The sequence below is a fragment of the uncultured Campylobacter sp. genome, assembly GCF_937997535.1.
GTDB lineage: Bacteria > Campylobacterota > Campylobacteria > Campylobacterales > Campylobacteraceae > Campylobacter_B.
The window spans coordinates 1-54,570 of record NZ_CALKTT010000050.1 but is presented as its reverse complement, the minus strand read 5'-3'; the positions used below and the strand labels follow the sequence as shown (position 1 = coordinate 54,570).

49 protein-coding genes and 4 pseudogenes are annotated in these 54,570 nt (G+C 48.4%); 28 read left to right on the top strand and 25 right to left on the bottom strand.

Annotated features, from left to right (window positions below; all coding sequences use genetic code 11):
- From Q0117_RS05150 to yajC, 14 genes and pseudogenes are all read right to left on the bottom strand, one after another.
- A partial coding sequence (locus Q0117_RS05150; RefSeq protein WP_297923420.1) for a glycosyltransferase family 39 protein occupies positions 1 to 1,115 on the bottom strand: 1,115 nt, incomplete at its 3' end.
- Between the two features lie 2 nt (positions 1,116 to 1,117).
- Entirely contained in the window at positions 1,118 to 1,816 is a 699-nt protein-coding gene (locus tag Q0117_RS05145) for a 3-methyladenine DNA glycosylase (protein WP_297923418.1), read from the bottom strand.
- On the bottom strand, positions 1,813 to 2,181 hold the full coding sequence (locus tag Q0117_RS05140) for a hypothetical protein (RefSeq protein WP_297923416.1): 369 nt from the start codon (positions 2,179 to 2,181) through the stop codon (positions 1,813 to 1,815). Before Q0117_RS05140 ends, Q0117_RS05145 begins: the two co-directional genes overlap by 4 nt.
- Complete coding sequence (locus Q0117_RS05135; RefSeq protein ID WP_297923415.1) at positions 2,178 to 3,161, bottom strand: ATP-binding protein; 984 nt, start codon at positions 3,159 to 3,161, stop codon at positions 2,178 to 2,180. The genes Q0117_RS05140 and Q0117_RS05135 overlap by 4 nt, the downstream gene beginning before the upstream one ends.
- Positions 3,145 to 6,105, bottom strand: coding sequence for a DEAD/DEAH box helicase (locus Q0117_RS05130; protein ID WP_297923414.1), 2,961 nt, complete (start codon positions 6,103 to 6,105; stop codon positions 3,145 to 3,147). Before Q0117_RS05130 ends, Q0117_RS05135 begins: the two co-directional genes overlap by 17 nt.
- The gene (locus Q0117_RS05125; RefSeq protein WP_005872272.1) at positions 6,105 to 6,998 is read right to left on the bottom strand and encodes a M23 family metallopeptidase; all 894 of its coding nucleotides are present in this window, start codon (positions 6,996 to 6,998) and stop codon (positions 6,105 to 6,107) included. Before Q0117_RS05125 ends, Q0117_RS05130 begins: the two co-directional genes overlap by 1 nt.
- Complete coding sequence (locus tag Q0117_RS05120) at positions 6,991 to 8,175, bottom strand: bifunctional folylpolyglutamate synthase/dihydrofolate synthase (RefSeq protein WP_366807793.1); 1,185 nt, start codon at positions 8,173 to 8,175, stop codon at positions 6,991 to 6,993. Before Q0117_RS05120 ends, Q0117_RS05125 begins: the two co-directional genes overlap by 8 nt.
- A 228-nt stretch (positions 8,176 to 8,403) precedes the next feature.
- Positions 8,404 to 8,577, bottom strand: a pseudogene (locus tag Q0117_RS10635) (bifunctional folylpolyglutamate synthase/dihydrofolate synthase); the annotation flags it as partial.
- A gap of 37 nt (positions 8,578 to 8,614) precedes the next feature.
- Positions 8,615 to 9,154 carry an LPS assembly lipoprotein LptE gene (lptE, locus tag Q0117_RS05115; protein WP_297923410.1) on the bottom strand — a complete coding sequence of 180 codons (540 nt, stop codon included), beginning with the start codon at positions 9,152 to 9,154 and terminating at the stop codon, positions 8,615 to 8,617.
- A gap of 6 nt (positions 9,155 to 9,160) precedes the next feature.
- Positions 9,161 to 11,608, bottom strand: a complete 2,448-nt coding sequence (leuS, locus tag Q0117_RS05110) for a leucine--tRNA ligase (RefSeq protein WP_297923408.1) — start codon at positions 11,606 to 11,608, stop codon at positions 9,161 to 9,163.
- Between the two features lie 8 nt (positions 11,609 to 11,616).
- Positions 11,617 to 11,958 (bottom strand): DUF6394 family protein, encoded by a 342-nt coding sequence (locus Q0117_RS05105; RefSeq protein ID WP_297923406.1) that lies wholly within the window; start codon positions 11,956 to 11,958, stop codon positions 11,617 to 11,619.
- A gap of 9 nt (positions 11,959 to 11,967) precedes the next feature.
- Positions 11,968 to 12,936 carry a protein translocase subunit SecF gene (secF, locus tag Q0117_RS05100; protein WP_297923404.1) on the bottom strand — a complete coding sequence of 323 codons (969 nt, stop codon included), beginning with the start codon at positions 12,934 to 12,936 and terminating at the stop codon, positions 11,968 to 11,970.
- Positions 12,923 to 14,524 (bottom strand): protein translocase subunit SecD, encoded by a 1,602-nt coding sequence (gene secD / locus Q0117_RS05095; protein ID WP_297923402.1) that lies wholly within the window; start codon positions 14,522 to 14,524, stop codon positions 12,923 to 12,925. The genes secF and secD overlap by 14 nt, the downstream gene beginning before the upstream one ends.
- Positions 14,514 to 14,786, bottom strand: coding sequence for a preprotein translocase subunit YajC (gene yajC / locus Q0117_RS05090; RefSeq protein WP_005872282.1), 273 nt, complete (start codon positions 14,784 to 14,786; stop codon positions 14,514 to 14,516). The genes secD and yajC overlap by 11 nt, the downstream gene beginning before the upstream one ends.
- Here yajC and Q0117_RS05085 point away from each other — a divergent pair.
- The 9 genes from Q0117_RS05085 to Q0117_RS05045 all read left to right on the top strand — a co-directional run bounded on the left by Q0117_RS05085 (position 14,762) and on the right by Q0117_RS05045 (position 25,014).
- The gene (locus Q0117_RS05085; protein ID WP_297923399.1) at positions 14,762 to 16,105 is read left to right on the top strand and encodes an apolipoprotein N-acyltransferase; all 1,344 of its coding nucleotides are present in this window, start codon (positions 14,762 to 14,764) and stop codon (positions 16,103 to 16,105) included. The genes yajC and Q0117_RS05085 overlap by 25 nt on opposite strands.
- 64 nt (positions 16,106 to 16,169) lie before the next feature.
- On the top strand, positions 16,170 to 16,889 hold the full coding sequence (pyrH, locus tag Q0117_RS05080; protein WP_297923397.1) for a UMP kinase: 720 nt from the start codon (positions 16,170 to 16,172) through the stop codon (positions 16,887 to 16,889).
- A gap of 23 nt (positions 16,890 to 16,912) precedes the next feature.
- The gene (locus tag Q0117_RS05075; RefSeq protein WP_297923395.1) at positions 16,913 to 17,131 is read left to right on the top strand and encodes a DNA-directed RNA polymerase subunit omega; all 219 of its coding nucleotides are present in this window, start codon (positions 16,913 to 16,915) and stop codon (positions 17,129 to 17,131) included.
- Positions 17,109 to 19,301 (top strand): RelA/SpoT family protein, encoded by a 2,193-nt coding sequence (locus Q0117_RS05070; protein ID WP_297923393.1) that lies wholly within the window; start codon positions 17,109 to 17,111, stop codon positions 19,299 to 19,301. The genes Q0117_RS05075 and Q0117_RS05070 overlap by 23 nt, the downstream gene beginning before the upstream one ends.
- Before the next feature lie 14 nt (positions 19,302 to 19,315).
- A complete protein-coding gene (gene tyrS, locus Q0117_RS05065; RefSeq protein ID WP_297923391.1) occupies positions 19,316 to 20,521 on the top strand; it encodes a tyrosine--tRNA ligase in 1,206 nt (401 codons plus the stop codon).
- Positions 20,521 to 21,609: a nitronate monooxygenase gene (locus Q0117_RS05060; RefSeq protein ID WP_297923389.1), complete on the top strand. Its 1,089-nt coding sequence runs from the start codon at positions 20,521 to 20,523 to the stop codon at positions 21,607 to 21,609. Before tyrS ends, Q0117_RS05060 begins: the two co-directional genes overlap by 1 nt.
- Positions 21,610 to 21,697: 88 nt before the next feature.
- Positions 21,698 to 23,395: an N-acetylmuramoyl-L-alanine amidase gene (locus Q0117_RS05055; protein ID WP_297923387.1), complete on the top strand. Its 1,698-nt coding sequence runs from the start codon at positions 21,698 to 21,700 to the stop codon at positions 23,393 to 23,395.
- A gap of 666 nt (positions 23,396 to 24,061) precedes the next feature.
- On the top strand, positions 24,062 to 24,691 hold the full coding sequence (locus tag Q0117_RS05050; protein ID WP_297923385.1) for a hypothetical protein: 630 nt from the start codon (positions 24,062 to 24,064) through the stop codon (positions 24,689 to 24,691).
- Positions 24,688 to 25,014, top strand: coding sequence for a hypothetical protein (locus tag Q0117_RS05045; protein WP_297923383.1), 327 nt, complete (start codon positions 24,688 to 24,690; stop codon positions 25,012 to 25,014). The genes Q0117_RS05050 and Q0117_RS05045 overlap by 4 nt, the downstream gene beginning before the upstream one ends.
- A gap of 30 nt (positions 25,015 to 25,044) precedes the next feature.
- On the opposite strand, the gene Q0117_RS05040 is transcribed toward Q0117_RS05045, so the two are convergent.
- Positions 25,045 to 26,151, bottom strand: a complete 1,107-nt coding sequence (locus Q0117_RS05040; RefSeq protein ID WP_297923381.1) for an FtsW/RodA/SpoVE family cell cycle protein — start codon at positions 26,149 to 26,151, stop codon at positions 25,045 to 25,047.
- 52 nt (positions 26,152 to 26,203) lie between these two features.
- Between Q0117_RS05040 and Q0117_RS10630 the strand changes: the two are divergent.
- The 10 genes and pseudogenes from Q0117_RS10630 to Q0117_RS04990 form a co-directional block, all read left to right on the top strand.
- Positions 26,204 to 26,836, top strand: a pseudogene (locus Q0117_RS10630) (RluA family pseudouridine synthase); the annotation flags it as partial.
- 594 nt (positions 26,837 to 27,430) lie between these two features.
- Positions 27,431 to 27,757 (top strand): annotated as a pseudogene (locus tag Q0117_RS10625) (RluA family pseudouridine synthase); the annotation flags it as partial.
- Entirely contained in the window at positions 27,687 to 28,352 is a 666-nt protein-coding gene (locus Q0117_RS05025) for a fibronectin type III domain-containing protein (RefSeq protein WP_297923379.1), read from the top strand. The pseudogene Q0117_RS10625 and the gene Q0117_RS05025, both read left to right, overlap by 71 nt.
- A gap of 3 nt (positions 28,353 to 28,355) precedes the next feature.
- The gene (gene trmB, locus Q0117_RS05020) at positions 28,356 to 30,347 is read left to right on the top strand and encodes a tRNA (guanosine(46)-N7)-methyltransferase TrmB (RefSeq protein WP_297923375.1); all 1,992 of its coding nucleotides are present in this window, start codon (positions 28,356 to 28,358) and stop codon (positions 30,345 to 30,347) included.
- Positions 30,335 to 31,024 carry an ATP-binding cassette domain-containing protein gene (locus Q0117_RS05015; protein ID WP_295152369.1) on the top strand — a complete coding sequence of 230 codons (690 nt, stop codon included), beginning with the start codon at positions 30,335 to 30,337 and terminating at the stop codon, positions 31,022 to 31,024. The genes trmB and Q0117_RS05015 overlap by 13 nt, the downstream gene beginning before the upstream one ends.
- Positions 31,011 to 31,826 carry a hypothetical protein gene (locus tag Q0117_RS05010; RefSeq protein ID WP_297923372.1) on the top strand — a complete coding sequence of 272 codons (816 nt, stop codon included), beginning with the start codon at positions 31,011 to 31,013 and terminating at the stop codon, positions 31,824 to 31,826. Before Q0117_RS05015 ends, Q0117_RS05010 begins: the two co-directional genes overlap by 14 nt.
- Entirely contained in the window at positions 31,823 to 33,205 is a 1,383-nt protein-coding gene (locus Q0117_RS05005) for a murein hydrolase activator EnvC (RefSeq protein WP_297923367.1), read from the top strand. The genes Q0117_RS05010 and Q0117_RS05005 overlap by 4 nt, the downstream gene beginning before the upstream one ends.
- Positions 33,206 to 33,209: 4 nt before the next feature.
- The gene (locus Q0117_RS05000) at positions 33,210 to 33,686 is read left to right on the top strand and encodes a hypothetical protein (protein ID WP_297923364.1); all 477 of its coding nucleotides are present in this window, start codon (positions 33,210 to 33,212) and stop codon (positions 33,684 to 33,686) included.
- Positions 33,687 to 33,747: 61 nt separating this feature from the next.
- Positions 33,748 to 34,527: a threonine/serine exporter family protein gene (locus tag Q0117_RS04995; RefSeq protein WP_297923424.1), complete on the top strand. Its 780-nt coding sequence runs from the start codon at positions 33,748 to 33,750 to the stop codon at positions 34,525 to 34,527.
- Between the two features lies 1 nt (position 34,528).
- Complete coding sequence (locus tag Q0117_RS04990; RefSeq protein ID WP_297923422.1) at positions 34,529 to 35,020, top strand: threonine/serine exporter family protein; 492 nt, start codon at positions 34,529 to 34,531, stop codon at positions 35,018 to 35,020.
- 54 nt (positions 35,021 to 35,074) lie between these two features.
- Here Q0117_RS04990 and Q0117_RS04985 read toward each other — a convergent pair whose 3' ends face one another.
- The 3 genes from Q0117_RS04985 to Q0117_RS04975 form a co-directional block, all read right to left on the bottom strand.
- A complete protein-coding gene (locus Q0117_RS04985; RefSeq protein WP_297923362.1) occupies positions 35,075 to 36,025 on the bottom strand; it encodes a hypothetical protein in 951 nt (316 codons plus the stop codon).
- Positions 36,026 to 36,226: 201 nt separating this feature from the next.
- Complete coding sequence (locus Q0117_RS04980) at positions 36,227 to 37,207, bottom strand: hypothetical protein (RefSeq protein ID WP_297923360.1); 981 nt, start codon at positions 37,205 to 37,207, stop codon at positions 36,227 to 36,229.
- A 184-nt stretch (positions 37,208 to 37,391) separates the two neighbouring features.
- On the bottom strand, positions 37,392 to 38,552 hold the full coding sequence (locus Q0117_RS04975) for a PepSY-associated TM helix domain-containing protein (RefSeq protein ID WP_297923356.1): 1,161 nt from the start codon (positions 38,550 to 38,552) through the stop codon (positions 37,392 to 37,394).
- 351 nt (positions 38,553 to 38,903) lie between these two features.
- Here Q0117_RS04975 and Q0117_RS04970 point away from each other — a divergent pair, with 351 nt between their 5' ends.
- The 7 genes from Q0117_RS04970 (at position 38,904) to Q0117_RS04940 (ending at position 44,793) form a co-directional block, all read left to right on the top strand.
- Entirely contained in the window at positions 38,904 to 39,593 is a 690-nt protein-coding gene (locus Q0117_RS04970; RefSeq protein ID WP_297923353.1) for a hypothetical protein, read from the top strand.
- A 42-nt stretch (positions 39,594 to 39,635) separates the two neighbouring features.
- Positions 39,636 to 40,355, top strand: a complete 720-nt coding sequence (locus Q0117_RS04965) for a hypothetical protein (RefSeq protein WP_297923350.1) — start codon at positions 39,636 to 39,638, stop codon at positions 40,353 to 40,355.
- 310 nt (positions 40,356 to 40,665) lie between these two features.
- Positions 40,666 to 41,559 carry a DMT family transporter gene (locus Q0117_RS04960; RefSeq protein WP_297923347.1) on the top strand — a complete coding sequence of 298 codons (894 nt, stop codon included), beginning with the start codon at positions 40,666 to 40,668 and terminating at the stop codon, positions 41,557 to 41,559.
- Positions 41,560 to 41,813: 254 nt separating this feature from the next.
- On the top strand, positions 41,814 to 42,527 hold the full coding sequence (locus tag Q0117_RS04955) for a vWA domain-containing protein (RefSeq protein ID WP_297923344.1): 714 nt from the start codon (positions 41,814 to 41,816) through the stop codon (positions 42,525 to 42,527).
- Positions 42,528 to 42,890: 363 nt separating this feature from the next.
- Entirely contained in the window at positions 42,891 to 43,076 is a 186-nt protein-coding gene (locus tag Q0117_RS04950) for a hypothetical protein (protein ID WP_297923342.1), read from the top strand.
- A gap of 45 nt (positions 43,077 to 43,121) precedes the next feature.
- Positions 43,122 to 44,228 carry an alanine racemase gene (locus Q0117_RS04945; protein ID WP_297923339.1) on the top strand — a complete coding sequence of 369 codons (1,107 nt, stop codon included), beginning with the start codon at positions 43,122 to 43,124 and terminating at the stop codon, positions 44,226 to 44,228.
- Between the two features lie 124 nt (positions 44,229 to 44,352).
- Positions 44,353 to 44,793, top strand: a complete 441-nt coding sequence (locus Q0117_RS04940; protein WP_297923337.1) for a pyrimidine dimer DNA glycosylase/endonuclease V — start codon at positions 44,353 to 44,355, stop codon at positions 44,791 to 44,793.
- A 446-nt stretch (positions 44,794 to 45,239) separates the two neighbouring features.
- Here Q0117_RS04940 and Q0117_RS04935 read toward each other — a convergent pair.
- The 7 genes and pseudogenes from Q0117_RS04935 to Q0117_RS04905 all read right to left on the bottom strand — a co-directional run bounded on the left by Q0117_RS04935 (position 45,240) and on the right by Q0117_RS04905 (position 53,706).
- Positions 45,240 to 45,573: pseudogene (locus Q0117_RS04935) on the bottom strand (formate--tetrahydrofolate ligase).
- Between the two features lie 126 nt (positions 45,574 to 45,699).
- Positions 45,700 to 46,251: a hypothetical protein gene (locus Q0117_RS04930; protein WP_297923334.1), complete on the bottom strand. Its 552-nt coding sequence runs from the start codon at positions 46,249 to 46,251 to the stop codon at positions 45,700 to 45,702.
- 169 nt (positions 46,252 to 46,420) lie between these two features.
- Positions 46,421 to 47,053: a tetratricopeptide repeat protein gene (locus Q0117_RS04925; protein WP_297923332.1), complete on the bottom strand. Its 633-nt coding sequence runs from the start codon at positions 47,051 to 47,053 to the stop codon at positions 46,421 to 46,423.
- Positions 47,054 to 47,110: 57 nt separating this feature from the next.
- Entirely contained in the window at positions 47,111 to 49,738 is a 2,628-nt protein-coding gene (locus tag Q0117_RS04920) for a hypothetical protein (RefSeq protein ID WP_297923329.1), read from the bottom strand.
- 628 nt (positions 49,739 to 50,366) lie between these two features.
- A complete protein-coding gene (locus tag Q0117_RS04915; RefSeq protein ID WP_297923326.1) occupies positions 50,367 to 50,528 on the bottom strand; it encodes a hypothetical protein in 162 nt (53 codons plus the stop codon).
- Between the two features lie 633 nt (positions 50,529 to 51,161).
- A complete protein-coding gene (locus Q0117_RS04910) occupies positions 51,162 to 52,808 on the bottom strand; it encodes a formate--tetrahydrofolate ligase (protein ID WP_297923323.1) in 1,647 nt (548 codons plus the stop codon).
- Between the two features lie 139 nt (positions 52,809 to 52,947).
- Positions 52,948 to 53,706 (bottom strand): exodeoxyribonuclease III, encoded by a 759-nt coding sequence (locus Q0117_RS04905; RefSeq protein ID WP_177386736.1) that lies wholly within the window; start codon positions 53,704 to 53,706, stop codon positions 52,948 to 52,950.
- 67 nt (positions 53,707 to 53,773) lie between these two features.
- On the opposite strand from Q0117_RS04905, the gene Q0117_RS04900 reads away from it, so the two are divergent.
- Positions 53,774 to 54,136, top strand: a complete 363-nt coding sequence (locus tag Q0117_RS04900; protein WP_297923319.1) for a diacylglycerol kinase — start codon at positions 53,774 to 53,776, stop codon at positions 54,134 to 54,136.
- Positions 54,137 to 54,338: 202 nt separating this feature from the next.
- The coding region (locus Q0117_RS04895; RefSeq protein WP_297923315.1) for a hypothetical protein at positions 54,339 to 54,570 on the top strand (232 nt) is incomplete at its 3' end.

The following is a 54,570-nucleotide window of genomic DNA, read 5'->3' as shown; positions in this document are numbered from 1 at the left end:
TCAGCCAAAGTACCCGAATAAGATATGGCGGCCATGGCTACAATCATAAAGGCATATATCTTTGATGAATTACCGATTATATTATTCCTATTGAAGCATATATATAGTAAGAATAAAATAATACCTATTGAAAGAGATATAAAATTCTTTATTTCTATTCCAATTCCACTCATCCTGACAAACATACAGTATATTATAATTATATGTAATATAATAAGCATTAATATACGAAATTCTCTTGTAGTTTTGGCTATCATTTTTCTATATAGGTTAGTATAAATTTCTGCTATTTTTAATCTAATAATATACAAGATAAGTGCAACCATTGATACAATAAGCGAATTTTTTAATATAGTTTGGTTTAAAGGATATGTAGCAAATCTCGTGGCCATAGCGAAAAAACTGCCCTTGGAATCATTTTCTGTTATAGAAGATAAATTAAAAGGAATGATAAAATTCATGATAGTAAAAAATATAGCCGAAATAATGAGTAAAAAACAAATTCTTTTTATATAATCTTTAAAGTTTATAGCGACAAATGCATATGCAACAAACAAACCGGCAAAAAGGACCAGGCCCACATTTTGTTTAACAAAAAACAATAAAACACAAAATAAAATTCCAATTATATGATAAAATCTGCCTATGTTGGAATTATAATTTTTTATATATTTTATCAAAAATAGTAATGTTAAAAATTCGGTAATATATACATACGTATGATAATCTTTGGCAATATAAGTACCGCTATTTATATTTAAAAATGTCGCAAAAAGAGCTGCGATAGCACTAGCCGGTTTTGAAAAAAACTCCCTCAAAACAGCATAAAGCAAGATTACCTGTATCATTGCAGCTACTACACCGATGCAGGCAAAAGCAAAGAAATTTATCCCGAATATTTTTTGATAAAAGGCATTTATATAGACAAATAACGGAGTCCATGCTAGATAAAAATCTTTATTTATCACCTCTCCCCTATTTACTAAATAAGCATAGGTTTCCCACCATCCTTCTTGGAGTGAGAAGTAATGGTTAAATATCAGTAAATGTAACGCAAGCGTTATACAAAAGCAAAAAGCAACCATTAAATTTTCTAAAATTTTAGTGTTAAACATATCTACCTCAAATCATTTAAAATTATTTTCGCGCTCTCGTCGAAAATTTTACCTTTTAGATGCGCTTTGCAAAATTCCACGATGAGGCCGTGAAATAGCGCATACACGCCGTTTTCATTCTCTAGCTTCCCTGTTTTTGCCGCCGCATCGCAGGGAGAGTTGGCGGAATTTACAAACTCGTAGATCCGCTCAAATTCCAGCTCGCCAAGCCACGCGCTAAGCTCATCGTAGCTTTCAAACTCATAGCCCAAAGCCCCGAGCAGCCGCGCCGAATAGCTGTCTGCGACCATCACCGCGCGCTCACACGCATAGCACAAGATCGCATCGCAGCTCTCCGCGCCGATCCCCTTGCGCGCTAGCAGCCACTCACGGCCAACGCTCGCTTTAAAGCTCTCAAAATCCCCAAAATCAGCGATTATCGCTTTACAAAGCAAACTTAGACGTCTCGCTTTTTGATTATAAAATCCGCTCACTTTAATGATCTCCGCAAGCTCCGCTTCATCTAGCCCAGCAATCCCATCTAAGCTCAAAAGCCCCTTGCTACGCAGGTTTTGCAGTGCCGCGTCGGCATTGCGCCACGCCGTATTTTGGATCAAAATCGCCCCCACGACCACCTCAAAGCTTCCAAATGCGGGCCACCAGCGCAAATTCTTGATTTTCACGGCGCGAAAAAGCGCGATAAAAAGCTCGGTCGCGCTCATCTGCCGTCTCCAAGGACGCTGGGGGCATCAAATTTCGGCTCTATAATCCGTACCTCGCCGCATCTTGCGACAAGCGATGCATACGCCGAAATAATTTTTAAATTTCGCTTAAAGAGTGCCGTGCAACGCATAAAAATTTGAAATTTATGCGTTGCAAAAACAGACGCAAACGGGGTTTGTTCTTGCAAGACACCTGCGATGAGAAGGAATTTCGACGCATCGCTAGGCTTAAATTTAACGATCGTCGCGCACGTAGTGGCAACTTTAAATTTTAGTGCAGCCGCTGCCCTGCTTCGCTCCAGAAGCCGCTTTACGCCGCAACTAAGCTCGCTTACGACATTTTGAAATTCGCGCGCTGTATTCATCTGCCGCCGCCTTTTAAATTTGCAAAAAATTCCTCGCCGAAACTCAAGAAAAACTGCTTTGCCGCGCGGCCGCTGCGGCTTGCGCGAAGCATCGCAAACTCACGCGCCTTTGCATGTAGCTCGTCTAAATTTGCAGCAAAGCTCAGGCGAAATTCCGCCGCGCTCATGCCTTGCGCAGCCGCAAAATAGGCATCTACGATCCCTAAATACTCATGCATGCTCCCGCCGTAAAAGCTTAGCTGTAGTCCAAAGCGCTCGCTAAGGCTGATTCGCTCGTTCGCCGCGTCGCTTAGGTGCAGCTCGCCGCGGCTTATCTGCGCGGCGTCGTTATCGCTTGCGCATTCGCCTACGATGTGGCGGCGGTTGGACGTCGCATACATCAGCACGTTGCGCGGCGCACGCTCCAGTGAGCCTTCAAGTAGCGGTTTTAGGTGCTTGTAACCGCTCTCACCGAGCTCAAAGCTCAAATCGTCGCAAAAAATGATAAATTTAAAGCTCGTTTCGCGGATCGCGTCGATTATATCCGCGAGATAGCCCAGATCGTCTCTGCCGATCTCGATGATCTTAAGGCCTTGCGGGATAAATTTAGAAAAAACCGCCTTCGCAAGGCTTGATTTGCCGCAGCCGCTCTCGCCCCATAGTAGCGCGTGGTTGGCACTCGCGCCGCGCAGGAAGGCGTCCGTGTTTTTTGTAAGAGCCGATTTTTGGCTCTCTAACCCCACAAGCACGTCAAGTTCGGTAAAATCGATGTCACGGACGATCTTTAGCGCCTTTTTATTTGCGCGAAAGACGGCGACCTGCACCGCGCGCCAATCAATCGCGCCAAAATCGCTGAAATAAATTTGCTCGCTAGCGCCTCTCTGTGCGCTTTTTAGGACGGCTTGCGGCGCTAAATTTAAACCGCTCGCCGCGTCCAAATTTAACTCTTCGCTTCTGCTTTTGCTCGCGCTTTTTTTGATATTTTCATCGCAAGTTCGCATTTTTTAGCTCCCTTCGCAGATAGATCAAAATTTCGCTTATCACATCATCATCGTCGCGCGTCTGCGCCTTTAATCGCACCTTATCGCCGTTTGCAAGGGTGATTAAGATATTTTCATCCATGCTCGAAATCACGCGCAAGCCAAGCTTCGTAGCCAAAACCTTAATCATCATCACGTCGATAAATTGCTTAGTGTAGACGTCCGCGCGCCCGAAGCGATCCTCGATCTCGCCGAAAATTTCAAGCACTTCGCTCGCCTCTGCGCACTTGCTAAGCCGCCTGTAAAGATCCAGGCGCAGGCGATCCTCTCTGATAAATTCCGAGTTTAAAAAGGCGTTTACCGAAATTTTAAGCTCCACGCTCGCAGCGGCGCTCTTTCTGCTTAGTAGCTTGCCGATTTCTTCTTCGAGCATCTTTAAATAAAGCGAGTAGCCGATCGCTTCGATATGCCCACTCTGCGCCTCTCCGAGCAGATTTCCGCCGCCGCGAATTTCAAGATCGTGATACGCTAGCACCGAACCGCTGCCCAAAAACGAGTTGCTCTCAAGCGCTATGAGCCGTTTTAGCGCGTCCTGCGTAAGAGCGGTTTTATCCTCGATCAAAAAATAGCAAAAGCCCTGTTTGTTGCTGCGCCCGACGCGGCCGCGCAGCTGGTGTAGATCGGCGATACCGAATTTATCAGCGTTTTCGACGATGATCGTATTTACGCGCGGCATATGAATGCCGCTTTCTACGATGCTGGTGCAAAGTAGCAGATCGTATCCGCCCGCTACAAATTTTAAAATTTCATCCTCAGTCGTCTTGGCGTCGATCTTGGAGTGCAAAATTAAAATTTTAAGGCTCGGCAAAATTTCAAGCAGTTTCTTTTTGGCGTTTTGCATCGTCGCGATGTGGTTATGGACGTAAAAAATCTGCCCGCCGCGTCGCAGCTCGCGCGAGATCGCCTCTTTTATGATCTTTTCGTCCCACTGCTTGACGAAGGTGCGCACGTCGAGGCGGTCCTGCGGCGGGCTAAGTAGCGTGGAGTAGCTTTTAATCGAGCTTAGCGCCATATTTAGACTGCGCGGTATCGGCGTCGCGGACATACTAAGCAGGTGCGAGGCGGCGCTTTTCTCTTTGAGCCGCTCCTTTTGCTTAACGCCGAATTTATGCTCCTCATCGATGATTATGAGCCCTAAATTTGCGGGGTTTAAATTTAAAAGCGAGTGCGTGCCGACCACGACGATCGCCTCGCCGCTTTGCAGGCGCTTTAAAATTTCACTTTTTTGCCTCGCGCTACTGAAGCGATCGAGCTTGAAAACAGGAATTTCAAACTCCCTAAAGCGCTCGCTAAGCGTGGCGTAATGCTGCGAGCTAAGCAGCGTAGTGGGTACGAAAAACAGCACAGAATGACCGCTGCGGATGCAAGTAAAGATCGCATTCATCGCAACCTCGGTCTTTCCAAAGCCTACGTCGCCGCTAAGTAGGCGATCCATCACCTTGCCGCTTTGCAGATCCGCCAAAATCGCGCCCACCGCCTTTTGCTGATCGCTCGTGTAGCTAAAGCCGCTTGCGCTTAAAAATTTCGCATAATCCGCGCTTTCGTTTTTGATGACGAGCCCTCGCACCAGCTCGCGCTTGGCAGCCAGCGCGATGATCTTTGAAGCGATCGCAAAGAGCTTTTCGCGCACTCGCTCTTTAATTTTTGAAAAGCTCGCCCTGCCCAGATGATCCAAGCTTACCGCACCGCCGCTTGCGACGTAGCGATCGATCTTGTTTAGATACTCGACCGGCAGCAGCAGCTTGTCGCCGCCCTCGTAGAGTAGGGATACGAACTCCTTACTGCGCCCCATCACCTCGATGAGCTCAAGTCCGTTAAATTTAGCTATACCGTGATCTTCGTGCACGACAAAATCGCCCACGTTTAGCTCATCCAGAGCTAGGCTCGATCTTCGCATGCGCTTTTTAGGCGCCGCTTTGTTTAGCGAAAGGATGATCCGCTCGGTGCTTATTAAATTTACGACGAAATCCTCGCGTAAAATTTCGATATTGCTAAATCCGCTAAGATCAAACGGCGTGAGCAGCGCGTCGTTTCGCGCGATCAGCGTGATAGCCTCGCTGCGGTGAAATTCAAAAAATTCCTGCGACGGTGTTACGGCAAGGTCTTTAAATTTACGCGCCGCAGGCAATACCTCGATCGCGTCTAAAAAATCCAAATTGCGCTCGGAAAAAATTTCATCCTTTTTGATCTCGTGCAGCAAGACGCAATCAAACGCCTCCGTGTAATCTACGAAGCCCTCAATGAACCAAAACCCGAGCGAGCCCAGATCGTGCGCCAACGCGTCGCTGTCCGCGCGCGATATCTTTTCGCTCACGCTCTCAAACTCGTCCTCGCTTAAATTTGCTAAAAACGGCGCTATCTCGACCTGCGCAAGCTCATCTTTTTCGCTTTTTTGCGTCGCGACGTCAAAGCGCCTGATACTCTCGACCGTCTCGCCGTCGAGCAGAATTCTAACCGCGCTTTCGCTTCCTACCGAAAAAATATCGATAATCTCGCCACGGAAGCTCACCTCGCCCATACTTTCGACGATGTCGCGCACGTCGTATCCCAGGCGTAAAATTTCCTCTTTTAGCTCGCTTAAGTTTAATTCGCTTCCAAATTTTATATTTAACGGGCGCAGATGGCTTGCGGCGGGGAGTTTGTTTAGGATTGTGCGGACGGGCGAGATTAAAATTTTTTTGCCGCTTGCTTTGTAAAACGCGCTAAGAGCGGTGCTGATGCCCGCTAGCTCGCCCATGTAGCTGCGCAGATCCTCGCCGAAGCTAGCTCTAAAATCAGGCAAGCAAAAGGTTGCGTAGCCCATAAATTTAAGCACCTGCTCGCACGCTGCAGCCTCTTTATCGTCCTCGCAGATCAAAAGCTCTTTTTGGTTTTGCAAAAAGTATTCGTAAACCTCGGCCTGCATTATTTAAACCTTTCGATCTGGTGCTGCACGACGTTCGCGATCTCCTGCCACGATACGTTAGGCTCCAAGGTTGAGATATTTTTAAAATTTTGCGCGTTCCAGCTCATAAAATTTGCAGGATCGACGCTTTGAGCCAAAAACCTAACTTCGTAATGCAGGTGTGGGCCGGTGCTGTAGCCGGTGTTGCCGCTATAGCCGATAAGATCGCCCTTTTTAACCCAAGAACCGGGCGTTACGACCGCGGAGCTAAGGTGGCCGTAGCGGGTTTCAAAGCCATAATTGTGCGATAAAATCACTAAAATTCCATATCCGCTGCCGCTACCACCTGCAAACTGCACGAAGCCTTCTGCTGTCGCAAACACCGGAGTGCCCTCACTCGCTCGCAAGTCTATGCCGTGGTGCATCCTCATAACGCCGCTGATCGGATGAGTGCGCATCCCAAAAGGGCTAGTGACGCCACGATACTGCATCGGAAGTCCGTTAGGCACAGCGCTAAGAATCGCGCTCGCCGTTTTTTCGCTAGCTGCGATATGCGCGCCGGAGCCCTTTTTACGCTCCTTTTTCATCTCATTCATCGCAAGCATTACCTGGATATCACTATCCAGCCCGCCTCCATCGTCTTCGCGTCCGTCCAGCTTGGCAAGCACCTCCTCGTTTTTGCCCTCAAGCGCGATATTTTGCTCTTTTAGCGCGAGATTTTCGGCGTATAGGGTTTTGTTTAGCTCCTTTAAATTTGAGCGGTCGCTCGCGAGTTTAAAGATCGCAAAAAACAGAACGAGCAGAAAAATTACGAAAAACGCGGATAAAATTTTAAGTTGAAATCTAAAATTTTCGCCGAAATACAGCGTCTTGGTGCCAAAGTGATCGCTTAGGGTAAGTTTAGTTTTAGCCACGGCGCGCCTCAAGCCATAAAATGAAATTTTCTACCAAATGAAACGAGCCGAAAACCAAATACTCCTCCTCCGCTCTAAGCTCGCCGCGAAACGGCGAATACGGAATTTTAAGCGCGTCAAGCGCACGGGTTATCGCCTCTGCCGCCATTTCGCGATCCGCAACCTCGTAGTTAAAGATCTCCACGCGCTCTACCACGGGCGCTAAAGTCCGCAGCACAGCAGCTACGTCCTTATCGGCAAAGGCGTTGTAAATCAGCACGATCTTTCTGCCCCTGTAGATTTCGGTAATTTCACGGGCGACTTGCTGCGCCGCAAGCTCGTTGTGCCCGACGTCCACGCGTAAATTAGGCGCCAAAATTTCCATCCTGCCGCGTAAATTTAGAGGCGGTAGCTGCGAAATTTCAAATTTCAAATTTAAAAATTTCATTGCGGCAAGCGCTAGAGCTAAATTTGAAATTTGAAATTTAGGCAGATCGTTGCGTGCGCAAAACTCTACGATCTGCGCTTGCTCGCTCTTGCTTAAAAGCTCTGCTGTAAACCTCAAATGAGTTCCTTTTTGCTCTGCGATCTGCCGCGCGATACGAAGCGGAACCTCGCTCATCTCATCGCTTAAAATCGCTTCCTTATCCATCGTAATGAGCTTGGTGTGGGCGATCTGCTCTAGATTTTGTCCTAGCATACCCAAATGATCGGTGCCGATCGGTGTAAAAAGCGACAGCGTGCGCCCAAAGCTCGATGTAGCGTCAAATTCTCCGCCCATCCCAGCCTCGATCACGCAGTAATCGCAATCCCTAAAAAGCACTGCCGCCGCAAGAGTGAGATACTCGAAATACGACAGGCTATCTTTAAACTCCGCGGGCAAGCTCTCTTGCAAAAACTCATGCGCGAAATCAAGCTCCTCATCCGTAGCATCACGACCTAGCGAAATGGGAAGCGAGCTTTGAGCGGATTTAAAATTTGATCCTAGCGGAGATTTAAAATTTTGCTCAGATGAGAATTTGAAATTTTGCTCAGACGGCGATTTGAGATCTTGCGAATTCCATAAATTTTGTGTAGAAGCAGAATTTTGCGTATCTATCGAATTTCGCGCGATAAAATTCTGCTCGCTACAAAAATTTCGTGTGGCAGAAACGAAGCTTTGCAGGGCAGAATTCCGCTCACCATGCGAATTCTGCATGGCGATAAAATCCTGCGTGGTGGAATTTTGCAAATTAGAAATAGAAATTTGAGAGGCTGAATTTTCTCTGTTCGCAAAATTTTGCATCTTTATGGAATTTTGTTTTTCCGTAAAATTTGACGCCGAAGCGGAATTTTGCTCGTTTTTAAAATTTGAAGCGTCGGAATTTAACGCAAAAACTGGGATTTGCGCGATGCGTCCGCCTAGATAGATGCGCTCGTTGAGCCTAAAAACGTGCGGGCTGGTGTAGTGCCCGACGCTAAAGCCCGCTGCGGCGATCGCGTTAGCCAAAAATCGCCCGGTGCTTCCCTTGCCGTTGGTGCCGATGATCTGAATGACGTTTTTGAGCGGAATTTTATCTTTAATGGCGGCATATGCCCGCGGGAAGCGCTCGTAGTCGATTTTTTTGTAATAAATCGGGCGATTTTGCAAAAATTCTTTAATGCTGCGCCCGCTCAAGTCTGAATCCCCTAATCGCAAGCGCCGAAATAAACTCGTCAAACGCCTGCGCAGAGGCATTTTCGATCGCCTTATAGCGATCCTTATCGCTAATGATCGAGCTCGTATCGTAGCTATTTTTGACTAGGCGGCTAACTTTAAAATCGTAATCGCCAACGCAATCCTTGCTGAAAACCTCGCCGTTTTTAAGCTCGGTGCTAAAATTTACGATGAGATTTGCGCGGTAGCTAGTGACATAGCCGAACTGATCGTATGAAAGCTCGCTAAAGCTTAGGCTTTTTATGCTCGCTACTACAATCGTCTGCGCCGAGTTTTTATCCGAAAGGCTCATCCCTAGGCGCTGAACTATACCCTGCCTGATCGCATCTTTGATAGCGACAGTGTTTTGCGGATCGGTCTTGCTCATCATTACATCCACAAATACGCTTCCTCTCATCGTCTCTTTCGCGATCCTTGAAACGGGCTTGTAGCCGCAGCCGATTAAAAAAATCAAACAAAAAACGGTTAAAACTCTTCTCATCTTCGCCTACTTTATCACCAAATTTACAAGCTTGTTTTTGACATAAATTTCTTTTACGATGCTCTTGCCCTCTAGCCATTTGGCGCAGTTTTGCTTCGCAAGGCTTAAAATTTCGCCCTCGCTTAGGCCTGCATCCGCTTCAAACTCGGCGCGTTTTTTGCCGTTAATCGTGACGGCAAGCTTGATCGTATCGCTCTCAAAGACCTCTTCGCAAACTCGCAGCTCGCCGAAATTCCGCCTCTTAAACAGCCTCTCGCTAAGCTCGGCGCAGATGTGCGGCACGATAGGCTCTAGCAGGCACAAGATCACGAAGTAGCCCTCAGTGAATACGTCTTTGTTACTCTGCGCATTTAGGGCGTTTAGCGCCTCCATACACGCGGCGATTAGGGTATTGAAAGCAAAGCTGCTCTCATAAACCTGCTGCGATTTCTTAAGCGCCTCGTAAACCTTGAGGCGGGCGTATTTTTCCTCTTTATTTAGACTTGCGTGGTCGATCTGCGGAATTTTATCCGTAGCGTAGGCGTTTTCGGCGCGATCGTATAGGCGATTTAAAAATTTATACGCGCCCTCTACCGCGCTATCGTTCCATTCAAGCTCCTTTTGCGGCGGTGCTGCAAAAAGTATAAAAAGTCTCGCCGTATCGGCGCCGTATCTCTCGATGATATCATCGGGATCGACGGTGTTGCCCTTGCTTTTACTCATCTTTGCGCCATCTTTTAGCACCATGCCCTGAGTTAGCAGCCGCTCAAACGGCTCGCTATCGCGTAGATAGCCTATGTCGCGAAGAGCCTTTTGGAAAAATCTTGCGTATAAAAGGTGCAAAATCGCGTGCTCAATGCCGCCGATATATTGATCGACATTCATCCAGTAATTCACACTTTGCTCGTCAAACGCCCGCTGCTGCCACGTTCGCTCGTCGCTTGCGTAGCGCGCGAAATACCATGAGCTTTCAAAAAAGGTATCGAGCGTGTCGGTTTCGCGCACCCCGTCGCCGCCGCATTTAGGGCATTTACAAAACTTCCAACTAGGATGCGTATCAAGTGGGTTGCCTTTGCCGGTGATCTTGATGTCCTGCGGAAGCTCTACGGGTAGATTTGAAATTTCTTCGCTTACCAGCCCGCATTTTGGGCAGTGGATCATCGGGATCGGCGCGCCCCAGTAGCGCTGGCGGCTCACTCCCCAATCGCGCAGTTTAAAATTTACCACGCGGCGTCCGAGCTTTAACTCCTCAAATTTTGAGATAACGGCACTTTTTGCTTTCTCGCTATCCATGCCGCTAAACTCTTCAGAATTTACTAAAACTCCGCTCTCGGCGTAAGCTTTGCTCGCGTCGTAATCGCCGCTTTTAGGAGCGATGCTTTGAACGATCGGCAGGTTAAATTTCTTCGCAAACTCAAAGTCTCTCTCATCATGCGCAGGCACCGCCATAACCGCGCCGCCGCCGTATTCGGCTAGGACGAAATTTGCGGTCCAAACGGGAATTTTTTTGCCGCTTAGCGGATGAAGCACGCTGATTCCGAGGCTCACGCCGTCCTTATCGCTTGCTTGGCGCTCGCGCGGGCTTTGATTTAAAATTTCTCTTACTTTCGCCGCAGTCTGGGCGTCAAGTAAGCCTTTATCCAAAAGTCTCTTTACGACCTCGTGTTCCGGCGCAAGCGCGGCGTAGCTCATGCCGTAGATCGTATCGGGCCGCGTCGTAAAAACCTTAAAGCCCTCGATGCCGCCAAGCATGGCGCTGCTTTGCTCGTCAAATTTAAAGCTAAATTCCAAACCCTCGCTGCGCCCGATCCAGTTTTCCTGCATCGTAAGCACCTGAGCGGGCCACTTGCCCTCAAGCTGTTTTAGGCAATCCAAAAGCTCCTGAGCGTAAGCGGTGATTTTTAGATAATAGCCCGGCATCTGCTTTTGCACGACCTCGTTGCCGCAGCGCCAGCACCTGCCCTCCTCGACCTGCTCGTTGGCAAGCACCGTCTGATCGTGCTCGCACCAATTTACCACGGCGTTTTTTCTGTAGATAAGCCCTTTTTCAAAAAGTTTGATGAAAAATTCCTGCTCCCAGCGCGTATAAAGCGGATCGGAGGTGGCGAGCATGCGACGAGCCGAAAAGCTAAAGCCCAGGCGGTGCAGCTCGTTTTTCATATAATCGATATTTTCGTAGGTCCAAGTTTTGGGATGGGTGCCGTGTTTGATCGCCGCATTTTCCGCAGGCATACCGAAGCTGTCAAAGCCGATCGGCTGAAGCACGTTGTATCCGCGCAGCCTGTAGTAGCGGCTCAGCGCGTCGCCGATGCTGTAGTTTCGCACGTGCCCCATGTGAATGCGGCCGCTTGGGTAGGGAAACATCGAAAGGATATATTTTTTAGGTAGGCTATAATCGTCCTTAGGCTCGAAAACCCCTTCATCGTCCCAAATTTTCTGCCATTTAAGCTCAATGCTTTTACTATCGTAAGACATAGGCTCTCCTAAAATTCATCTCTTGTTTTTGCAGATTCGATCGAGATCAAAATGAGCGAGAAGAAATTTGCAAGCAGCGCGCCGATCGCAAGCGAGGTGACGATCGAAAGATCCCCAGGAGCTACCAAGATCAAAACAAACGCAGGTATGAGGTGCAGATCCGCTACGAGCGAGCTTGCGAAAAGCTCGGCTGCGAGCATGTTTCGCACGCCCACCTTCAAAAGCGTCGAGACCGCATTTACGCTGGTTGCGATGAAAAGCAAAATTTCATGCTTTTCGTAAATAAATCCGCCGATCGTAGTCATACTCATAAGAGCGAAAAATATGTAAATTACCCTTCCCCAATTCATCTTCTATCCTTACACCGTGCCTTTTTCATACATGGCTCGGTTTTTTTCTTTCTCTTTGATACGGCGCTGTTTTTCAGCTAAAAACGCGCGATACTTCTCTACGTTAAATTTAAAGATAATCAGTAGCGGCGCGGCTACGAAGATCGAGCTGAAAGTTCCTGCGATGACGCCCACTAACATCACGAAGCTAAAACCGTGGATCATCTCACCGCCCCAGAAGAACAAAATCACTATGACGATGAGCGTAGTAAGCGAGGTTAGGACGGTGCGTGAAAGCGTGTGCGAGATCGATTCGTTTATAACCTCGTCAAGCTTAATCGATTTACTATCTTTTACACCCTCTCGAATTCTATCGAAAACAACGATAGTATCGTTAAGCGAGTAGCCCATTATAGTTAGCAGTGCGGCTAGAATTTCAAGGTTGAAATCCACGCCAGCTAAAATCATCGCGCCTACGGCGACTATGACGTCGTGCAGATCCGATAGTACGGCTGCAATCGCAAATCTCCACTCAAACCGCAGGGTGATATAAACCAAAATGAGCGCAAACGACACACATACCGCTAAAATTCCGTTTGTGCGAAGCTCCTCGCCGACTTTAGGACCTACGATATCGACCTTGCGAATGTCGAAGTTTCCACTACCTTGTAAAATTTTTTGTGCTGCTAAAGCGGGATTATCACCCAGTTCACTCGCAGCGCCCGAATATCTAATCGTGACCTCTTGATCGCTACCGAATTCCGTAACGTTGATATTGCCTAAATTTGCCGCTTCGAAGCGCTTTCTGATCTCATCAAGCGGTGCTTTGGCGTCGTATTTAACCTGAATGAGCGTACCGCCGCTAAAATCGATGCCGTAATTAATGCCCTTAATGAAAAACAGCGCAATAGAGCCTATTATCAAAACAGCAGAAAGCGCAAAGGTAAAATATCTAAATTTCATAAAATCATAAATTTTACCCTTATCAAACACTTGCATTTGCGCCCCCTCTTACTTTATAACCAAGCCAAAGCGCGGTATTTTTGCTCTTTTCCATCTTATCCATTACTAACTCAAACATTCCGTGAGTGCCTAAAATAGCCGTTATCATCGACGCTACAATACCGATGCTCATCGTGACGGCAAAACCTTTCACCGGACCCGTGCCGTAAGCATAAAGCGCAGCAGAAGTAATTAGCGTAGTGATATTTGAATCCACGATCGCGCTCATCGCATTTTCATAGCCTTTATTTATGCTTTGGCGGATTGAAACTCCCGTCCTTAGCACCTCTCTAACGCGCTCGTTAATGATGACATTCGCATCTACCGCCATTCCGATAGTTAGTACGATTCCAGCCATTCCAGGAAGCGTCAAAGTAGCGCCGAATAGCGCCATACAAGCGATCAGAAATAAAATATTGACTACAAGCGCGATGTCGGCAAAAAGCCCCGCCACGCCATAGTAGAAAATCATAAAGATCAAAATCGCAACCGCCGCAAGGCTAAGCGCCGCCATACTCTTATCGATGCTATCTTGCCCTAGGCTAGGGCCGATACTGCGTGTCTCTGAGACTTTAACAGGAGCCAAAAGCGCGCCGCTTCTAAGCGCGATCGCTACGTCGTGCGCCTCCTCGACGCTAAATCCGCCGCTGATCTGACCGCTGCCGCCGCCGATGCGCTCGTTAATGCGCGGTGCGGAGTAAACCTTGCCGTCAAGTACGATCGCAAGGCGCTTACCGACGTTTTTGCCGGTAAAATCGCCAAAAATTTGAGCGCCTTGAGAGTTTAGCGTAAAATTTATGATCGGCTGGTTGGTGTGCTGATCAAAAGCTACCTTCGCATCAACTAGCATCGCGCCGTCTAAAACCGGAATTTCGTTTATGAGATACTTGTAATTCGGATTTTTAACGTCCGGGTAGATCACGTCGCCGTAAGCTCTGGCATCCGCTGCACTGATAGTCTGCGCGCGGTCTTGGCGTACGTCGTCCACCGCCATAAGCTGCAAGTGAGCCGCTTTGGCAATCAGATCTTTGGCGCGTTGCTCATCCGCTGCACTTTTGACGCCCGGAAGCTCAACCAAAATATAGCTCTCGCCCTGCTTTGCTACCGTAGGCTCCGCAAGTCCGAATTGATCCAAGCGGTTTCGGATAGTTTCTACGGCCTGTTCAATCGCGTATTTTTTAGTCGCTTCGACCTCCTCGGGCGTTAGTGTGACGCGGTATTTTTCGCCCGATTTTTGAATGTCTAATCCGCTTGCGGCGCTATGCAAAATCGCATCAAATTTAGAAGCCTCGTCTGCGTCTAAAATTTCAAATTCAAACGAATCGCCTTCCAATTTTAGCCCGTCCATCAGCAGATCGTCGCGCTTGGCGGCGTAATTAACGCTAGCGGCGATCGATTTTATCTTCGAAACGACCGCCTCGTCGCTTTGAACCTCCAAAAGCATATGCAGACCGCCTTGCAGATCCAGACCCAAGTTTATCTTGCTTCCCTTTTCGGTCTGAAAGATCGAAGGCGCGGCAAAAATCGCCGAAAAAATAACCGCAGCCAAAAAGATCAGCAGACGGTATGAAATTTTACTGCTCATCTAATTTTCTTGCCACGAATTGTTTATCTAGCTCGACCATGACCTCATCGTTAAGCTTAACTGTGATAAAATCATTGTTTGTTTTCACGACCGTGCATTTTATGCCACCGCTAGTTATGATCTTATCGCCTTTGCCGAGCGCATCGACCATCGCTTTATGATCCTTGGCCTGCTTTTGCTGCGGTCTGATAATCAAAAAATACATAATCGCAAAGATTACGACGATAGGCAAGATTGATGCAAAGAAGTTTCCTTGTTCCATGTGTTTCCTTCATTAGAAATTTAAAAAGTAGCTATTTTACATTAAGTTACATAAATAAAGGCTTTGTTCTTGCCCTTGCGCTTTCAAATTTTATTTTTGTAGAAATTTTAAGCTCTAAATTTGACGGCTTGGCTGCTTTGGCGGCGGAATTTCTCTCGCCTCTAATTGCGATAGCAGCACTTTTTTATCTACTAAAAGCAAGCAAGGCGGAGTGGTTTTGGTGCGGATTTTTTATCGGCGCGCTATGGATGCACTGGATCAGCTTCAGTCTGATCTATTTCGGTCTTGCGTTTTTGATTCCGCTTGAAATTCTTGGAATTTGTCTCGTTTACGCCTTTATTTTCCGCATCTTTGCGATCTTTAACGCACCGGTTTTGCGCGCTGCGTGCCTTTTGATTCTAAAATTTATCCATCCCTTCGGCTTTGATTGGCTAAATTTTGAACTGCTGCTAAGCCATGGAATTTTCAGAGCCGATCTTAGCGCGCTGGCTCTGATTTTAGCGGGACTTTGCGCGGTTTTGTATCTACGCGGACGCGGCATTGCGGCTAGGCTTAACGCCTTAATTTTCGCGATATTTTTGATCTGCGCGCTGCAATTCAGCCAAAAAGAAGCCGAGCCGCTACCTATTAAAATTTCGCTCGCAAACACCGATATTTCGCAGTATGACATCTGGGCAAAGGATAAAATTTTATCCGCCGCGTTGGCAAATTTGGCTCGGATTGATGAGGCGATCGCGGCGGGGCAGGATGCGATAATCTTGCCCGAGAGCGCCTTTGCGATGCCGCTAAATTTAGAAAACGTGCTAGTTGAAGCTCTAAAGGAAAAATCGCGCGCAATTACGATCGTAGCAGGCGCGGAAGCGTATGAGAACGGGAAATTTTACAACAGCGCCTATCTTTTTGCAAACGGGGAAATGAAGCGCTTTGATAAGCACATTTTGGTGCCGTTTGGCGAAATGGTACCGCTGCCTGAATTCGCGCGAAATTTCATAAACCGCGTGCTGTTAGGCGGCGCAACCGATTTTTCGACGGCTAGCGGTTTTAGCGACTACGAGCTTGGCGGCAAGAGCGTAAGAAGCGCTGTTTGCTACGAGGCTACGCGCGCGGAACTTTACGAGGGCTCGCCCAAATATGTCGTAGCGATCAGCAATAACGGCTGGTTCGTGCCGAGCTACGAGCCCTATTTGCAGCGCCTCATAATCCGCTACTACGCGAGCTTGCACGGCACGCTGATCTATCACGCCGTAAACGGCAGCGCTAGCGAGATAATCGCTCCGAAAAAGATCTGGATAAACCGCCTTAAAGATCATCTAAAATAGCCTAAAAAGTTATTTTTAAACGACTTTTGGATAATATTTTAAAATTTTATTAGGAGCTAAATTTATGGCTAAATACAATCGCGTACTCGTAAAATTTTCGGGTGAAGCGCTAGCGGGAGAGAACGGCTTTGGGATCGACAGCGAAATTTTAAAATTTATCGCTAAAGAGATCAAGCAGCTCGTAGAGGGCGGCATCGAAGTAGGCATCGTAATCGGCGGCGGCAACATCATTAGAGGCGTAAGCGCCGCAGCTAGCGGTATCATAAAGCGCACCAGTGGCGATCATATGGGCATGCTAGCTACCGTCATAAACGCAATCGCTATGAGAGAAGCGCTCGAATACGCAGGCATGGACGTGCGCGTGCAAAGCGCGATAAAGATGGAAGCGATCTGCGAGACCTTCATCATCGGCCGCGCCAAAAGGCACCTCGAAAAAGGGCGCGTCGTGATCTTTGCCGCAGGCACCGGAAATCCGTTCTTCACGACCGATACCGCAGGCACGCTCCGCGCGATCGAGATCGGAGCCGACGCTATCATAAAAGCCACTAAAGTAATGGGGATCTACGACAAAGATCCGCAAAAATTTAAAGACGCCAAATTGCTTTCCAAAGTCACTTACGACCAAGCCTTGCACGACAATATCAGGGTGATGGACGATACGGCTATCGCGCTTGCTAAAGACAATGCGCTTCCGATCATCGTATGCAATATGTTTAAGAGCGGAAATTTATACAAAATCGTCGATGGCGGAGATCTAAGCTCCTGCTCAATCGTAAAAAACTGAAATTTAAAATTTAAGGAGAATTGATGAGAACCGAACAAATTGTAGCCAAGGCTTTAAAAGTAACGGGCGGAGACCGATATAAGCTATCTTTGATGATAAGCAAACGCGCCGAGCAGCTAGCTGCAGGCGAACCGCCGTTAATAGATAACGTAGATACTCGCAAGATGAAATTTGCCGATATAGCAATCTTGGAACTAGCCGAAGGTAAGATCGCATTAGATGGAATCGTTGACAAGGATTAATGATAACTTCTTAGAAAGTCTCATCGACGACGTCGTCGATACCAAAGACATTCAAAGCGCCAAGCAGCTGCTTTATAATCTAAAAGAGCCTACTCCGTTACTGGTGGATGCTATAAATTTATGCATCGCGCAGCACGACGGGCAGTTTCGCAAAAGCGGCGAGCCATATGCGATCCATCCGATTTTGGTAGCTTGCTTCGTATCTTTTATGGGTGGAGACGACGCGATGGTTATATCTGCGCTACTACACGACGTAGTAGAGGATACAGATTACAGCATCGAGCAGGTTAGACAAAGATTCGGCGACGAAGTAGCCAAAATCGTAGAGGGGCTTACTAAAATCGTAAATATCAGAGAGGATAAATTAGCCCCATCCGGCGATAGCAACGCCAAGCTACGCACTACCGCGCTTACCTTCCGCAGGATGCTGATGATCTCCATTAACGATCAGCGCGTTTTGGTAGTCAAGCTCTGCGATAGGCTGCACAATATGCTAACCCTAGACGCACTTCGCCCCGATAAGCAAAAACGTATCGGCGAGGAGACGCTTTTGGTTTACGCGCCGATCGCGCACAGGCTTGGAATTTCATCGATCAAAAACGTGCTTGAAGATCTTAGCTTCAAATACGTTATGCCTAAAGAATACGCAGCGATCGCCGATTACGTCGAGGAGCATAAGCAGCAGCTTCAGATGAGCTTGAGCAAATTTAGCGAAAAGATCAAGGAGTATATGCTCTCAAACGGCTTTAGCGAGGGCAGCTTTGAGATCCAAAAGCGGATGAAGCACTACTACTCGATCTTTTTAAAAATGCAGCGCAAAGGAATTTCGATCGAGGAGGTGCTCGATCTTTTGGCTATCCGCATCATCGTGCAAAAGCCGATGGATTGCTACTTAGCTCTGGGTATAATCCATACTAAATTTAACCCGCTCATATCGCGCTTTAAGGATTATATCGCGCTTCCGAAGCAAAACGGATATCAGACGATCCACACAACAGTCTTTAACGAAAGTATGATCGTAGAGGTGCAGATCCGCACCTTTGATATGCACAACACCGCAGAATTCGGCGTTGCCGCGCACTGGAAATATAAATATAGCGGCTCGATCAATCCGAAGCTTGATTGGCTAAACGACATCGGCATGCAGGAAGAGGACGACGCCAACGCCGAGGATCTTTACGAATACGCTAAAGACAGCCTCTACGTAGAAGATATCGCCGTGTATTCGCCCAAGGGCGGAATTTTTACATTGCCGCGCGGTGCTACGGCGCTTGATTACGCCTATGAGATACACTCTCAAGTGGGCTTAAAAGCGACCGAGGCCTTTATAAACCGCGTCAAGGTGCCGCTTCTTACGGAGCTTAAAAACGGAGATATCGTTCATATCATCACCGGAAGCGAGCCACACTACCGCTGCAGCTGGCTAAGCTCTGTAAAAACCGGCAAGGCGCGCGCGACGATAAAGGCATTTTGCAAGCAAAAGATCAGAGATATAAATTTTGAAGTAGCGATTAAAATTTTATGCGCGATCTTTACGACGAGCAAGGAGAGCATTCTAAGCTGGCTCGAAAAAGAAAATTTAAGCAAAAAGATCGGCAAAGCTGCCTATGACTCGGTATTTTTAAAAGACGTCGTAAATGCGCTGAAAAAATACCCGCTCAAAGAGAAATTTTTCAATATGAAATTTCGCAGCAAGTATGAGATCGAGAAGCAAAAATTTGACAACATCGTGGTGTATTCAAATTTTAAAATCGACGAGGTTGAGTTTGATTACTGCTGCAACCCAAAGCGCGGTGACGACATCATCGGCTTTCGCAACGGACACGGCGTGACGGTGCATCATAAGCTGTGCGAACGTGCAAGCGAGCTAATCAAAACCGATGAGATGATCTTCGTAAAATGGACGCGCAATGCGCCGCACCGCTATAAGATCATATTAAATTTAGAAAACAAGCGCGGCTCGCTGGCGACGTTTTTGAACTATTTAGTCAAGCTCGAGGTCGATCTGGTGTCGATAAGCCTCAACGAAAATAGCGAAACGACGTCGGATTATTTTGAGATCATCATCGAGCTAAACGAAAATTTAGACTCCACGGAGATTAAAGATAAACTCAAAAACCGCTTTAAAATCGTGGATTTCGTATCGCTTACGGACGTATATAAAAACTAAATAAGGGAGAGCAAATGGCTGACATTCAAGGCATTATGGAAAATTTTAAGCGCGGTGTCGCGGAGATCATCGGCGAAGAGCAAATAGAGGCACTGATTAGGCGCTATTACGACAGCGGCGAGGTCTTTTACGTCAAAATCGGCATGGATCCCACTGCTGCGGATCTGCACCTAGGACACGCCGTCGTGCTAAATAAGCTTGCATTTTTGCAAAACCACGGCGCGATCGTGCAATTTCTAATCGGTGATTTTACTGCTCAAATCGGAGATCCTACAGGCAAGAGCGAGACTCGCAAAAAACTAGCGCGCGAAATCGTGCTTCAAAATGCCAAAACCTACGAGCAGCAGGTCTTTAAAATTCTAAATCCCACCAAAACCAAGGTGATGTTTAACTCCGAATGGACCAACCGCCTAGGCGCTAGCGGCATGATTGAGCTATCAAGCACTTTCAATGTTGCCCGGATGCTCGAGCGCGACGACTTCGAGAAGCGCTACAAGGCAGAGCAGCCGATCAGCATCAGCGAGTTTATGTATCCGCTACTGCAAGGATACGACAGCGTTTGCATGAAATGCGATATAGAATTTGGCGGTACCGATCAGAAATTTAATCTTTTAATGGGTCGCCAGCTGCAAAGAATTTATGATGTCGGCAAAGAACAAAGCGTCGTGATGATGCCGCTTTTAGTAGGTACCGACGGCACGAATAAAATGAGCAAGAGCCTTGGCAACTACATCGGCGTAACCGATACGCCTCATGATATGTACGGCAAGGTGATGAGTATCAGCGATGCGTTAATGTGGGATTGGTATAATCTACTAAGCCAAAAAAGCAGCGAAGATATTGAGCTAATAAAAGGCTTCGTGGCGGATGGTTCTATCCATCCTAAGGCGGTTAAGGAGGAGCTTGCCTCCGAGATCGTCACGCAATTTTATGACGAAAATACCGCCTTTGAGGCCAAGCAGGAATTTGACCGCGTTCACGGCGCAGGCGAGCTTCCTAGCGAGATCAAGGAATATCACGTAAGCTCGCCTGCATGGATAGTAAAGGCGCTCATCAGCTGCAAGCTCGCAGTCTCTAGCTCAGATGCACGCAGGTTGATAAAATCAAACGCCGTCAGTATCGATCAAAATAAAATTTTAGATGAGCAGCTTCAGCTAAGCTCGGGCGAATACACGCTTCAAGTAGGGAAGAAGAAATTCGCTAAATTAAAGGTGGATTAATGAGTATAAAGATAGGCAAACACAAGATTACGCACCCGATAATTCAAGGCGGCATGGGACTTGGTATCAGTTGGGACAATCTCGCCGGCAATGTCAGCCTAAACGGCTGTCTAGGCGTCATTAGCTCGGTCGGCACCGGCTACTACGAAAATCTTAAATTTGCCAAAAAATCGCTCGATGGCAGACCATATCAAAGCGAGAATTTTTATAGCAAAGAGGCGCTTTTTACCATCGTGCAAAACGCCCGTAAAATTTGCGGCGATGCGCCTTTGGGGATGAACGTAATGTGCGCAGCGAACGACTACGAGCGCATCGTGCGCGACACGTGCGAGGCAGGCATCGACGTTATCATTAGCGGCGCGGGACTTCCTACCAATCTGCCGGAATTTACGGCCGATTTCCCGGACGTCGCGCTCGTGCCTATCGTCTCCTCCGCTAAGGCTCTTAAGATCATCGCCAAGCGCTGGAAGCAGCGCTACGACAGAATTCCCGACGCCGTAGTGCTCGAAGGCCCTCTTAGCGGCGGACATCAGGGCTTTACCTACGAGCAGTGCGGCGATCCGGCGTTTGCGCTGGATAATCTAATCCCGCAAGTGAAAGCGGAAATCTCGCAATGGGGCAGCTTCCCGCTATTTGTCGCAGGCGGAATTTGGGATAAAACCGACATCGATCGCGTGAAATCTTTGGGCGCGGATGGCGTGCAGATGGGTACGCGCTTCATCGGCACCTTTGAATGCGACGCCGCGGAGGAATTTAAACAGGTGCTTCTTAACGCCAAAAAAGAGGACATCGAGCTTCTAAAATCACCCGTAGGCTATCCTGCGCGCGGAATTCATACAAATTTACAAGATATGATCGCCGCAGGCACGGCGCCTAAAATCCGCTGTATCAGCAACTGCGTAAGCCCATGCGAGCGCGGCAAAGGCGCTAACGCCGTAGGATACTGCATCGCCGACCGCCTAAGCGACGCATATCTGGGCAAAACGCAAAGCGGTCTGTTTTTCACCGGCGCGAACGGATGGCGATTAAACGAGATAATATCCGTGAAGGAATTGATAGAAAAACTTGTAAATGGCGAAGATAGTTAAAATTTTTCTAATCGCGGCTTTTAGCTGCGTATTGGCGTTTGGAGCTTCCAGCGAGGCATTTTTTGCGAAATTCGACAAGGATTTCATTGTGGCGACGCCAAATTATAAGCGCTCGCTGCACAAGGAGCTAAAATCGCTCTATCAAGGCGCGTCCGATAAAGAGGTCCGCATCAAAGCGCTAAAGAGGCTAGTTTACAGCTCGAAAAATTTAGGGCTTGACTCCTCGCCTTATGAATCTGCGCTAGCCAAATTACAAGGCAAAGCAAGCGATAGCAGCACGAATTCTAAAAAGCTCAAAGATGAAAACGCAAAAAATTCCAAAAGCTCGGACGAGAAAAACGCTTCAAATTTAGCGCATAGCTCCAAAGCCTCCGCCTCCAAAAAATCTAAGAATTCAAAAAATTCCACTTCCAAAAATCTCAAAAAGACGCACGTCCCAGAAGAAGCCGATCTAAGCTCGCTATCTAGCGAGGATTTGGAATTCTTACGCTCGACCAGACCGATCGGCGCGGACGAGGCCGTAGACGCCCAAGAGGACGATGGCGGCGAGGACGCAATCGCGCAAAACGAGGATGAGGAGGAGGCCGCAGATCAAAGTAGCGAGCTTAGAAAAAGCAGCGTCAAAAAAGCGGACAAAAACGCCCAGCTTGCGTTAAATTCTCTGCGCGGCGATAAAAACGAGATCGTGCTTGAGTTTAACCGCGATCTAAAGCGCGGCGATTATAAAGATTTTACGATCGCAAGTAGCGATAATTTTCGCTTCGTGATTGATTTTAGCGCACGGCAAAAGTCACAAAAAACGCGGCTTAAAGATAGCTTTGTTAGCGATGTACGCGTCTCGCAATACAACGATAAGACCGTGCGCATCGTACTTAGCGACCCGAAAGAATTTAACGCAAACGTTGAAATTAGCGGCAATATGATGATTTTAAGTACAGCTGAAGGCTTAAAAACCGCAAAAGCCGCGCGCGCAGAAAAAAACAGAGATCAAAAATCGGGGCGCAAACGCGGGCGCGAACAAGATAGCGAGCCGCAAATCAGCACGATAGAGGAATCAGGGGGCGCCAAATCGACCTCCGTAGCTGCCGGTAAAATTTACAAATCGACCAAGGGCAAACTCATCGTAATCGATCCGGGTCACGGCGGCAGCGATTCGGGCGCGGTCGGAAACGGGCTGAAGGAAAAAAACGTCGTGCTGGCCACATCCAAAAAGCTCGGTGCGCTGCTTACCAAGCGCGGATACAAGGTGCTTTATACGCGCAGCACCGACGTTTTTATAAATCTACGATCGCGTACCGCTTTCGCCGCTAAAAGAAATGCCGATATGTTTATTTCGATCCACGCAAATGCCGCTCCTAACGCCAGCGCGGCATCCAAAATGAGCGGCGTGGAGACCTTTTTCTTAAGCCCGGCTAGAAGCGAGCGCAGTAAAAACGCCGCAGCACTCGAAAATAGGGGAGATTTGGAGGATATGAATACCTTCTCGAAGCAGACCTTCCTAAATTTCTTAAATCGCGAGAAGATAATCTCCTCAAACAAGCTTGCCATCGACATTCAAAGCTATATGCTAAGCTCGGTCAAAAAAAGCTTCTCGAGCAGAGACGGAGGCGTGCGCGAGGCGCCGTTTTGGGTACTAGTGGGTGCTACAATGCCTGCGGTGCTCGTGGAGATGGGCTATATCACGCACCCGCAGGAGGGTAAAAATTTAGGCAAAAGCGCCTATCAGGACCGCATCGCTCAGGGTATCGCAAACGGCGTGGACGCGTACTTTCAGAAAAACAAGTGATGAAATTTTACGCGCCGCGCATTTTTGCAAGCGAGATGAATTTTATTTCGGCGCGAGATCTGCTCCGCAGATAAATTTTAGCTGGCGCGATAGCTCTTGTGGATAAACAGAGCGCGGAGGCGGTAAATTTAAAATTTTAAAGCCCGCCGCGCTAAATTTAAAGCAAAACGCGCGGCGCTTGCATGCAAATTTCGCTCGCGTGCCAAATATTTACTGCGAGCGGATAAATTTTACGGAGCGTCTTGCGGCGCCACGAGCTAGGGACACATACGGCTTAGACGCGGAATTTTAACGCAGCTCGGCGTAAAATTTTTAAACGTGGACTTGGCGCCACTTGCTCAGCAGAGTGCGGCTGGCGGTAAAATTTACCGACAGAATCACATTTAAGCCGCGCGAAAAATAGCGATTTTGTCGCGCTAATACAAGTCGCGTTTCAAACCGCGTCCGTGCAATTAGGATTGCGTTTAAGTTATGAGCGTGTATATTGCGCCAATCGCACTTAAAACAGCACGGTCGCGCCCTAAAATTTCGCGCCATGTTCGCAGAGCGGCGATATTTGCATAATGCTGCGAACGCGATAGTTGCAACGCACCGATGCCTGCGCTGTATATGCATTAAAGGTGCGGCTGAATCGTAAATTTAAAGATAAAATTTAAAAGGTCCAAAATGAAAAAAATCGTATTTTTAATCCTGCTTTTCGCAGCCGTTGCGCTCGCGCTTTATGTTACTTCGCGCGTAAATCCAAATCTTTTCGCCGAAATCAAAATCCTAGGCGCGCTGCTAAACGCCACGATCTTCGGCGTCGCGCTCATCGCCTTAGCGATCGGCGAAAAGGACGTAGTGCGCTTTCCGTTTCTTACCGCCTCGCTGCTGGCGCTGTTTTCGGGGCTGGTAGAGGGCGTACTGCTCTTCGAGAACCGCTACTACATCGCGATCACGGCGGTGGCGTTCGTCGCCTTCGTCTTTTATCTGCAGATCGGGCACAAAAGATTTTCAAACAAAGCTTATAAAAATTCTGCGGACGAAGGCTCTAGAAATTTAGATGGGGGCGAGAGCGAAAATTCCAAAGAAAGCGGTGAAATTTTAAATTCTCAAAGCGAGGATGAAATTTTAAACTCCAGTGGCGACATCGGTGAAAATTTCGCGAGCGGCGCTGATGAAAATTCTACGCATCGCGCTGATGAAAATTCCGACGAAAATTTTAAAATTTCAAATGGCGGCGCGGGTGAAAATTCTGCGCAAAATTTCAATCAGGGCGCTGAAAATTTCGCACCCGACGCAAGGCGCGATAGATGATCAAATTCGCGCTGATCGCGCTTGCGGTGATATTTTTGCTACTTTTAAATTTAGCCAATCTTTTCGGCATGATAGGTCTGAGCGGGCCGGTGCCTGCGATGATCTGGTTTGCGATCAGCTTCTGCGGGGTTTTTTATCTATACAAATTTTGCGGCGCAAGGCCAGTCGCGGCGCGGATCGGAATCTTTGCCGTAGCCTTCGTGGGCGGATTTTTCACAAGCGTTTTGTACTACGGATTTTTTAATTCGCAAACTTTGGAATTTGCCTTTACATACGCCTTTTTCGCGGTGGTCTTTACGCTCGGTATCGGCGTGATTCTGTAGCGCTTTGCCCTGCTCGCGCGAGCACCAAATTTACATCCTGATCTTATAGGTCTTGTAGTTATCTTTCATCCTAAACGTCAGCAAATTTTGTAAAATTCCAAAAAGGATCATAAAGGTGATGAAGCTGCTGCCGCCGTAGCTGAAAAACGGCAGCGGCACGCCCACGACGGGCGCGAAACCTACCACCATCGAGATATTAACGCCTGTATAAATGAAAATGAGCGAGGCAAGCGCGCTCGTAAAGACCCGTATCAGATAATCGCTTTTGAAATCGTAGTTCAGGCTCAGCAGATGCAGTATCAGCAGCGCATACAGCGCGATCAGCGCGGCAGCCCCCACGAAGCCGAAGCGCTCGATCGTATAAGCGAAGATAAAATCGCTCGTCGCAATCGGCAAGAATTTAAAGTGCGTCTGCGTAGCTTCGTCTCTATCCTTGCCGTAGATGCCGCCGTTTCCTATGGCAATGATCGCTTGCTTGACCTGATAATTGGGCTCCTCGCTGATAAAATCGGCGATGCGCTTTTTTTGATAATCGTGCATGTTTTCGTACAAAATCGGCGAGCTGGCCACAAAAACGATGATCAGCGTAAGCCAAATTTTTTTATCGACGCCGATGATAAAAAGGATCGCAAATCCCGTCAAAAAAAGTATCGCGGCAGTGCCTAGATCGGGCTCTTTAGCGATCAGAACAAAAGGCAGAAGTATGTAAAAGCTAAGGCGCAAAAAATCCTTCAGCCCATAGCCGTTTTTAGGCGGCGGATTTTTGTGTATCAGATACATCAGCATCAGGATAAACGCGGGCTTCATCACCTCGCTGGGTTGCAGCGTAAAATGCACGAAAGGAATCTCCAGCCAGCGTCTCGCTCCTAGCTTGCTAACGCCGAAAAAATCGACGCTGAGCAGCAATATGATGTTGATCCAATAAAATATCGGGATCAGATATAAAAATTTGCGTATCGGAAAGAGAAAAAACAGCGTAAAAACGGCAAATCCTACGCCGAAATAAACGACCTGCTTCGAGGACAGCACGTCGTTTGCTTCGCTTATTAAAACGTATGAAAAAACCACTATCGGCACGATCAAAAAAGGTTGAATGAAATCAAAATATGCTAAAATCTTTTTGTCAATTTTAAACAACGCTTAATCCTATTAAAATTTTGACGTAAGAATAGCCAAAAAAGGTATAAATTTGGATAATCTAATAGCACAATGCAGCGAAAGGCTCGACGTTTTTTTAAGCTCGCAGCTTGGAATTTCGCGCAATCAAATATCAAGCTTAATCAAATCCGAAGCGGTCAGAGTGGACGGAGCCGTGCAAACTAAGCCCGGCTACAAGCTATCTGCAGGCGAGCTCGTGCACATCGACTACCCAGCGCCTGCGCCGCAGCAAACAAGCGCGCAGCGGCTAGATTTCGACGTTGAAATTTTATACGAGGACGATGATCTGCTCGTGGTAAATAAGCCCGCAGGCCTTACCGTCCACCCCGCCGCAAGCGTCAAAGAGCCCACGCTAGTGGACTGGCTCAAATCTCGCGGCTATCTGCTTTCCACGCTCGGCGGCGAGCTTCGCGCGGGCATCGTGCACCGCCTGGATAAGCTCACCAGCGGCGCCCTGCTCGTCGCTAAAAACAACGCCGCGCATGCCGCGCTCTCGGCACAGCTAAGCGATAAAAGCATGGGGCGGATATACCTTGCGCTCATCGACCTGCCGCTGAAGCAGCCCTGCGTAATCGAGCGTCCGATCGCTCGCAACCCAGCAAACCGCTTAAAAATGGGGATCGTGCCCGGCGGACGCAACGCAAAGAGCGCGTTTTATGAAATTTTAAGCGGCGCGGAACTAACCGAGCTTCAAAACGCCGCCCAAAAGTGCGATGAAATTTTAGGTGCAGGCAATGGTACGGCTGCGGGCAGGAGCGCAGGGGCGGATAAAATTTCAGCCGCCGATAAAATTTTAGCTGCGAACACAGGCGCAAGTAGAATTTCGGCTACCGATAGAATTTCAGACGTAGCTACGAGCACGAGCAAAATTTCGGTTATGTATGCGGGCGGAGATAAAATTTTAAACGCTAGCAGGGACGCAGATATGAGTAAAATTTTAGCCACCGATGTAAGCGCACGCGGGAACGAAATTTTAAATGCAGACTTGACTGCCGGTGCAGACGGAATTTTAAACGACTACGCAGGCGCGGATAACGCGGACGAAATTTCAAATAATTGCATGCGGAGCCTGGATAAAATTTCAATCCAAAGCGTAGATAAAATTCCAAGCAGCCGCGCGGACAACGCAGATAAAATTTTAACCGACAAAATGAGTGCGGATCAAACCAGAGCCGCCCGTCTCGCCGAGAATAAGGCTTTAAATTTTAAAAATCCCGCTCAAAACCAAAACTTGCCGCCGATAAACCTAAAGAGCTTCAATCTCGTCGCGGCGAAGCTCTTCACGGGTCGTACGCATCAGATCCGCGTGCATTTAAGCTCGATAAATCGGCACATTTTGGGCGATCATTTATACGGATTTAAGAGCGAAAACGCTAAAATTAGCAGGATTTTGCTCCATGCCTATTTGCTCTATTTCATCCATCCGCGAAGCGGCAAAGAGATGAAAATATGCGCGGGCTTGCCGAGCGAATTTCTAAATTTTACGACAAATCAAAAGGTAAAGGATGAAATTTATGAAAAAATTTTACCGACTAACGTTGAGCGCTACTTTAGCGATACTAGCGGCTGGCTGCGCTACGTCTAGCGCGCCTAGCGCAAGCGACGAAAGCCTGCCGCGCGTAGAGGGGATCAGGACGATCGCGAGCGACAATGAGATCGGGCTTGAGTGGCCTAGATACGACTCAGATGCCGCCGTGCTGGGCTTTGTCGTTTACCGAGCACCCGCAAGCGGCGGCGAAGCCAAAAAGATCGCCACCATCGCAGATCCATACTCCACCCACTACGTAGATACGAGGCTGCAGCCGGGCACTTCGTATAAATACACCGTGCGCACATACGGCGCTAAGGGTGTTTCGGCTCCTTCTCCGGTCGCTATCGCAAGCACAGCAAAGATGCTAGACTCCGTGCCGTTTGCGCAGGCTATCTACGGGCTTCCGGGTCGCGTTAAGATCATCTGGCGTCCGCATCCGGATCTTCGAGTAAGCTCTTATCTAATCGAACGCCGTCCTAAGGGAGGCGAGTCATGGAGCACGATTAAAGAGGTTCGCGGCAGACTTAGCGCCGAATATATCGATAATATCGATTACGGCGAAGGATATGAATACCGCATCACCGTCAAAACCGAAAACGGAGAGCTGTCCAAGCCTAGTGCAGTCATTGCCGCAGCGCAGGCAGAATAAAGTTTGCCGAATTTCATAACCCAAAGTGTGAGCTTGCCGCCGCTGCCGGCTAGATTCGGCGAAGTCGAATTTTTAGAAACGGCGCGCGGCAGAAATTTAACGCTCGTGCGAACCAAAAGCTTTGATAGCGAATTTTTTATCATCGTTAAACCCGGCGGCGGCAAAGTGATAGTAAAGGGCGAAAAGATCACCAAGCCCGCCAAGATCGGTCATCTGCAGCGAGCGCTTGAAATTTTTAAAGAGCGCTTCTGCGGGCCGATCATCTCGCAGGCGTTTGCTTACAAAGACAGCTCGCTTACCGAAAAAACGCCGCTGATTTTGGACGAGAATGAAATTTTATCCCTCGTAAAAAGCTCTAAATTTGATAAAATTTTCATCGAGATCGGCTTCGGCTCGGGCAGACACCTACTTCATCAAGCGCGCTCAAATCAAGACGCGCTGCTAATCGGTATCGAAATTTACAAGCCCGCGATTGAACAGGTCGCAAAACTAGCGATCCGCGAGGGGCTGCAAAACATCGCTCTCATAGCCACCGACGCGCGGGTTTTGCTGAGCCTGCTTCCCGCGGGCTGCCTGCAGCGCGTATTTTTGCACTTCCCCGTGCCGTGGAACGACGCGCCGCACCGACGCGTCATAAGCGACGAGTTTGCCTCGCAGGTCGCGCGCACGCTCGAGCTCGGCGGCCGCTTCGAGCTTCGCACCGACAGCGAGGAGTACTTTCTCTACGCGATGCAAAAGCTCTCGCCCTACGTGCAGCGCAAAGCGGGCGAAATTTCGCATTTTAAAAACCGCGACGCCGCCGTAGCGAGCAAATACGAGGATAGATGGCGCAAAATGGATAAGGACATCTACGATCTGATCTATGAGAACAAAACCGCGGGCCGGGGCGAGCCGCAGCAGTTTGAGATGGAATTTTTAAAATTTGACGCGGCGGCAATCGCGCGAAATTTTAAAAATTTCACCTTCAAAGGTGAGGATTTTTTCGTGCATTTTGAGGAAATTTTTTACTTTGACGCGCAAAAAAGTTTGGGCGCGGGCGAAACTTGCGCGGCGGACGGCGTAAATTTAAGCGGCGCGGACGAAGCTATAAATTTAGACGCGGCGCGCGGCAAAAATTTAACTGAGCGCGCGAGCATGGATGAAATTTCGTCAGACTGCGGCAAAATTTCAGCTACGGCGGCGGGCGATAAAATTTCAACTTGCGCGAATGCTACGCAAATTGTAAAAAAAGCGAGCGCCGCGCCAAATACAAACCGCACGAATGAAACGGGCGCAAAAGAGAGCGTAAATTTAAATCAAAATTGCTTGGGCTCAAACGACGTAAATTTAACGGGTAATGTTTTGGCAAACACCGCAATAGACGCTAAATTTAGCCGCACTGCCCCTGGCGAAAAGCGTGCTTTAGCCTGCGAGCAGATCACAACAAGCAGCGCGCTAAATGCTAGCAGCACGGAGGGTGCGCTTGCAGCTATCGACGCGACAGGTGCGAGAACTACACCTGCAACGATCAGTGTAATAGATGCAAGCAATGTGCCGAATTTGGATGGCTCATTCGCGGCGACCCGTGCGATAGAAGAGAGCGCCACACCGAATGCGGCCCACACGGACGAAGCGAACGCTACGCAAATTCTAAAAAAAACAAGCGCCGCATCTTGCAAAAATGAGCCGCAAGCCGAACTAAAAAAAGAGCTAAACCCTATCAAGTCGCAAATCGGTCACCGAAGCGAGCTAAGCCATGACGAGCTACAAGCCGAACGCCAGGGCAAATTAAAACGTGCCGAGCAGCAAGATAAACGGCAAAGCAAGCCGTGCGCTGCCAAGCCGCAAGACGTACTAATCCTGCTTTCGCTCGGGGCATTCGACTTTCCGCAGCAGTGTTTCATCCGCGCAAACGCAAGCGGCACGCGCTACTTCATCCGCCGCCCGCTTCCTACGCGCGAAAACCACGCGGCACATCAAAAAATTTCGGAGATATTTTCACAATGGCAGAGATAACGGACGATTACAACATCATCACCGCAGCGGGCCTCACGCTGGGCTACGAAAAGGCGGGCGCGGTCATCCAAGACGCGAGTTTCGGCATCGGCGCGAAGGACTTCGTCATCATCACGGGCAAGAGCGGCAGCGGCAAATCCACGCTGCTTAAGTCCTTCTACGGCGGCATCGACATCATCGGCGGCGAGCTGAACGTCTGCCTGTGCGATCTAAAGGGCATCACGAACTCCGATCTGCGCACCCTGCGCCAGCGTATCGGCATTATCTTTCAAAACTACCGCCTGATCAACGAATGGACGATCGAGCGCAACATAATGCTTCCGTTAATGATAATGGGCTACAATCAGCAGGTCTGCCAAGACCAAGCCAAAAAGTTACTGCGCCACGTCGAGCTCGGGCATAAGATGGGCAAGTATCCGCTCGAACTTAGCGGCGGCGAGCAGCAGCGCGTGGCTTTGGCGCGTGCGATGGCGCATAATCCGCGTCTACTGCTGTGCGACGAGCCTACGGGAAATTTGGACGACTACTCCAGCGCCATTATTTGGAATTTACTGCGCTCGGCGTGCGAGTCGTGGAACGCTTGCGTCGTTATCGTGACGCACAAAATGCCCGCCACGCTGCGTTTTAGGCACCGACATTTTGAGATTAAGGACGCTAAAGTAAATGAAATCGATTAAAACCCATTTCGGCGTGATCTTTTCGCTCGTCGCGCTGCTTTTTTCAGTGCAGTTTGGAATTTTTATGAGTAACCTAACCAAAAGCTACGAGCGCTCGATCCAAAACGAATACAACATCGTGCTAGTCTCCAAAACTCCGCTCAGTCTGCAAGACGCGCAAAAAGCGGTGCCTAAAATCAGCTCAATTAGCGAAATTTCGACCGCGGGCATTACCGAGCGTCTGAAGGGTAAAATTTCACAAAATGCCTTTGCCGAGCTGAGTAAAAATTTGCCTAAATTTTATAGCGTAAAGCTCGAAAGCTTCCCCGACGCAGCGCAGCTTGCCAAGATCGAGCAGGATCTAAAATCCATAGGCTCGCTCACGCGGGTTGAAATTTTTAAAAAGACCCACGATGAAATTTTTAAAATTTTACTGCTTATCAAAAGCCTCGTTTACGGCTTTGCGTTTCTTATCGTGCTTTTAGGCGTGATGTTAATTCACCGCCAGATGCGTATCTGGGTTTACGAACACAAAGAGCGTATCGAGATCATGGAGCTTTTCGGCGCGTCGTTTCTCATAAAAAGCGGCAAGCTCTACCGAATGGCGATAATCGACTCTTTCATCGCCACGCTGATCGTGACCTGCTTCTACATTGCGCTTCCGGGTTGGGAAGTGTTTTCGACCACGCTTAAGGGTATCGGCGATCTGCGCACCGCCATAGTGCTGCCTTACGACGCGCTGATTCTTTTGGGTGTCGCCTTGGCGCTATCTATCATCGCGGTAAGTTTTGTGATGCTGCAAATCGGAAATAAACGAGCATGAAAAGGGCTTTTTTAGCGCCGCTTCTTGCGCTGGGGCTTGCCGCGGCTCTTACTTATGCTGCGCCCGCAAAGGGACAAAGCACGAAAGATAAGATCGCCAAAGCTAGTCAAGAACTTAAAAGCTCGCAAAAGGAGGGGATGCAGCTCTCGCAAAAGATCGACGAGATCGCTGGCCTTATCGTAAAGGAGCAGGAGGGCTTTAAAAAGCGCGAGGGTGAGATCAAACAGCTAAGCGAAACGATCGAAGGTCTAAAGGATCAATACGCCGCCGAAGCGCAGGAGCTTGAGAAGCTAAATAGCCAAAATGCCACTCTTCTTAGCGTGCAAAGCGAACTGGAGAGCAAGATCATAAGCGTGATCTCGCAAGAGTTATCATTTGATCTCATCACCGACGTAAATTCCACCACCACGCCCGATTCTATCGTAGCTAGCGAAATTTTGGAGGGGCTCGGCGTCGTTATGAACGACGAGCTGAAAGGGCTGATCAAAGACTACGAAAATAATCAAAATTTTATCAACGAGCAGAACAAAAAGATCAAATCGATCCAGGCGAGCATGGCGGGCTATGACAAGAAAAAAACCGATCTTAACGCCAAGCAAACCACGCAAAAAGAGAAGCTCGCGCAGATGAAAAAGGACAAAGAGGACTACATCGCGAGACTGGAGAAGATAAACGACGAGCAAGACGCCATATCTAAGACCCTGCAGGAGCTTAGGATCATCGACGACGCCGAGGAAAAAGCCAAAGCGCAGAAGGAGGAAGCGGCGCGCCAAGCAAAGCTTGAAGCGCAGAAGCAAAAGGAGCGCCAGGCACGCGAAAAAGAGTACGCCAAAGCAAAAGCGGCTGCCAAAAAAGCTGGCAAGCCCGAGCCTGCGCCTCCTAGCGAGCCCGAGCCAGAAGTGAGCGAGCCAGCGGATGAGCGCGTAAGCAAGATCAACCAAAAGGTCAAGCAGTACGGCTCGAGCTATCAGTCCTCGCGCGTTAAAAAATACAGCGGAGCCAAAACCGCAGCGCCTTTAAGCGGCGCGTATTTGAAGCGAAAATTCGGCAATTACAACGATCCCGTATATAATATCAAGCTTTTCAACGAAAATATCGTTCTGGGCTCAAACAGCGGCGACACGCAGGTTAAAGCGGTGCTACCGGGCAAGGTGGTCTTTGCTAAAGAAACCGCCGTGCTCAATAAGGTCGTGATCCTAGAGCACAGCGGTGGCATCCACACGATCTACGCGCATCTAAATCAGATCCCGCCTACCGTGCGCGTCGGCTCCAACGTCAAAAAGGGCTACATCATCGGGCGCATCGGCTCGGATCTGACCTTTGAGGTGACGCAGCAGAACTACCACATCAACCCGCTCGATCTCATAAGTCTGAGGTGAAGCCATGGGCAGGGAAAATTCTAAATTTAGTGGATATTGCGAGGACGCAGAAAGTTTAAATTTAAGCGGACAGAATTCAGGCTGCGATTTAAATTTAGATGAGCAAAATTCTTTAAAAGAGCAGAATTGCGCCGCTTCAAATTTGGGCGATGAAGGCTCCGCTGCTGCGACAAGAAATTCTAGCGGCAAGAATTTAATCTCGGCGTTAAATTTGAATGACGTAAATTCCAAAGTGACGTTAAATTTGAATGATCAAAATTTAAGCAACCAAAGCTTTACCGCCGCAGGTATTGTCGCCGCATCAAATTTAGATAGAGAAAATTCCGCCACGGGAGTCGCTGCATTAAATTTTAAAAATAAAAATTCCGCGACGGCGGACATCATAGCGACATCAAAAACGATGGCGGGCGCCGCAAAAACAGGAAGCTACAACGAGCGTCGTAGAAGTAAAAACGACGAAAACAGCGCAAAACGATATTGAGATTACAAGGGTAGTGGAGGAAATAATGACAACAGAAATAGCGGCAGCAAAAGAAGCAGAAGTGGCGAGGCCGCAGATCCAAGAGCTTACCAATTTTCTTAGCGAATACACCGCCAAGATGCTTAGTATCGGCACTTACACCGCGCGCATCGAGCGCTGCGTGCGCAGGATAGCGGACGCTTACGACTATGAGGCGAGCCTGATGATCTTCGTGCGCCACTTCATCATCAGCGTGATGGACCCCGCGGACAACTCCATCCGCCGCACCTACGTTAAAACGGGCGCTGCGGCGCGGATCAGCTTTGATCTGATCTCGGAGCTAAGCGCGCTTAGCTGGGAAATTTACGATGAAAAAATCCCTTTTGCGCGCGCCAAAGCCGCATTTGCAGAAATTTTAGCCTCGCAAAAGAAAAGCTTCGCCAAAACGTTCGTTTTGCTCAGCGTCGCAAATGCCGCGTTCTGTGAGCTTTTCGGCGGCGATGGCGGCGCGATGGCGTTAGTGTTTGCGGCTACGGCTTTTGGAATTTGCGCCCGCTATCTGCTTAGCAAGCTTAAAATCAACCTAAAAATCCAATACATCGCGGTTTCGTTCGCAGTCTCCTTCATCGTCTCGCTAGGCGCTCGCTACGGGCTTAGCGCCACGCCCGACGTCGCCGTGGGATCGAGCATACTCTTTTTGATCCCCGGCGTCTGGCTAATCAACTCGGTATTTGACATCCTAAACGAAAATATGCTCGTAGGCATCAGCAGAGGGCTGAACACCGGGCTTTTGATCATCTGCATCGCGATCGGGCTCTTTTTGACGCTTAGCATCTCAAATTTGGGGCTTGTAAATGTTTGATATAGCGCTTTTGGTATTTAAGGACGCCTGCTTTGCCGCTGCGGCGGGGCTCGGGTTTGCGTATGCGTGCATGCCGCCTAAAAAGACGCTCGCCTTCTCGGCGCTGCTTGCGGCGGTTGCGCATTCGTGCAGGTTTTTGCTGATTCAAAGCCAAATTTTTTCGATCGCCGCCGCGACGCTTTTTGCGTCGTTTCTGATCGGCGTTTTGGGGATGCTCTGCGCCAAGCGCCTCAAGGTGCCCGCAGAGATCATCGCCTTTCCCGCGCTGCTTCCGATGATCCCAGGCATCTACGCCTACAAGGCGGTTTTGGCGCTGTTTTCTTATATCAAAGCCGCGGGCGCACAGCATAAACTCGCTCATCTTATCTCGTTTTTCGATAACGCCCTCGCCACAATCTCAATCTCGCTGGCGCTCGGCACGGGCGTTTCAATAACGCTGCTAATTTTCTACGAGCAGTCCTTGATGATCACTCGCGGAGCAAGAGGCAAATAGCGCTAAATAAGAAATTTTAAGCAGACGCGACGGGTAAATTTTATAAATTCTATTTTATTGCTCTCGTTTTATCTCTTTGGTTTTTTCATCGTAATAATATCCTTGCTCCACACCCAGCAAATTATCTTTTATATCGTATTTATATGTATAATTTTCATCAAAAATACCTAGATAAAAAGCATACCGACTATATTTTCTACCTTCTAACTCAAAAAATGCTTTATACGGTTTTATATCTTTCTTTTTAAAGTTATATAAATTACAAAAGTTATCGTATTTTTTATCTATTAGGCTTACATACATATCAAAAAATAGCATGTCGATTGGAATAGAAAAAATTTTATCATTAGGATATTTGTGGTCGTATATTTTAGGATTAATTTCATTTAAAAATATTTTTTCCGTAAATAACATATCAAATACATGTTTATCATTTTCTAATCCGCTAAAATATAATTTGTATTTTAAATTTCCATCCGACAAGATTAAACTATTATTATTTTCCCAGGGGTAAACAACTTCGCCTTTGAGCATGGACATATTTACAAAATCTTTGAAATTTGCTACGGCTTGTTTACCATTGCAAGCCCTGTCTCCCAAACTCATAAAATATTCTAAATTTATATTGTCATCTACAATGAAAAATTCGCAAGCTTTATCTGGGCGATTATTTCCACCGCATCTTTCCGCCAACCCGCTATAAAAATTATAAAATTCATCATCTACTTTACCGTATTGTTTCTTTATTTTTCTTTCCATATCACGGAATTCCTCCGCTGAAATATTTATAGATTTATAGGTCTTTTTAAGCATGCACTTTAGTGCCCTATCCTTAAGCTGTATATCCGTAAGATTGCCATCTAGATCGCATACCCATTCATATGGATCGGTTTCAATTTTTTCGGCTGAATTTGGGTATTTATACTCCGCAATAATCGAAAGTATCGCGCACAAAGCGCATATTATTATGATGAAGACCAAGCACAGATAATATCTCGTTTTCAAATTTCGCTCCTAAAATTTTCCGCAATATACCTCACATATACTTAATCTACGATAATTTTAGTATGCCTCAAATATCGTTAAATCAGGGCTTTTCTTGATCCGCTTCGGCAAATTTCATCTCAATGCTTCGTAGGTATTAGGCTCTCTTGCGCGCTCGTCGCACCTCTTGCCGCGAAGGTAAAATTTAATTATATCCTCCATTTATCGCCCATTATTCGATATTTGTTTTATTGTTTTCTCTTTTTCGTCGTAGTAATATCCCATATAACTCAAAAGCATATTTCTGTAGCCCAAGATATATTTAAAGCTCTTATCTATCAATATGATATAAAAATCATATGTTGCATAATTATCTCTATATTTGAAAGCTATTTTATTGAATGGGCGGCTAGTGTCTATATCGCTATTTTCATAAATTTTATAAGTCATGCAAAATTCTTCCAAATTATTTTTAAAATTTCCATTTTCTTCACCATTAAGTGGTTTATATAAATTAAGAAATAATAAATTTATAGGGATTATGAGCGATGCTTCGATATTATTAATATCTATATTTGGATCTTGTAGATCTATCTTATACTTATAAACTCCATAATTTATTATTGCTTTATTCATGTCGCTTTCGCTAGCAAAATATAGATTGTATCTTAGATCCCCGTTTTCTAAAACCAAACTTTCCTTATCTTCCCAAGGATATACGACTTCGGTTTTAAAAATTTCTTTATCTATATAGGTCTCGGCATCTTGTATCGCTTTGCCGTTTCTACAAATTTTTGAGCCCAAATCCATAAGATAATCTAAATTTAGCCTTTTATCTATCTTGTAAAATTCGCATTTATCATCGGGGCGTTTATCCCCATGACATTTACTATGGACGCGTGTTAAATAATCTTTTAATTCTAGATCTTCAATATCTTCTTCGATGTGAAGATTTTTATATTTCATTCGGATATCATCTATTTTTTTAGCGATTTTTTCTTTAGAAAAGTTTTCGCTTTCATGCATCTTTTTAAGCATACACTTTAACGCCCTATCTTTAAGCTGTATATCTGTAAGATTGCCATCTAGATCGCATACCCATTTATATGGATCGGTTTCAATTTTTTCGGCTAAATAAAATATTATGCCGGAAGCGCATATTATTATGATGAAAGCCAAGCACAGATAATATCTCGTTTTCAAATTTCGCTCCTAAAATTTTCCGCAATATACCTCACATATACTTAATCTACGATAATTTTAGTATGCCTCAAATATCGTTAAATCAGGGCTTTTCTTGATCCGCTTCGGCAAATTTCATCTCAATGATTCGTAGATATTTGGCTCTCTTGCGCCGCTCGTCGCACCTCTATCGCCAAAGTAAAATTTAGCCGAGCTTTTCTGACTTAAACGCCCTTTTTACCGTCATATAAAAGCCACTAAAGATAAAAAGCGCCATACAAAGCGAAACGAGCGACCATAAAATTTTACCCGCGAGCCCGAAAAAATAGCCCGTGTGAAGCTGATAGTTCGCGTCTTTAAACTCGCCCACGGTGATACCCTCCGTCTGCTTCTGCTGCGCGACTTTGCCCTCCTTTAGCTTCACGCTCGCGCCTTTTGGACGCGCGGTGGCTGGCGCATCTGGCTCATAATACCTGACGTCGATCTTATCTGACGCCGCGAGCATTAAGGTAAATTCTTTATACTCTATGCCACTTGATCTGAATATCTCATAAGCCCTCTGCGCGTCGCTAAATTTATACGTAGCGGGCTTTTTGCCCTCCTCTTTAGCAGATGCGGCGGCGTGATCTTTAGAAGCGGCGGCTTTAGGCGCGCTAGCTTGCGGCAAATTTTGCGAACTTACGAAAAGCTTCATCACCGCGTCGTTATACCAGCTATACGACCAGTTAAGCCCGGTCAAACAGATGAGAAGGTAAACTACCGCGCTTAGAGTACCCAGGCTCGTGTGTAAATTGTAAAAAAGAGCGTATTTTTTGAGTTTAAAATTCGGCTTTATCGCCTCGATAAATTTACGCCTAAGCCTTGGGAAATGCAGCCAGACGCCGCTTATTACGAGCAGTATCATCGCCACGACGCTCGCGCCCACGATCTGTTTGCCGATCTCAGCTGCGGTTTTATTGCCACTTAGCGCTAGACCCAAATTTCGATGCAACGCCATCACCGTTAGCACAAAGCCCGTGCCGCGATCCTTGCCAATGATCTGCGCGGTATACGGATTGATCAGATACGCATCGCTTCTGCTTGCGTAAACGACGAAGGCTTCGTCAGCGCTTTTGGGCACGACGAGCCTGACGGGCTGTTTAACGCCCGTTTGCTCGCTAAAGCTTTGCAGAATTTTTTCCACGCTTTGCATTTCGCCCGTCTTTTCGACCTTTTTAGAGCCCGCGTTTATTAGCGCCTCAAACTCGTGCTGATACGACAAAATCGCGCCCGTAACGCCAATGATAAGCAGCGGGATAGAAAAAACGATCGATAAAATAAGATGGACGTTAAACAAAATTTTATTGCGCTTCAAAAGCGAGCTCATTGTAGATCCTTGCGAGATGAATTCAATCTTTATTTGATTGAGGTTCGCAATTATATTGTGCGATTTTAAATATTTAGATAATTATCATTAAGATTTAGGATGCGAAATTTTAAGGCACGTTATGGCATCGCAAGAGCGCCTAGGCACCTCGCGTAATGTCATAAACTGCATATTTCAGAATATCAAAGCTAAAAATTTAATCCGCCTTTCGCGCGGCTAGATCACGCTAGCGAGATAAAATTCTAATCGCGATTTATAAAAAGCGCGCTTAGAATCTCGTAAATTTAGAAATTTTGCGCTAAAATTGCCAAAGACGCGAGCTTGCGCAATCCAAAAAACAAGGTCATTATTATGTCGCAAAGTATAACCGAGTTTGCTTCGATAATCCTTTATGTTACGATAGGCTTTTGCCTTCTTGTTTCATTGCTTGATAAAAATAGATCATTCAAAACCGTAGATCACGGAACTCTGTTTATCTCCACCGATCCGCTTTTAAAAATGCAGATGTTTATAATATTCCTAAGCTTCGGCGTAGTCACTCTATCCAGCTCGCACGTAGCAAAACATAACGGCGAGCCGATACCCTGCTTTTACATCCACGATAAAGTTTGCTCGCAAGAATACAAAGCGGCAGGCATAAATTTAAGATGCTTCGAAGAAGGCGATCCCAGATGTGTGGATGGATATCTGCAAATAAGCGAGCCTAGACTAATACTCGGCAAAATCATATCTGTCTGCGCCATAATTTTTTCCTTTATCGTGCTAATTCAAAAAGGAATCAGAATAGATAAAAGCGGCATCTGCAAAGAATGGGAGGTTCTGCCGTTTAGGCATACGGAAAAGATATACTTTGATGAGATGAACTACGCCACATGGTTTATAAGAGGCGTAAAAATAATCAGCATACGAGGCAAAATTAGCGGCGTTAAATTCGGGGCGGGATATTTGTATGCACAAAAGGATATAGATTTTTTGCAAAATTTTATATTAGAAAAGCTCGCTGAAATTTCAAAAGCTAAAGCAGCCGAGCGAAACGCTTGAGCTTAATTTAACGCTAAAAATATCTAAATTCAAGGCGGCGGCATGATATTTTTATATTTGATATTCGGCATAAATCTTTTACTGTTTGGACTTGCCATTTTAAAAAGCATGGTTTTTAAAAGCAAGGTCTCTTATAAAACCGTGCAAAAGGGCGCCTGGCTCATACCTCCTAGCCCCATAGCAAAAACTATGCTTATCGTGCTATTTTTATCCTGGGGTTCGTTGGTGGCGTTTGATGAGCCTTGGATAAAAACAACAAGAGGCGGAGGTAAAGTTGCATGCTTTGATGCAAACGACCCTTTATGCGTAGGCGGGCATATGCAAAGAGGCGACGACGAGACCGCACTCGTGATCGTGATGGGTCTTGCAATGATGCTAATTGCCATACTGCCGTTATCCGAAAAAGGCGTCATCATAGATAGCCGCACCGTAAGGAAAGAGTGGAGATTTTTGTCGTTTAAATTTAGCACAAAGATCGATATAGAAAATGCCCTTACGGAGAAGGGGATGAGGGGCGAGATGCCGATTTTGATAGTAGAAGACGGGCAAAGCGGCAAAAATTTTACGCTCTCATTCCCATACGCACAGCAAGATATAAAATTTATCGAAGCAGAGATAAGAAAGAGGCGCTATAAGATGATGAAATCAAAAGAGGCGACCCCCCCCAAATCCGCGCTCAAAAAAACTATAAGCTTAAAAGGCGCGAATGAGCGCGCAAACATAGAAATTCTAAAAAACGACAAAGAGGGCGCGGGCAATTAAATTTTAAATTTAGCCACGCGCGAGCAATAGCTGTAAAAATTTATGACAATGCGGCAAAGTGGCACAATGATCGCGAGCAGTAGCTACATTTATGACAAGCCGTGGCGAAACGGCGCAATGATCGCGCGAACAAGTCCAACGCTAGCCCAAAAAGACGAATCCAAAGCAAGCCTAAAAAGACGAGCCGGGTACTTAAAATTTAACTCGCGATTTTAAAATCCGAAATTCTAAATCGCTCCGCCTAAATTTAGCTTATTTTTTACATAAAATTCGTAAAATTACAATTTTTAATTTACAAAAAAGGACACAGATGAATAAAAGTTTGGAATTCAGAGCCGACATCGGAATGCTCTTCGTGGCGATCGCTTTTGGGCTCGGGTATCTGCCCACCTCGCAGGCGCTTGCGAGCAACAACGTCTTCGTGCTGCTATTTTGGCGCTTTTTCGCCGCGAGCATCATCGCAGGCGCGATATTTTTCCCAAAGCTCAAAGCGCTCACTTCGCGCGAGATCAAGCACGGCGCGGTGCTTAGCCTGTTTTTATTCGCGGGCTTTACGTCGCAGACCTTTGCCTTTAAATTTGCGCAAAGCTCCTCCGTGGCGTTCATCATCGGCCTAAACGTCGCGCTCGTGCCCTTCATCGCCGCGGCGCTATTTAGGCACAAAATTTATTCCTACGCCTACGCGGGCATCGCGCTCGCGATCGCTGGGCTCTATCTCATCGGCGATACGCAGCTTGGGCTCGGCAAGGGCGAAGCGCTGGCGCTAGTCTGCGCGTGCGCGTATTCGTTTCACATCGTGCTGACCAACCGCTTCGTGCAAAGCTGCGACGTAGCGGGCATTGCCTACGTACAGATCCTCTGCTTAAGCGTGCTTTGCTGCTTTGCGGCGATCTTTTTTGAAAAGGTCAGCATCGTGCCGGTGATGGATCGAAGCTTTTTCGTCGCGATGGCGGTGATCTGCCTGCTGGGGACGGTTTTTGGCTTTTTTGCGCAGGCTTTGATGCAAAAATACACGACGCCCGTCAAAACCGCTCTATTTTTCACGCTTGAGCCCGTAACGGCGGGCATCATGGGTGTATTCGTGGGCGGCGAGAGGCTAAGCGCGATGCAAATTTTAGGCGCGGCGCTCATCCTTGCAGGCGTTTTGATAAGCGAGATCGGAAGCTACTTCAGCGCAAAACGGAGCAGATCCGCAGACGCTTGATTTTGCGGCGTTATAAAATTCCGTGCTGCATAAAATTCTACTCCTTTAAAATTCCACAGCGAAATTCTGCGCCGCGCATAATTCTATATCACGCGGAATTTTGCGGCGTCTCTCGCAAGGATACGTTAAAATTCCGCAACAAAATTCGTATTAAAATTTACCCAGCAAAGGCGTGCGGCGAAGCTTTAGCGATAAAATTTCATTGCTTAAGCGATACAATAGTAAAATAACAAAATTTTAACAAAGGAGCCCCTATGAAAAAAATCATCTTTCTTGTTGCCGCGCTTGCGGGCATACTGTTTGCTAAAAGCGTAGAGCTAGAGACGCCACTCAATCATAAAGACGGCGCAAATCACCTGGAATTGGTACTGATCTTAGATAAATCAGGCTCGATGAGCGGGCTTGAGAGCGATACGATCGGCGGATTTAACTCGATGATAGAAAAGGAGCGCAAAGAGGGCATCGACGCCAGCGTCACGACCGTGCTTTTCGATACTAAATTTAACGTCATCCACGACCGCACGCCGCTTAAAAAGGTCGAAAACCTAACGTCTAAAGAGTACTACGCCGGCGGCAATACAGCGCTATTAGACGCGATCGGCAGCACGATAGCGCGTATCGAGCGGGTGCCAGACATCTATGCCAAAAACAATCGCGTGCTTTTCGTCATCATCACCGACGGGATGGAGAACTCGAGCCGCGAATACTCCAGAGCGCAGATTAAGAAGATGATTAGCGACAAGCAGGAAAAATACGACTGGGAATTTATCTTTTTAGGCGCTAATATTGACGCCGCGAGCGAAGCGCAAAGCATCGGCATCAGAAGCGAAAACGCCCTAAAATACGAGAATTCCAAAGAGGGCGTGAGTAAAAATTTCGAAGCGGCGGCCGAGATATCCAAAGACGTAGCGACCGACAATAAAGCAAACTCGAAATGGCGCGACAAGGTGCTACAAGATAAAAAATAGAAAATCTCGAGGCGAGGCGCGCTAGAAATGAAGTGTCGCTACGGAAACGAGCGGCGGCACTAAAATAGGCGGCGATGTGCAGCGTGCGGCACAAAACGAGCTTTAGTAAAAAACACGGGCGGCGGTGCGGAAACAGATAGTGTGCCGGGTCGCTTGCCAAAAAATTTAACGCGAATATGTGCCGCAAGAAAAACAGAGCGCGCGAGGAATAAAACGGCGTGAAGCGGAGCCGAAAACTACGTGAGCCTAGCGGTACGGCGCGCGTATTGATTTTTACTCGGCGCATTTTAAAATTTTATTTTGATTTTTTCATACAGCGCGCGATATTGCTTTTGCCGGCGTTGCTTTGTTGCGGCAAGAAATTTGCTCGCCAAATTTAAACGCTTCGCGAAGGGCGCCGAATTTGCAGCGAGCAAGCCGTATTTCGCAGACGAAGCTAAATTTACGGCGAGCAAATTCCGCTTTTTGCAGGCGATAGATGAATTTTGCCCTTTGCAAGCGGCGCTAAATTTTAAAATTTCGCCGCCGCAAAACGGGCGCAGCTACTAAGCGCGGCTGAATTAAAATTTCGTAAATTTAAAGAGGAGGAAGCTTATGAAGGTATCGGAGATCGACACACCGGCGCTGCTGATCGATCGCGAAATCGTGCTTCGCAACCTGCAAAAGATACAAAACTACGCAGACGCCGCGGGCGTGAGCCTGCGCCCACACACCAAAACGCACAAAATGCCATATTTCGCGAAGCTGCAAGAAAGTATCGGCGCTGCGGGCATCACGGTCGCCAAAACGGGCGAGGCCGAGATCATGGCGGCAAACGGGCTGAAAGATATATTTATCGCAAATGAGATCGCGGGCGAGCTGAAATTTCAGCGCATCATCGCGCTTTTGCGCGCGGGGATAAACTTAAGCTTCGGCGCGGATAGCATAGAGCAGGCGCACCTGATAGAGCGTGCCTTTGAGCGCAGCGGCACGAAGGCCTGCGTGCTTGCCGAGATCGAAGTGGGCGAAAATCGCTCGGGCTTCGTGGAAAAGCAGGATTTTGCGGCGTTTATAAAATTTATAAAAGGCTGCAAAAATATCGAATTCCGCGGCGTGTTCTCCCACGACGGCCACTCCTACAAGGCCGCTGGTAAAAGCGAATGCGAGCGCATCCATCTAGCCGCGCAGCGCCGCATGCTAGAGTTTGCGGATATCGCGCGCGAGCTGGCTCTGCCCGCACGCGTCGTTAGTATCGGCTCGACACCCTCGCTCATAAACGATTTTGAAATTTTAAAAGGCGTCACCGAGATCCGCCCGGGCACCTATATCTTTATGGACGCCTCGCAGGCGCAGGCGTACGGCGATTATTCGATGAATGCGGCGAGCATCCTTACGACCGTCATCAGCAGACCTACGGCGGATCGCATCATCACCGACGTCGGCGCCAAGGGGCTCACGCAGCAAAGGCGCACCGAGGGCTTTACGGCAACGCCGGGGCTCGGGCGCATAAAGGGCACGGATGTGTGGATAAAGGGCATTTACGACGAGCATGCGATCATCTACGACAGAGCGCTGCGAGACGCCGTGCGCGTGGGCGATCGGCTCGAAATTTATCCGAACCACATCTGCCCCGTCGTAAATTTGCACGAGTTCGCCCACCTCGTTAGCGGCGGCGAGGTCATAGAAAAGATCCCCGTGCTATGCAGAGGCAAGCTGCAATGAGCGGGAAATTTAGAGGCGCGACGAGGTAAAATTTTAGCTTCGGTAGAGCCTGGCTAAATTTAGCCGCTCAGGCTGTGGCGCAAAGCGCGCCGAATTTGACGACGAAATTTAACGAAAGGCGAAAATGAGACTTTGGACGATAAGTTTTAAATATCTCGATGCAAAGGGGCTAGTCGCACTTTGGCGAGAGGCGCTGCTAACCAAAAACGTGCTGGCGGGGCTAACTAAAGGCTACAAAAATCACCCGCAGCTTGACCGCTTTTACGCACACGAAAACGCGCTAGAGGCGGTAAATGCGTATCTGGCGGAAGTTTATGAGGAGGGCTGCGCTCGCGGGTATAAATTTGACGCCGCGAAGGTGGGCGAATTTGACGCGCGAAATTTGGCTAAAATCAGCGTCGCTCGCGGTCAGATCGAGTATGAATTCGCATTTTTGCAAGAGAAGCTAAAATCGCGCGATATCAAGGCTTACGAGCGAAATTTAAGCGTAAAAAATATAGAAATCGCAGGCGTTTTTGAGGAGGTTGCAGGCGGGATCGAGCCGTGGGAGAAGGTTAAAATTTAGCTCTGTTTCGCGCAGGATTTTTGGCTTGCCTAGGCAAATTTGATCAATAAAAACGCCAAAATACGTTACGTCGATTTTCCCCTAAATTTGACGTAAAAATCTCAAATTTACGATTAGTGGCGATTCGCCAAAAAGGCAAGCAATTTTATCCGCTTTGGCGAGAAATTATGGGCAATTCGTCAAATTTTAAAAGGCGAGCCTAACGTCAAATTCTCGTCAAATTCGCCTCTGTTTTTAAAAATCAAAGCCGATCCGCAAAATCCCGCACTTAAAATTTACCCGCAAGCGAGCAAATTCAGCTAAATTTTGCAAATCGGTAACTCTACTCCGCTCTCATCTGAGTACCTACGAATGCTAAGCTTAAATCACGACTAGGCCGGTGAGCTAAGCTTAAACCCCAAGACGGGCGCGCAAAAAAATGGGCGCGCAAAAAATAAAATTTCAAATCAAGCTAGTCCGCTTATAACGCCCTCGCTCGTGATCTTCATATTTAGCGCGTTAGGAACCTTCGGCAGCCCCGGCATCAGCATTATCTTGCCGCAGACGGCGACGATGAAGCCCGCTCCCGTGCGAATCTGAAGGTCCTTAACGCTGAGCTTAAAGCCGCGCGCGCCTGAGCGCCTTAGCATCGTCGCTGAAGCTATACTGCTTTGCGATGCAGACGTTTAGCCGCTCAAGCCCCAAAGCCTTGATGTGCTGTAGTGCCTTTTGCGCCTCGGGCTCGAAAACGACCTCGCTCGCGTCGTATGGTTTAAATTTTACTTCGCGGCGGCGGGCTATCCGTATTCAAAAAGCAGCGCTCATTGCATGATAAAATTTCGCCGCCTCGCGACAGCTGTCAAACGGCGCATTAAATTTAAAATTTACAAAACGCAAAATTTCAAAATTTCGCGTAGAGTGGTATCCCTACACGGCGCGCTGCCAAATTTCTACGCAAAAGCAGCCTTCGCAAAAGCGGTATATCAGGCGGTAGCCCGCCTGCCGTGCACTATGGCGTATTACGCGCAGCACGAAGCCATGCGCGATCACCGCCGTATCCGTCTCTAGCAAAGATGGCACCATATCAAGCGCCCGCCGCCGTTCCTCTTTCGCGCTTGCGTCGCTATGATTCATGCCGCACAGCCACAGCAGGCGCGAGAGCACGAGCCAACAATCAAACGGCATTTTTATTAGCGGCATGGGGAATATTCGTAGATTAAACTCGCGCAAAGCCTCTAGGTACTCTATGCCCCCGCTGCGGGAATAGCTTTTGCGCCGTAAGCGCGGCAGCGGCGACGAGCATACTCGGCTTACGCGGGCGAGCTTTTCGTATGCGACACTGCTTTTAAATTTATCGGTTTGCCACAAAGCTAAGCTTTGCGTAGCGTCATACAGGATCGCGCGCCGTGCCGCTTCTGCGGCGTCGCATACGCCGCGATCGATCAGCGGCGTAACGTGGCGGATCAGCGCTAACGTCATGATTTTGTCTCCTAAAATACGAGCCCGCTAAGAACTTGCGCCGTTATATTTCCGCTCCCACAGGATACTTAATGTTTAGATTTGCACTATTTATGCGAAATCTGCTATGGTTCTTACTCTGTAGCCACGGCGAGCGCGGGGGTCTGCTTCAAAGCATGGATTTGCGCGGCTATTTAAGCCTTTCGTAGCTTTCGCATGAGCTTTGCCATGCCCTTTCATGCTCCGCTACCGAGCTCATAAATCTATCCTTGCCGCCCAGCTCGCAGGCCTTTTTGTAGTATTCTACGGCTTTAACATTATCTATGCCCTCGTAAAGACGCGCTAAATTTAAGCACGCAAGCCAGCTGTCCGCGATATCCATATCGCAACCGCGCACATAGTAACCTACGCCCTTTATAGCGTCTTTGCGCACGCCTCTGCCTTTGATATACGCAGAGCCTGCGTTACTGCAGCCTATCGCGTGCCCGTCATTGCAGGCTTTGTCGAACAGCTCCGCCGCCTTCGCCTCATCGCGCGGCATCCCCTCTCCGCTTTGATACAAAATGCCTAAATTTACGCACGACTCCACGTCACCGCCTTTGCAAGCTTTGACGTATAACGGCGCAGCCTTTAGCAGATCTTGCGGCACGCCCCAGCCGTAATTATAAATCTGTGCCAAGGCCCCGCACGCCTTCACATCGCCCTTATCGCAGGATTTTGTAGCCCTGCTTATATCGTCTGCGGTGATTTCAAAATTTTCGGCTAGCGCGAAATTTGCGGAAAGCGCCGCGATAAGCGCTAGAACTGAAATTTTATTTTTCATTTTCGTCCTTTTTGATTTTTTAAGATCGCCCGTCAAGCCTAAGGCGCGGATTTATCGTTAAGGCACAGTTTGATCGCTAGAGTTCGGATTTGTTCTCGCCCTCTCTTTGCTTTTTAACGCCTCGTAAATTTCATCGACGCCGCTTAGATTTTGATCCAAAACCTCTCTCGCCTTTTTTAGCGTGCGTGCGCCAAAAATCCCATCCTGCTTGGCTCCGATGCTTTTTTGGATATATAAAATTTTATCCTTTTGCATCGCAGCGGAATCCTTAGTCGCCCCGGAAACGGAATTTAAAGCAGGGCTTTCAGAGCCGCTAGAGCTTGCGCTCGTAGAATTTTCGTCTGCAGAATTTACGCCATAACTCGCGGAAGTGGAATTTTCGTCCTCAAAAAATGTAGGCATCCATCCTTGCAGTAGCCCTGCTGCGCCGGTTTTCGGCACATAGCCCGTATTTGCCGCGCCTCCGTAGATTGCGCTAGCTAAAACGGCGCAGAGCATGGCTTTGCAAAAGCTAGCAAACGCCGCGCCGCCTCTGCCGCAGCGATACTCTCGCGGAATTTTACGAGCTTTTACGACGCACCGCACTGCGCTTGCCAGCCACAGCACTCCTCCGCCTAACAGCCCCACAGCAGCGATTACCGCACCGCATGCAAGTGCCCAAAAATAATGCTCCGCAAAGATCATCTCGAAGCAGCCCTCGCACGCCAGCGCAGCCGCCGCGATGAGCGCGCCTCCGCCTATGCACCACACCGCGCGGTCATATCGCGGACTTAGCACGCCAAGCGCCCCAGCCATCGCTCCGCCCAAATCGCGAGCGCATTGCTGCGAAATAAAGCCCTCGCAAACGCGCATAATCGCCGCGGCGAAACTCTGCGCGCAATCCTCGCGCAAAGAACGTGGGAAAAAGAATTTCTTTAATCGTGCAAAGGGCGAAATTTTAGAATTTGACGCAGGATCTTGCGTATTCGTGCGATTTTTAAATTTTGCAGCGGCTAGATTTTCGGAATTTATTGCGGCGGAGTCTATGGAATTTGTGGAATTTTGAGCATTCAAGACACTTAAATCTCGGTAATCTCGCTCGCCGCGTAATTCGTAAAGACCCTCCGCGGCGCGATCAGAAGTGCCGCCTAAGCCCTCTTGCGAGCCGGCAAAATTAGGTCCATTCTGCGCGCGAGCTTCGCTGCTTTGCTGCCTAGCATCAAAATCGCCGGCAGAATTCTCTCCGCTTTCCGAAAGATCCGCCCCTGCAAATTTTATGCCGCCGCCTACTCCGCCTGCAAACCTGCCTTGCTCTCTGCGCGATCCCAAGTGATTATCTTCCGCGCCCATAGAATTTGCCGAAGCGCCCGCAAATTTCGTGCCCGCGAATTTTACGCTCGCGCCGCCCTCGAGATTTTCTTTGCGCGAAGCGTCTTTTGCAAGGCTCAAAGCGTCGCGATCAGCCGCGCTGCGGGCAAAATTTGCAAAGTTAAAATGTCCATCCGCGCCGCGCAACTGATCAATATTTAGCGTCTCGCCGCGCAGCTTAGCACTAGCTAGACGCATCGCCACATCCAGTGCAGGCTTTGCGCGAAATAGCGCAAAAAGGCTTTGCGCATCGCCCCACCCTAGCCTGGCGGGCGCGCTGCGTGCCGCCGCAAGCTCCGACGCAAAAATTTCGTCAAAAAAGCTAGGTCTTACGAATGTCGCGCCACCGAAGCACGCCGCATCGTAAGCCTTGCCGCAGACGGCAAAACTCAAGCGCAAAAATTCCTCCTCCGCGCTAAATACCGCTTCGCAGCCGCCCTGCACCGCTCGCAGCGAGCTTAGACGAAACAAAAGTCTGCGCGCCGCAAAACCTACGCCCTTGCTACATAAAAACTCCAGCAGCTCGCGCCCGAAAACCTGCGAGCTAGCGCCTATGCTGACGCTCGGGCGGGCATAAACGGGTACTTTGCCGGTGCGAGTGAAATACCCGCGCCCATCGCAGTGCTCGCAGCGAAAATCGCCCGCACCGCCACACTTTTCGCAGCGCAATCTGCCTGCGCCGCCGCAAGCGGGACAAATGCGCGAGCCGCTACCGCCGCAGTTAGCGCAGGGGATGAAGCGATAGCCCATAGAATTTGACGCAGAGCCTGCAGAATCACCTCCAGAAAGGCCGCGCGCATGAGCGTCCGTAGAGCTTAATGCCGCGCGGCTATATCCGCCGGTGCCCTTGCAATCGGGACAGATCAAGCGCCCGCGCCCGCCGCAGTTAGCGCACGGCGTCTTGCCTGCGCCTTCGCAGGCTTTGCAGCGTCTCCTGCCCGATCCGCCGCAATGCTCGCAACGCAGCTGAACGCTAAAGGGCTTAAAATCGTGGAATTTTATGATCTGATCCGCATTCATAGCGGCTTTTTGGGGATCTGCACGCAGGCGTAGCATAAAGGTCTCGCTTAGCTCCGCATCAGTGCTTGCCGCATGCAGACACTCGCGCGCGTGGGCTTCGAACTGCTCGATGCCAGCGAAATGCAGCTGCGCTCGCTCGCCGCCGCTTATCTGCGAGACGCTAAGCTTGCCGGCAAAGTCGTAACGCACTCCAAGCCTCGCGCTAAATCCATAAAACTCGCGATCAAGCTCGCGCAGATCGGCGCCACCGCTACGCGCTAAAGCTTTTAGTCTAGCAACAAACGCCTCTGCAAGCTCCTCTTTATCCAGCTTGTCCATGATCGCTCCTTTCTTGCAGGCACGCCACAAAGCCGCGCCGCATAAATTTTAAAATTCCTTTATTGAAATCCTGCAAATTTTGCATTTCATACAATTATACCGCGAAAGGGAATTTTAAAATTCCAAAATCTCACGCAGGATGGAATTTAGCGCCATTGCGCGCCGTAAAATCTCGCTGCAAATCAAAGCTCTAAAATAGAGCTCGATGCGAAATCTCGCACTGTGGCGCGGCGACTTACATAACTGCTGCAACAAATACGGCGCGAACGGATCGCAAAACAGAGCCGCCAGGCATACGGCGCCCGAGCGATAGCAGCGGGCATGCAAGACTTTAATTCCGCAGCAGCGCATAATTTGGCTCGCGATGATGCACGACACAGAGTAACGCGAATCAAATTTCACGCCTGCATAGAATTTTAAATTTCACAGCTAGCTCGTACGTACGCACAGCATGAAATTTAAAATTTTACGACAGCTATAGCGCAGCGTGCAGCGATCTAAATTTATGACAAGTAGCGGCGCGCAAATTTCAATCAGGCGACGGGTGCGTGGAGTACAATTTAATTTACAAGCACGGTGACATATCATCGCACAAATTTGGTCGCAGCGAGCGACACGACGCGAAAATTCATGCCGCGACGCAGCGGCTCGTAAAATTTAATCCTGTTACCGCGCAGTTATAGCCGCTTGCGCCTTTGCAAGCAGAGCAGATCAGACATCCGCGCCCACCGCAGGCGCTGCACAGCGGTGCGTTAAATTTAATCTGGGCGCCGCAAACCTCCGCCAACATGACTGATCGTACGAGCGTAAAATTTAGCTCGCCTATCGCATAATTTAACTCACGGCGGCGTATGTCGCGGCGCAAGCGCGAATTTTAGCTCGTGCGGCGATCTGCTACGCGACCGACGGATTAATTTCACGGTGCGCTCGACATGAAATTTAGAATTTCGTAGCGACACATGACACTGTGCGCAGCCGCGTGAAATTTTGAATTTCACGGCGAGCTTATGCGGCATGAAATTTTAATCTCACCGCGATAAGCTCGCAAGCTCGCGGACGGCTCGGTCTAAGACCTTGCGCTCGGTTTTTACGCGGAATTTTGCGAGCAAAATTTCAAATGCAAACCCGCGCAAATTTTGCGCAGAATTTAATGAAATTTCGCGGGACGAGCTCAGCGCGCCGAAATCCGACCAATCCGATCAATCAAAACTCGACCGGCTAAAACCCAGCGCAATAAAACCCAAGCATAGCAAAACCATGACGCAATAAAACCGGGGCGCAATAAACTCGTCGCAGCTTGAAGGCAAGATTTATTGCTACCGAAGCTTGAGGGGAAAATTTATCGCCGCTGAAGCTCGTAGCTAAATTTTACCGCCCAAGCGCGGAATTTTCGGCTTTGGCTTTGGGCGCCGAAAATAAAATTTCACGCCAGCCCGCTTATAACGCCATCGCTCGTGATCTTCATATTTAGTGCGTTAGGAACCTTCGGCAGCCCCGGCATAAGCATTATCTTGCCGCAGACGGCTACGATAAAGCCCGCTCCCGTGCGAATTTGAAGATCTTTGACGCTGAGTTTAAAGCCGCGCGCTCGCCCGAGCGCCTTAGCATCGTCGCTGAAGCTATACTGCGTCTTTGCGATGCAGACGTTTAGCCGCTCAAGTCCCAAAGCCTTGATGTGCTGCAGCGCCTTTTGCGCCTCGGGCTCGAAAACGACCTCGCTCGCGCCGTAAATTTTAGTAGCGATCTTTTCGATCTTGCTCGCCGTATCGTCGCTAAGCTCGTAGGCAAACTTCAGCTCCTTAGCGCGCTCGCACTCATCTATGACGAGGCGGGCTAGCTCAAGCGCGCCCTCGCCGCCTTTGGCGAAATTTTCGCAAATCGCCATCTGCACGCCGCGCTGCTTGCAGTAATCGCGCACGAAATCAATCTCCTCATCGCTATCAAAGCTGAAGCGATTAAGCGCCACGACCGGATTTAGCCCGAAATTTTGTAAAATTTCAATATGCCCGCCCAAATTTACGATGCCTTTTTGAAGCGCGGCAAGATCCGGGCTCGCGATACTTTCTTTATCCGCGCCGCCGTTGTATTTAAGCGAGCGGATCGTGCTGACTAACACCGCGGCATCCGGAGCGATGCTGGCGCGGCGACACTTGATGTCGATAAATTTTTCAGCCCCGAGCTCGCTTCCGAAGCCCGCCTCCGTCACGGCGTAATCGGCAAGACTTAGAGCTAACTTGCTCGCCATTATGGAGTTGCAGCCGTGCGCGATATTTGCGAAGGGTCCTCCGTGCACGAGCGCGGGCGTGTGCTCAAGGCTCTGGATGAGATTTGGTTTCATCGCGTCTTTTAGCAGGATCGCCACGGCATCCGCGCAGCCCAGATCGCGCACGTATATCGGCTCTCCCTGCGTATCGTAGGCGACCATGATGTTTGCGATGTTTTCCTTAAGCTCGGCAAGATCGTTCGAGAGGCACAGAACCGCCATTATCTCGCTAGCTGCGGTGATATTAAAGCCGTCCTCGCGCTCTACTCCGTCGGTGCGCCCGCCCTGTCCAACGGTGATGTGGCGCAGCGCGCGGTCATTCATATCCATGCAGCGCTTCCATAAAATTTTATCAATCTTTAGCGGGTTTTCTTGATACAGCGAGTTGTCGATGACCGCCGAAATGAGATTGTTTGCAGAGGTGATCGCGTGAAAATCGCCGTTAAAATGCAAATTTAGATCATCCATCGGCACCAGCTGCGAATATCCGCCGCCAGCAGCCCCTCCTTTGATACCAAAAACCGGTCCCAGCGACGGTTCGCGTAGCGCAAGGCAAACGCTTTTGCCCAGACGCTTTAGCGCGTCGGCTAGGCCGATGGAGGTCGTAGTCTTGCCCTCGCCAAACGGCGTCGGATTGGTCGCCGTGACTAAAATAAGCTTAGAAGCGCGCGAGCGCGGCTTGATGTTTAGCTTGGCTTTGTAGTGGCCGTACAGCTCGATCTCATCCTCGCCAAGCCCCAAATTTTTCGCAACGTTTGAAATTTTATCCGGCCTCGCCGCATTTGCTATTTCGATATCGCTCAACATTTTCTCTCCTTAAATTTAAAATTTTATCGCGCAGTTTTTACGCACCGCCTCTTTAAATCCGCGCATTAGCTCGCGCGCTATGCGCACCTTATCCGCCAGCCGCGCAAGATCAAAGCTCGCGCCGCGAAATTTGCCCCGGTTAAATTTCGATCTCGATGCCCACGGGGCAGTGGTCGCTGCCCATCACGTCGCTTAGGATGAAAGCATCCTTTAGCCGCGAGCGCAAATTTGCCGAGATGAAAAAATAATCGATCCGCCAGCCTACGTTTTTTGCGCGCGCGTTAAAGCGGTAGCTCCACCACGAGTAGGCGTCCCGCAGCTCGCCGCGCACGGCACGGAAGGTATCGACGAAGCCCGCCGCCTCCACCTCATCTAGCCACGCCCGCTCGATCGGCAAAAAGCCCGAGGTTTTGGAGTTTGCTTTTGGATTTGCAAGATCGATCTCACGGTGCGCGGTATTTACGTCGCCGCAAAATATCACCCCGAGCCCCTGCTCCGCGAGGCTGCGCGCGTAGGCTAGGAATTTTGCGTAAAATTCCATCTTATAGGCTAGCCGCGCCTCGTCCTTTTGGCCGTTGGGAAAGTAGATATTAAAAAGCACGACATCGCCGAAGCGGTGCTGCAGCACGCGCCCCTCGTCGTCTGGGAAAAACAGCGCCTTGCTCGTCTCGCTTTTAAATTTAGCCAGGCTCGCCACGCCCGAATATCCCGCGCGAGCGGCGGAATTTAGATCAATCTGAGAAAATCCGAGCTCGTAAAGCCCTTTCGGAGCGTCCTTTTCGCTCACCTTGATCTCTTGCAAGCCCAAAAAATCGGGATTTTGCTCCGCAAGCCACGCAAAACCGTCTTTGCCGAGCACTGCGCGCAGTCCGTTTACATTCCAACTAATCAGTTTCAAATTTAGCCTTTGGCGCAAAAATTTTGGTATGATTATACGAAATTTTGACTAAATTTAAAGGAAAATTATGCGCAATCAGCCCAAATACCGATTTTTTGCCAACTGGGGCTACGCGATGGCGGGTCTTGCCGAGATGCTGCGCAGCGAGCGTAGCTTTAGACTCGAGCTTTGCGTGTTCGTGCCGCTTCTGCTGTCGCTATTTTTTTGGAATTTCGGCGCGGTGCTAAATCTATTTTTGATCTTCGGCGCGGTCTTTACGCTCACAACCGAGTGCATAAACTCCGCCGTCGAGCGTGCGGTCGATCTTGCCACGAGCAAAATCCACCCGCTAGCCAAGGGCGCCAAAGACACCGCAAGCACGGCCGTGATGATGAGCCTATTTCTCAACGCCGCGCTGTGGGGCTACGCGCTGATAGATAAGCTATTTTAGCGGCAACTGCGTATAAAAATTTAATTTCACCGCAGCGCCTATAGATAAATGGCAAATTAAGCCTAAATTTCGTAAAATCACCGCTAAGACGCGAGGTCGCGTAATACATTAAAAGGCAAACCATGCAAAACTCAACCACGTAAATTCCGCTAAATTTAAACCGAGTCAACCAATCAAAATTTAAATTTAACGGAGAAAAACCATGAAAAGACGAGACTTTTTAAAATTAGGCGCGCTCGCGGCAGCTTCGGCGCAAGCAAAACAATTAGGTGCAGCGGCGCAGGCGATATTTGACGAGCAGATGGGGCTTTGCGCGAATAAATTCGGCGCGTTTTACGTAAAAACCATCGGCGGCAGGGTCGTGGGCACAGAGCCCTTCGAGGGCGACGCGATGCCTACGGTGCTAAACAACGCCCTAAGCGATCACATCCAAA

Bases quoted from the DNA above. Each gene is read 5' to 3' on its own strand.
- Q0117_RS05145 (WP_297923418.1), bottom strand. From the start codon at position 1,816: ATGAGCGCGACCGAGCTTTTTATCGCGCTTTTTCGCGCCGTGAAAATC.
- Q0117_RS05140 (WP_297923416.1), bottom strand. From the start codon at position 2,181: ATGAATACAGCGCGCGAATTTCAAAATGTCGTAAGCGAGCTTAGTTGC.
- Q0117_RS05135 (WP_297923415.1), bottom strand. From the start codon at position 3,161: ATGCGAACTTGCGATGAAAATATCAAAAAAAGCGCGAGCAAAAGCAGA.
- Q0117_RS05130 (WP_297923414.1), bottom strand. From the start codon at position 6,105: ATGCAGGCCGAGGTTTACGAATACTTTTTGCAAAACCAAAAAGAGCTT.
- Q0117_RS05120 (WP_366807793.1), bottom strand. From the start codon at position 8,175: ATGCAGAATTCGCATGGTGAGCGGAATTCTGCCCTGCAAAGCTTCGTT.
- lptE (WP_297923410.1), bottom strand. From the start codon at position 9,154: ATGAGAAGAGTTTTAACCGTTTTTTGTTTGATTTTTTTAATCGGCTGC.
- leuS (WP_297923408.1), bottom strand. From the start codon at position 11,608: ATGTCTTACGATAGTAAAAGCATTGAGCTTAAATGGCAGAAAATTTGG.
- Q0117_RS05105 (WP_297923406.1), bottom strand. From the start codon at position 11,958: ATGAATTGGGGAAGGGTAATTTACATATTTTTCGCTCTTATGAGTATG.
- secF (WP_297923404.1), bottom strand. From the start codon at position 12,936: ATGCAAGTGTTTGATAAGGGTAAAATTTATGATTTTATGAAATTTAGA.
- secD (WP_297923402.1), bottom strand. From the start codon at position 14,524: ATGAGCAGTAAAATTTCATACCGTCTGCTGATCTTTTTGGCTGCGGTT.
- Q0117_RS05085 (WP_297923399.1), top strand. From the start codon at position 14,762: ATGCAAAGAAGTTTCCTTGTTCCATGTGTTTCCTTCATTAGAAATTTA.
- yajC (WP_005872282.1), bottom strand. From the start codon at position 14,786: ATGGAACAAGGAAACTTCTTTGCATCAATCTTGCCTATCGTCGTAATC.
- pyrH (WP_297923397.1), top strand. From the start codon at position 16,170: ATGGCTAAATACAATCGCGTACTCGTAAAATTTTCGGGTGAAGCGCTA.
- Q0117_RS05075 (WP_297923395.1), top strand. From the start codon at position 16,913: ATGAGAACCGAACAAATTGTAGCCAAGGCTTTAAAAGTAACGGGCGGA.
- Q0117_RS05070 (WP_297923393.1), top strand. From the start codon at position 17,109: ATGGAATCGTTGACAAGGATTAATGATAACTTCTTAGAAAGTCTCATC.
- tyrS (WP_297923391.1), top strand. From the start codon at position 19,316: ATGGCTGACATTCAAGGCATTATGGAAAATTTTAAGCGCGGTGTCGCG.
- Q0117_RS05060 (WP_297923389.1), top strand. From the start codon at position 20,521: ATGAGTATAAAGATAGGCAAACACAAGATTACGCACCCGATAATTCAA.
- Q0117_RS05050 (WP_297923385.1), top strand. From the start codon at position 24,062: ATGAAAAAAATCGTATTTTTAATCCTGCTTTTCGCAGCCGTTGCGCTC.
- Q0117_RS05045 (WP_297923383.1), top strand. From the start codon at position 24,688: ATGATCAAATTCGCGCTGATCGCGCTTGCGGTGATATTTTTGCTACTT.
- Q0117_RS05025 (WP_297923379.1), top strand. From the start codon at position 27,687: ATGAAAAAATTTTACCGACTAACGTTGAGCGCTACTTTAGCGATACTA.
- Q0117_RS05015 (WP_295152369.1), top strand. From the start codon at position 30,335: ATGGCAGAGATAACGGACGATTACAACATCATCACCGCAGCGGGCCTC.
- Q0117_RS05010 (WP_297923372.1), top strand. From the start codon at position 31,011: ATGAAATCGATTAAAACCCATTTCGGCGTGATCTTTTCGCTCGTCGCG.
- Q0117_RS05005 (WP_297923367.1), top strand. From the start codon at position 31,823: ATGAAAAGGGCTTTTTTAGCGCCGCTTCTTGCGCTGGGGCTTGCCGCG.
- Q0117_RS05000 (WP_297923364.1), top strand. From the start codon at position 33,210: ATGGGCAGGGAAAATTCTAAATTTAGTGGATATTGCGAGGACGCAGAA.
- Q0117_RS04975 (WP_297923356.1), bottom strand. From the start codon at position 38,552: ATGAGCTCGCTTTTGAAGCGCAATAAAATTTTGTTTAACGTCCATCTT.
- Q0117_RS04970 (WP_297923353.1), top strand. From the start codon at position 38,904: ATGTCGCAAAGTATAACCGAGTTTGCTTCGATAATCCTTTATGTTACG.
- Q0117_RS04965 (WP_297923350.1), top strand. From the start codon at position 39,636: ATGATATTTTTATATTTGATATTCGGCATAAATCTTTTACTGTTTGGA.
- Q0117_RS04960 (WP_297923347.1), top strand. From the start codon at position 40,666: ATGAATAAAAGTTTGGAATTCAGAGCCGACATCGGAATGCTCTTCGTG.
- Q0117_RS04955 (WP_297923344.1), top strand. From the start codon at position 41,814: ATGAAAAAAATCATCTTTCTTGTTGCCGCGCTTGCGGGCATACTGTTT.
- Q0117_RS04945 (WP_297923339.1), top strand. From the start codon at position 43,122: ATGAAGGTATCGGAGATCGACACACCGGCGCTGCTGATCGATCGCGAA.
- Q0117_RS04940 (WP_297923337.1), top strand. From the start codon at position 44,353: ATGAGACTTTGGACGATAAGTTTTAAATATCTCGATGCAAAGGGGCTA.
- Q0117_RS04930 (WP_297923334.1), bottom strand. From the start codon at position 46,251: ATGACGTTAGCGCTGATCCGCCACGTTACGCCGCTGATCGATCGCGGC.
- Q0117_RS04925 (WP_297923332.1), bottom strand. From the start codon at position 47,053: ATGAAAAATAAAATTTCAGTTCTAGCGCTTATCGCGGCGCTTTCCGCA.
- Q0117_RS04920 (WP_297923329.1), bottom strand. From the start codon at position 49,738: ATGGACAAGCTGGATAAAGAGGAGCTTGCAGAGGCGTTTGTTGCTAGA.
- Q0117_RS04915 (WP_297923326.1), bottom strand. From the start codon at position 50,528: ATGTTGGCGGAGGTTTGCGGCGCCCAGATTAAATTTAACGCACCGCTG.
- Q0117_RS04910 (WP_297923323.1), bottom strand. From the start codon at position 52,808: ATGTTGAGCGATATCGAAATAGCAAATGCGGCGAGGCCGGATAAAATT.
- Q0117_RS04900 (WP_297923319.1), top strand. From the start codon at position 53,774: ATGCGCAATCAGCCCAAATACCGATTTTTTGCCAACTGGGGCTACGCG.